The 56,686-nt window shown below is 74.3% G+C and carries 50 protein-coding genes and 3 riboswitches (1 of these 53 cut by a window edge); of the genes, 19 read left to right on the top strand and 31 right to left on the bottom strand.

Annotated features, from left to right (window positions below):
* The 3 genes from PUR56_RS35790 to rsmH form a co-directional block, all read right to left on the bottom strand.
* Positions 1-1,897: the 5' portion of a peptidoglycan D,D-transpeptidase FtsI family protein gene (locus PUR56_RS35790; protein WP_329952031.1), read on the bottom strand. The gene continues 398 nt to the left of window position 1, outside the view; only the first 1,897 of its 2,295 coding nucleotides appear in the window; it begins with the start codon at positions 1,895-1,897; the stop codon falls past the left edge of the window.
* Positions 1,894-2,466 carry a cell division protein FtsL gene (locus PUR56_RS35785; protein ID WP_329882151.1) on the bottom strand — a complete coding sequence of 191 codons (573 nt, stop codon included), beginning with the start codon at positions 2,464-2,466 and terminating at the stop codon, positions 1,894-1,896. Before PUR56_RS35785 ends, PUR56_RS35790 begins: the two co-directional genes overlap by 4 nt.
* 73 nt (positions 2,467-2,539) lie before the next feature.
* Positions 2,540-3,514: a 16S rRNA (cytosine(1402)-N(4))-methyltransferase RsmH gene (rsmH, locus tag PUR56_RS35780; protein WP_329952030.1), complete on the bottom strand. Its 975-nt coding sequence runs from the start codon at positions 3,512-3,514 to the stop codon at positions 2,540-2,542.
* Between the two features lie 615 nt (positions 3,515-4,129).
* Between rsmH and PUR56_RS35775 the strand changes: the two genes are divergently transcribed.
* From PUR56_RS35775 to PUR56_RS35760, 4 genes are all read left to right on the top strand, one after another.
* Positions 4,130-4,672, top strand: coding sequence for a beta-class carbonic anhydrase (locus PUR56_RS35775; protein WP_329882153.1), 543 nt, complete (start codon positions 4,130-4,132; stop codon positions 4,670-4,672).
* Between the two features lie 306 nt (positions 4,673-4,978).
* Positions 4,979-6,025: an AAA family ATPase gene (locus tag PUR56_RS35770; RefSeq protein WP_380363915.1), complete on the top strand. Its 1,047-nt coding sequence runs from the start codon at positions 4,979-4,981 to the stop codon at positions 6,023-6,025.
* A gap of 1 nt (position 6,026) precedes the next feature.
* A complete protein-coding gene (locus PUR56_RS35765; RefSeq protein WP_329952029.1) occupies positions 6,027-7,349 on the top strand; it encodes a DUF58 domain-containing protein in 1,323 nt (440 codons plus the stop codon).
* On the top strand, positions 7,346-9,787 hold the full coding sequence (locus tag PUR56_RS35760) for a transglutaminase family protein (protein WP_329952028.1): 2,442 nt from the start codon (positions 7,346-7,348) through the stop codon (positions 9,785-9,787). The genes PUR56_RS35765 and PUR56_RS35760 overlap by 4 nt, the downstream gene beginning before the upstream one ends.
* Positions 9,788-9,946: 159 nt before the next feature.
* On the opposite strand, the gene PUR56_RS35755 is transcribed toward PUR56_RS35760, so the two are convergent.
* From PUR56_RS35755 to PUR56_RS35745, 3 genes are all read right to left on the bottom strand, one after another.
* Positions 9,947-10,336 (bottom strand): DUF3040 domain-containing protein, encoded by a 390-nt coding sequence (locus tag PUR56_RS35755; protein WP_329882157.1) that lies wholly within the window; start codon positions 10,334-10,336, stop codon positions 9,947-9,949.
* 386 nt (positions 10,337-10,722) lie between these two features.
* Positions 10,723-11,475 carry a methyltransferase domain-containing protein gene (locus PUR56_RS35750; RefSeq protein WP_329952027.1) on the bottom strand — a complete coding sequence of 251 codons (753 nt, stop codon included), beginning with the start codon at positions 11,473-11,475 and terminating at the stop codon, positions 10,723-10,725.
* An 80-nt stretch (positions 11,476-11,555) separates the two neighbouring features.
* Positions 11,556-12,125, bottom strand: coding sequence for an SAV_6107 family HEPN domain-containing protein (locus PUR56_RS35745; RefSeq protein WP_329952026.1), 570 nt, complete (start codon positions 12,123-12,125; stop codon positions 11,556-11,558).
* 566 nt (positions 12,126-12,691) lie between these two features.
* Between PUR56_RS35745 and PUR56_RS35740 the strand changes: the two genes are divergently transcribed.
* Complete coding sequence (locus PUR56_RS35740; RefSeq protein WP_329882160.1) at positions 12,692-13,336, top strand: DUF4126 domain-containing protein; 645 nt, start codon at positions 12,692-12,694, stop codon at positions 13,334-13,336.
* 10 nt (positions 13,337-13,346) lie between these two features.
* A complete protein-coding gene (locus PUR56_RS35735; protein WP_329952025.1) occupies positions 13,347-14,852 on the top strand; it encodes a phytoene desaturase family protein in 1,506 nt (501 codons plus the stop codon).
* 53 nt (positions 14,853-14,905) lie between these two features.
* Here PUR56_RS35735 and PUR56_RS35730 read toward each other — a convergent pair whose 3' ends face one another.
* Together PUR56_RS35730 and metF are read right to left on the bottom strand one after the other, a co-directional pair.
* Positions 14,906-15,865 carry a hypothetical protein gene (locus PUR56_RS35730; protein ID WP_329952024.1) on the bottom strand — a complete coding sequence of 320 codons (960 nt, stop codon included), beginning with the start codon at positions 15,863-15,865 and terminating at the stop codon, positions 14,906-14,908.
* 208 nt (positions 15,866-16,073) lie between these two features.
* The gene (metF, locus tag PUR56_RS35725; protein WP_329882163.1) at positions 16,074-16,988 is read right to left on the bottom strand and encodes a methylenetetrahydrofolate reductase [NAD(P)H]; all 915 of its coding nucleotides are present in this window, start codon (positions 16,986-16,988) and stop codon (positions 16,074-16,076) included.
* Between the two features lie 184 nt (positions 16,989-17,172).
* On the opposite strand from metF, the gene PUR56_RS35720 reads away from it, so the two are divergent.
* A complete protein-coding gene (locus PUR56_RS35720) occupies positions 17,173-18,279 on the top strand; it encodes a polyprenyl synthetase family protein (RefSeq protein WP_329952023.1) in 1,107 nt (368 codons plus the stop codon).
* A gap of 134 nt (positions 18,280-18,413) precedes the next feature.
* Here the strand turns inward: PUR56_RS35720 and thiE are convergent, their stop codons facing one another.
* From thiE to PUR56_RS35705, 3 genes are read right to left on the bottom strand one after another with little or no spacing between them, the layout of a single operon-like run.
* Positions 18,414-19,064: a thiamine phosphate synthase gene (gene thiE, locus PUR56_RS35715; RefSeq protein ID WP_329882165.1), complete on the bottom strand. Its 651-nt coding sequence runs from the start codon at positions 19,062-19,064 to the stop codon at positions 18,414-18,416.
* Positions 19,064-19,429, bottom strand: coding sequence for an Rv2175c family DNA-binding protein (locus tag PUR56_RS35710; protein ID WP_329882166.1), 366 nt, complete (start codon positions 19,427-19,429; stop codon positions 19,064-19,066). Before PUR56_RS35710 ends, thiE begins: the two co-directional genes overlap by 1 nt.
* Positions 19,430-19,481: 52 nt before the next feature.
* Positions 19,482-20,690 (bottom strand): NAD(P)/FAD-dependent oxidoreductase, encoded by a 1,209-nt coding sequence (locus PUR56_RS35705; RefSeq protein ID WP_329882167.1) that lies wholly within the window; start codon positions 20,688-20,690, stop codon positions 19,482-19,484.
* Between the two features lie 119 nt (positions 20,691-20,809).
* Positions 20,810-20,922, top strand: a riboswitch (TPP riboswitch).
* Between the two features lie 3 nt (positions 20,923-20,925).
* Between PUR56_RS35705 and thiO the strand changes: the two genes are divergently transcribed.
* The 4 genes from thiO (at position 20,926) to pknB (ending at position 24,968) form a co-directional block, all read left to right on the top strand.
* Positions 20,926-22,080 (top strand): glycine oxidase ThiO, encoded by a 1,155-nt coding sequence (gene thiO / locus PUR56_RS35700; RefSeq protein ID WP_329952022.1) that lies wholly within the window; start codon positions 20,926-20,928, stop codon positions 22,078-22,080.
* The gene (gene thiS / locus PUR56_RS35695) at positions 22,077-22,286 is read left to right on the top strand and encodes a sulfur carrier protein ThiS (RefSeq protein ID WP_329882169.1); all 210 of its coding nucleotides are present in this window, start codon (positions 22,077-22,079) and stop codon (positions 22,284-22,286) included. The genes thiO and thiS overlap by 4 nt, the downstream gene beginning before the upstream one ends.
* A gap of 1 nt (position 22,287) precedes the next feature.
* Positions 22,288-23,085 (top strand): thiazole synthase, encoded by a 798-nt coding sequence (locus PUR56_RS35690; protein WP_329882170.1) that lies wholly within the window; start codon positions 22,288-22,290, stop codon positions 23,083-23,085.
* A gap of 128 nt (positions 23,086-23,213) precedes the next feature.
* Positions 23,214-24,968 carry a Stk1 family PASTA domain-containing Ser/Thr kinase gene (gene pknB, locus PUR56_RS35685; protein ID WP_329952158.1) on the top strand — a complete coding sequence of 585 codons (1,755 nt, stop codon included), beginning with the start codon at positions 23,214-23,216 and terminating at the stop codon, positions 24,966-24,968.
* A gap of 31 nt (positions 24,969-24,999) precedes the next feature.
* Here the strand turns inward: pknB and PUR56_RS35680 are convergent, their stop codons facing one another.
* On the bottom strand, positions 25,000-25,638 hold the full coding sequence (locus PUR56_RS35680; protein ID WP_380353387.1) for a molybdopterin-dependent oxidoreductase: 639 nt from the start codon (positions 25,636-25,638) through the stop codon (positions 25,000-25,002).
* Positions 25,639-25,848: 210 nt separating this feature from the next.
* On the opposite strand from PUR56_RS35680, the gene bfr reads away from it, so the two are divergent.
* Positions 25,849-26,328 carry a bacterioferritin gene (gene bfr / locus PUR56_RS35675; protein ID WP_329882172.1) on the top strand — a complete coding sequence of 160 codons (480 nt, stop codon included), beginning with the start codon at positions 25,849-25,851 and terminating at the stop codon, positions 26,326-26,328.
* Between the two features lie 8 nt (positions 26,329-26,336).
* Here bfr and PUR56_RS35670 read toward each other — a convergent pair whose 3' ends face one another.
* Together PUR56_RS35670 and PUR56_RS35665 are read right to left on the bottom strand one after the other, a co-directional pair.
* Positions 26,337-26,612 (bottom strand): (2Fe-2S)-binding protein, encoded by a 276-nt coding sequence (locus PUR56_RS35670; RefSeq protein ID WP_329952021.1) that lies wholly within the window; start codon positions 26,610-26,612, stop codon positions 26,337-26,339.
* A gap of 196 nt (positions 26,613-26,808) precedes the next feature.
* Complete coding sequence (locus tag PUR56_RS35665) at positions 26,809-28,221, bottom strand: class II 3-deoxy-7-phosphoheptulonate synthase (RefSeq protein WP_380353392.1); 1,413 nt, start codon at positions 28,219-28,221, stop codon at positions 26,809-26,811.
* Positions 28,222-28,464: 243 nt separating this feature from the next.
* On the opposite strand from PUR56_RS35665, the gene PUR56_RS35660 reads away from it, so the two are divergent.
* Positions 28,465-30,399 (top strand): anthranilate synthase family protein, encoded by a 1,935-nt coding sequence (locus PUR56_RS35660; protein WP_329952020.1) that lies wholly within the window; start codon positions 28,465-28,467, stop codon positions 30,397-30,399.
* A 118-nt stretch (positions 30,400-30,517) separates the two neighbouring features.
* Here the strand turns inward: PUR56_RS35660 and PUR56_RS35655 are convergent, their stop codons facing one another.
* The 3 genes from PUR56_RS35655 to PUR56_RS35645 form a co-directional block, all read right to left on the bottom strand.
* A complete protein-coding gene (locus PUR56_RS35655; RefSeq protein WP_329882176.1) occupies positions 30,518-31,210 on the bottom strand; it encodes a response regulator transcription factor in 693 nt (230 codons plus the stop codon).
* Between the two features lie 91 nt (positions 31,211-31,301).
* Positions 31,302-32,507, bottom strand: coding sequence for a MacS family sensor histidine kinase (gene macS, locus PUR56_RS35650; protein ID WP_329952019.1), 1,206 nt, complete (start codon positions 32,505-32,507; stop codon positions 31,302-31,304).
* 38 nt (positions 32,508-32,545) lie between these two features.
* Positions 32,546-33,391, bottom strand: a complete 846-nt coding sequence (locus PUR56_RS35645; RefSeq protein WP_380353492.1) for a lysophospholipid acyltransferase family protein — start codon at positions 33,389-33,391, stop codon at positions 32,546-32,548.
* Between the two features lie 247 nt (positions 33,392-33,638).
* On the opposite strand from PUR56_RS35645, the gene PUR56_RS35640 reads away from it, so the two are divergent.
* Both PUR56_RS35640 and PUR56_RS35635 read left to right on the top strand, forming a co-directional pair.
* On the top strand, positions 33,639-34,433 hold the full coding sequence (locus PUR56_RS35640) for an alpha/beta hydrolase (RefSeq protein WP_329952017.1): 795 nt from the start codon (positions 33,639-33,641) through the stop codon (positions 34,431-34,433).
* A gap of 10 nt (positions 34,434-34,443) precedes the next feature.
* Positions 34,444-35,211, top strand: a complete 768-nt coding sequence (locus PUR56_RS35635) for a hypothetical protein (RefSeq protein ID WP_329952016.1) — start codon at positions 34,444-34,446, stop codon at positions 35,209-35,211.
* 83 nt (positions 35,212-35,294) lie between these two features.
* Here the strand turns inward: PUR56_RS35635 and PUR56_RS35630 are convergent, their stop codons facing one another.
* The 5 genes from PUR56_RS35630 to PUR56_RS35610 all read right to left on the bottom strand — a co-directional run bounded on the left by PUR56_RS35630 (position 35,295) and on the right by PUR56_RS35610 (position 39,616).
* On the bottom strand, positions 35,295-36,038 hold the full coding sequence (locus tag PUR56_RS35630; protein WP_329952015.1) for an endonuclease/exonuclease/phosphatase family protein: 744 nt from the start codon (positions 36,036-36,038) through the stop codon (positions 35,295-35,297).
* Positions 36,039-36,157: 119 nt separating this feature from the next.
* The gene (locus PUR56_RS35625) at positions 36,158-37,102 is read right to left on the bottom strand and encodes an ROK family glucokinase (RefSeq protein WP_329952014.1); all 945 of its coding nucleotides are present in this window, start codon (positions 37,100-37,102) and stop codon (positions 36,158-36,160) included.
* A 303-nt stretch (positions 37,103-37,405) separates the two neighbouring features.
* Entirely contained in the window at positions 37,406-37,858 is a 453-nt protein-coding gene (locus PUR56_RS35620) for a DUF5304 family protein (protein ID WP_329952013.1), read from the bottom strand.
* An 85-nt stretch (positions 37,859-37,943) separates the two neighbouring features.
* Positions 37,944-39,119 (bottom strand): ArsA family ATPase, encoded by a 1,176-nt coding sequence (locus PUR56_RS35615; RefSeq protein ID WP_329952012.1) that lies wholly within the window; start codon positions 39,117-39,119, stop codon positions 37,944-37,946.
* 26 nt (positions 39,120-39,145) lie between these two features.
* On the bottom strand, positions 39,146-39,616 hold the full coding sequence (locus PUR56_RS35610) for an SRPBCC family protein (RefSeq protein WP_329952011.1): 471 nt from the start codon (positions 39,614-39,616) through the stop codon (positions 39,146-39,148).
* A 342-nt stretch (positions 39,617-39,958) separates the two neighbouring features.
* Here PUR56_RS35610 and PUR56_RS35605 point away from each other — a divergent pair, with 342 nt between their 5' ends.
* On the top strand, positions 39,959-41,752 hold the full coding sequence (locus tag PUR56_RS35605) for an AMP-dependent synthetase/ligase (protein WP_329952010.1): 1,794 nt from the start codon (positions 39,959-39,961) through the stop codon (positions 41,750-41,752).
* 78 nt (positions 41,753-41,830) lie between these two features.
* Here PUR56_RS35605 and PUR56_RS35600 read toward each other — a convergent pair whose 3' ends face one another.
* Complete coding sequence (locus tag PUR56_RS35600) at positions 41,831-42,967, bottom strand: glycosyltransferase family 4 protein (protein WP_329952009.1); 1,137 nt, start codon at positions 42,965-42,967, stop codon at positions 41,831-41,833.
* A 244-nt stretch (positions 42,968-43,211) separates the two neighbouring features.
* Here PUR56_RS35600 and PUR56_RS35595 point away from each other — a divergent pair, with 244 nt between their 5' ends.
* Positions 43,212-44,636 carry a glycosyltransferase family 87 protein gene (locus tag PUR56_RS35595; RefSeq protein WP_329952008.1) on the top strand — a complete coding sequence of 475 codons (1,425 nt, stop codon included), beginning with the start codon at positions 43,212-43,214 and terminating at the stop codon, positions 44,634-44,636.
* Between the two features lie 51 nt (positions 44,637-44,687).
* Here the strand turns inward: PUR56_RS35595 and PUR56_RS35590 are convergent, their stop codons facing one another.
* The 6 genes from PUR56_RS35590 to PUR56_RS35565 all read right to left on the bottom strand — a co-directional run bounded on the left by PUR56_RS35590 (position 44,688) and on the right by PUR56_RS35565 (position 52,183).
* Entirely contained in the window at positions 44,688-45,806 is a 1,119-nt protein-coding gene (locus PUR56_RS35590) for a hypothetical protein (protein WP_329952007.1), read from the bottom strand.
* A 68-nt stretch (positions 45,807-45,874) separates the two neighbouring features.
* Entirely contained in the window at positions 45,875-46,939 is a 1,065-nt protein-coding gene (locus PUR56_RS35585) for a C40 family peptidase (RefSeq protein WP_329882190.1), read from the bottom strand.
* Between the two features lie 228 nt (positions 46,940-47,167).
* Positions 47,168-48,361, bottom strand: coding sequence for a C40 family peptidase (locus PUR56_RS35580; protein WP_329952006.1), 1,194 nt, complete (start codon positions 48,359-48,361; stop codon positions 47,168-47,170).
* A gap of 10 nt (positions 48,362-48,371) precedes the next feature.
* Positions 48,372-48,524: riboswitch (cyclic di-AMP (ydaO/yuaA leader) on the bottom strand.
* Between the two features lie 364 nt (positions 48,525-48,888).
* Positions 48,889-49,932 carry a C40 family peptidase gene (locus tag PUR56_RS35575; RefSeq protein WP_329882191.1) on the bottom strand — a complete coding sequence of 348 codons (1,044 nt, stop codon included), beginning with the start codon at positions 49,930-49,932 and terminating at the stop codon, positions 48,889-48,891.
* Positions 49,933-50,144: 212 nt separating this feature from the next.
* Entirely contained in the window at positions 50,145-51,545 is a 1,401-nt protein-coding gene (locus tag PUR56_RS35570) for an NYN domain-containing protein (protein ID WP_380353495.1), read from the bottom strand.
* 368 nt (positions 51,546-51,913) lie between these two features.
* Complete coding sequence (locus PUR56_RS35565) at positions 51,914-52,183, bottom strand: hypothetical protein (RefSeq protein WP_329952005.1); 270 nt, start codon at positions 52,181-52,183, stop codon at positions 51,914-51,916.
* Between the two features lie 202 nt (positions 52,184-52,385).
* Between PUR56_RS35565 and PUR56_RS35560 the strand changes: the two genes are divergently transcribed.
* Complete coding sequence (locus PUR56_RS35560; protein WP_329882193.1) at positions 52,386-53,186, top strand: rhomboid family intramembrane serine protease; 801 nt, start codon at positions 52,386-52,388, stop codon at positions 53,184-53,186.
* A gap of 41 nt (positions 53,187-53,227) precedes the next feature.
* Positions 53,228-53,509 carry an Lrp/AsnC ligand binding domain-containing protein gene (locus tag PUR56_RS35555; protein WP_327676407.1) on the top strand — a complete coding sequence of 94 codons (282 nt, stop codon included), beginning with the start codon at positions 53,228-53,230 and terminating at the stop codon, positions 53,507-53,509.
* A 28-nt stretch (positions 53,510-53,537) separates the two neighbouring features.
* Here PUR56_RS35555 and PUR56_RS35550 read toward each other — a convergent pair whose 3' ends face one another.
* Positions 53,538-54,935: an aminotransferase class V-fold PLP-dependent enzyme gene (locus PUR56_RS35550; RefSeq protein WP_329882194.1), complete on the bottom strand. Its 1,398-nt coding sequence runs from the start codon at positions 54,933-54,935 to the stop codon at positions 53,538-53,540.
* Positions 54,936-54,986: 51 nt separating this feature from the next.
* Positions 54,987-55,104: riboswitch (SAM riboswitch) on the bottom strand.
* A 157-nt stretch (positions 55,105-55,261) separates the two neighbouring features.
* Entirely contained in the window at positions 55,262-56,338 is a 1,077-nt protein-coding gene (trpD, locus tag PUR56_RS35545) for an anthranilate phosphoribosyltransferase (protein WP_329952004.1), read from the bottom strand.
* Between the last annotated feature and the right edge of the window lie 348 nt (positions 56,339-56,686).

Here is a 56,686-nt window from a genome sequence, read left to right as displayed (position 1 = left end):
TGTACCTGCCGTCCGGTGCGGTGGTGCCCTGCACGACGCTGGGCGTCACCCGGACCCCGCCGTTGGCGATGGTCGAGAACACCGAGGTCGCCTGCAGGGCGTTGACCGACAGGCCCTGTCCGAACGGGATGGTGTACTGCTTGGACGCCTTCCAGTCCTCCGGCTTGTCGAGCAGGCCGGCGGTCTCGCCGGGGAAGTCCAGGCCGGTGTGCTCGCCGATGCCGAACTTGCGCAGGTAGTCGTAGAGGACCCGGTTGGCCTCGGGCTGGGTCGCGCCGAGCGTCTGAGCGGCCTCGATGGTGCCGATGTTGGAGGACTTGGCGAGCACGCCGGCCAGGGTGAGGTACCAGGTGTCGTGCAGGACGTCGTCCTTGAACGCCACGTCGCCGCGGACCAGCGGGTACGGCACGGTGACCTTGGTGTCCCAGGTGGCCTTGCCGGTGTCCAGGACCGCCGCCATGGTCATCAGCTTGGCGGTGGAGCCCGGCTCGTAGGCGTCCTGCAGGGCCGCGTTCCCGAGCTGCGAGTTCCTGGCCGTGCTCAGGTCGTTCGGGTTGAAGCCCGGCGAGGAGGCCATCGCCAGCACCTGGCCGTTCTTCACGTCCTGGACGATGACGTAGCCCTTCTCCGCCCCGGCGTTGGCGACCTGGTCGGTGATGGCCCGCTGGGCGGCCCACTGGATGTCGCGGTTGACGGTCAGCCGCAGGTCGGTGCCGGGCACGGCGGGCTCCAGCGAGCCGCCGGCGGTGGGCACCAGGCGACCGCCGGCCTGGGCGTAGCTGCTGTGGCCGTCCTTGCCGGACAGCTCGTGCTGGTACTGCTGCTCCAGACCGCCTGCGCCCTCGCCCTCGGCGTTGACGAAGCCGACCAGGTTGGCGGCCAGGCCGTCGGAGGGGTAGACCCGCTTCTGGGTGTCCCGGTTGAAGACCCCGGCCAGCGGGTTGACGCACTCGTTGTCGAGCCTGGTCCGGCCGCCGTCCTCGACGGACTTGTTCAGCAGCCGCTTCTGGGCCTGGCAGCCCCGCGAGCCGGCCTGCTTCTCCAGGCTCGACTTGAGGTCGCTGATCTGGTTCTTGACGTCCGGGGTCTGCTGGGCGGCCAGCCGCTTGTAGCGGGTCTTGGGGGTGTGCAGGTCGGCGGCGATCCGCTCCTTGGGCAGGCCGAGGATCGGCGCCAGCAGAGCGGCGGCCTGCTCGGGGGCGTCCGGGAGGCCGGTGGCCTCGGGGGTGAACATCGCGGGGTCGGCGGTGATGTCGTACGCGTCGACGGTGGTGGCCAGGGCGACCCCGTCGGAGGACGCTATCGAGCCGCGCTCGGCGGTGATCGGGATGTTCAGGTACCGGTTGGTGTTGGCGTCGGCGGCCAGCGCGTCGGAGTCCAGCAGCTGGAGCTGGACCAGCCGTCCGGCGAAGATCGAGAAGACGACCGAGAGCACGATGGTGATCACCCGCAGCCGACGGCGCGGGTCCGCCAGCCGGATCCCCCGCGGCTGCGGGCGGCGCTGCGGCGGACGCGGGCGCGGCCGGTCCCCCGCCTGGCCGGCGCGGGCCGGCGGGCGGCCCTCGGGGCGGCGCTGCTGCGGGGTGCGGGGCGTGCGGGCGGCGGCCCTCGGGTCCCGCCCGGCGGCCGGCTGGGCCTTGGCCCCGGGCTGGCGCGCCTGGGACTGCTTCGCGGGCGACGGCTTCGCGGGCGGTTGCTTGGCGCGGGCCGGCTGACCCGCGGCGGACTGCGGCTTCGCCGGCTGCCCCTTGGCGGGCTGGGCGCGCCCGGCGGCCGGCGGCTTGCCGGTGGACTGCCCGCGCGGGACCGGCCGGGGCGCGGCGCCCTTGACGGGACGGCGTCCGCCGTTGCCGCCGCTGCCGCCGTTTGCGCCGGAGGGCTGACGGGGTGTGCTCATCGGGCTGCGCCCCCGCCCGTGGCCGGCGCCGGCTGCGGCGCGGTCGGGTTGAGCTGGACGGTGACGTCGCCGCCGGGGGCCGGGGCGTTCGGCGCCGCGGTGGTGGGCTGCGCCGCCGCCGGGGATCCGGGCTGGGCACCGGGTTGGGCGCTCGGCGCCGGCTGCTTCCCGGGCCACGGTTCCACGGTGGACCGTTTCACCGGCGGGCTGTCCTGGGCCGGCTTCGGCGTGCCGACCACCGCGCCGCCGTTCGGCAGGTCGAGGAAGGCCATCCCGCCGGCCGGCACCATGCCCAGCTCGGCGGCCCGGCGGGCCAGCGCGTCCGGCGCGGAGTTCTGGTCGATCTGGTGCTGGAGCCCCTGCTGCTCGTCGGTGAGCACGGTGGTCTGCCGCTGCAGCCTGGACAGCTCGAAGGAGCCCTCGTTGAGGGCGGTGTTCAGTGCCAGCAGCCCGAGCAGTCCGGCCCCGAGCAGCACCACCACCAGCACCGCGAACGGCGTCCGCCCCCGTACCTGGCGTCGCCCGGGGCGGACGGTGATCCGCGCCCTGCCGCCCTGCCCGGGGAGCACCCTGCTCCCCGCCCCGCCTCCGGCCACCGGCCCCACCGTCTTTCCTCCGCCCTTCGGACCGTCCCGGTGCCGGTCAGCCCCGGGTGCTTCGGTCCCTGATCCTCTCCGCCACCCGCAGCCGTACGGGTGCGGCGCGCCGGTTCTCCTCGATCTCCTCCTCGGTGGCCTGCTCGGCACCGCGGGTGATCAGCTTGAGCCAGGGCTGGTGCTCCTCCGGGACGAACGGCAGCCCCGGCGGGGCGGTGTTGGTCGCCCCGGCCGCGAAGCACTGCTTGACCAGGCGGTCCTCCAGCGACTGGTAGGACATCACGGCGATCCGCCCGCCGATGGGCAGGACGCCCAGAGCCCCGGGAATCGCCCGCTCCAGGACCTCCAGCTCGCCGTTGACCTCGATCCGCAGCGCCTGGAACGTGCGCTTGGCCGGGTTGCCGCCGGTGCGGCGGGTGGCGGCCGGGATGGCGTTGCGCACCAACTCGACCAGACGCGCGCTGTTGGTGAACGGTTCCTTCTCGCGTTCGCGCAGGATCACCGAGGCGATCTTCCCGGCGAACCGCTCCTCGCCGTAGAACTTGAGGATCCGGGCCAGCTCGCCGTGGCTGTAGGTGTTCAGCACCTCGGCCGCGCTGATCCCGCGGGTCTGGTCCATCCGCATGTCCAGCGGCGCGTCCTGCGCGTACGCGAACCCGCGCCCGGCCTCGTCCAGCTGCATGGAGGAGACGCCGAGGTCGAAGAGGATGCCGTCGGCCTTCGGGATGTCCAGGCGCTCCAGTACCTCGGGGATCTCGTCGTAGACGGCGTGCACCAGGGTGGCCCGTTCGCCGAAGGGGGCCAGCCGCTCGCCGGAGAGCTTGAGCGCCGCCGTGTCGCGGTCCACCGCCACCAGCCGGACGTCCGGGAACTGGGTGAGCAGGGCCTCGCTGTGGCCACCGAGGCCGAGGGTGGCGTCCACCACCACCGCACCGGGCCGGGAGATCGCCGGGGCCAGCGCGTCCATGCACCGCTGCAGCATCACCGGGACGTGCTTGGGGGCCGGATCGTTGGTGGTCATTGCGCGGTGGCGCCCTTCCTCGGTGCGGAGCCGCCCGAAGTACGGGAGCTCGGACCATTCTGTCCCACCACGCCGCGAAGCAGACGCAGGGGCCGGGCCGCGGCCCGTGGGCCCCGCCCGCTCCTTGGGGAAGGTCGTGACCGCCCGGCACCGGGGAAGGTGCGCCAGGTGGCACGGAGCGGGTGGAGGCCACGGGCCGCGTCGGCCGCCGCACCGGCCGGAAACGCCCGGTTGACGGGCCCCGGCGGGTGTGCTCCACTGCGCCGCAACTCTACCGCGCACGCCCCGTCAGTCAATGGCCCGCTCCGGCGCACCACCCGGGCGGCGGTACGGATCACCGCAGGTCGCGACGGTGCTCGTGGCACATGCCGGACGCCGCAGCCGCGCCGGCCGCGGTGCCGCGCGCCCCGGTACCGGGCACCGCCCCGGACAGCGGACGGGACGGGGCGGGACCGGACCGGGACCGGGTCGGGACCGGGTCGGGACCGGGTCGGACAAATCCGTCCGTATCGCCCGGAAGCGGCAGCGCCTTGTGGATATGCGCTCGGTCACACGGGCCCGCTCTGTCGCCATCAGCCCCACCAAGACCCGGCGAATCGCACTAACGTCTTCACCATGACAGTGACCCCCGACCGGCCCACGCCGACCGCCGCTGCCGACGCCCCGACACCCACCATCATCGACCGCTTCGTCGCGGCCAACCGCGAGTACGCGGTGACCTTCCGCGACGGCGGGATGGACGCCCGCCCGGTGCAGAAGATCGCCGTGGTCGCCTGCATGGACGCCCGCCTCGACCTGTTCGCCGCGCTCGGCCTCGAACTCGGCGACGCCCACGTCATCCGCAACGCGGGCGGCGTGGTCACCGACGACACCATCCGTTCCCTCACCATCAGCCAGCGCGCCCTGGGCACCCGCTCGGTCGCGCTGATCCACCACACCGGCTGCGGCCTGCTCGGCCTCACCGAGGACTTCCGCCGCGAGCTGGAGCAGGAGGTCGGACAGCGCCCGCAGTGGGCGGTCGAGTCCTTCGTCGACCTGGACAGTGACGTCCGGCAGTCCATGCAGCGCGTCCGCACCTCTCCGTTCCTGCTGCACACCGACAACGTGCGCGGCTTCGTCTTCGACGTCCACACCGGGCTGCTGCGCGAGATCCACTGACCCCGTCCATCCGGTCGGCCCGGCCAGCGTCGCCCGGGCCAGCCGGACGCTCCCCGGAAGCCCCCCGGCCCGCCTCCCCGGCACGGCCGCCCGAGGGTGCCCGGTCCGGAGGGTGACTTCTGACCACCGCCCGGGGGAGAATGCGCCTGCCGGTCCGGCCTCGAACCACCTGGGGCGGCCGGTCGCAGGCCGTACTCCGGCACCGGCTCCCGGAACACGGAACCGCTCCCGGAGGGGCCGCGTCCAGCATGGGGTGGGGGCCGGCCTCAACGGAGGCGGGCACGTGGTGTGCCAGGGAGCGAACGGGTGACGAGCTACAACGATCAGGCCGGTCTCGACGGTCGTGCAGGGGGCGACCGGGAGACGCCGGGGTACCACCCCGTCGGTCTGCCGGAACTCGCCGCCGTCGTGGACCGGATCCGCGGCAACATCGAGAGCGTGATCGAGGGCAAGCCGGAGGCCATCCGGATCGCCCTGACCGTCCTGCTCGCCGAGGGCCACCTGCTGCTGGAGGACGTGCCCGGCGTCGGCAAGACCATGCTGGCCAAGGCGCTGGCCCGGTCCGTCGACTGCACCGTGCGGCGCATCCAGTTCACCCCGGACCTGCTGCCCTCGGACGTCACCGGCACCAACATCTTCGACCAGCACCAGCGCGACTTCGAGTTCCGGCCGGGCGCGATCTTCGCCCAGATCGTCGTCGGCGACGAGATCAACCGGGCCTCGCCGAAGACCCAGTCCGCGCTGCTGGAGTCGATGGAGGAGCGTCAGGTCACCATCGACGGCACCAGCTACGAGCTGCCCTCGCCGTTCATGGTCGTGGCCACCCAGAACCCGGTCGAGATGGAGGGCACCTACCCCCTCCCCGAGGCCCAGCGGGACCGCTTCATGGCCCGGATCTCGATGGGCTACCCGAGCCCCGAGGCCGAGTTCGCCATGCTCGACGTGCACGCCGGCGCGAGCCCGCTGGACGACCTCCAGCCGGTCGCGCACGCCTCCGACATCCTCAAGCTGATCGACCTGGTCCGCACCGTGCACATCGCCGACCCGGTCCGCCGCTACGCCGTCGACCTGGTCTCCGCCACCCGCACCAGCCACGAGCTGCGCCTCGGCGCCTCGCCCCGCGCCACCCTGCACCTGGTCCGGGCCGCCCGCGCCGCCGCCGCCCTGGACGGCCGCGACTACGTCACCCCGGACGACCTCCAGCGCCTCGCCGTCCCGGTGCTCGCCCACCGCCTGATGCCGACCGCCGAGACCCAGCTCAGCCGCCGCACCTCCGAGCAGATCGTGGCCGAGCTGGTCGCCCGCCTGCCGCTCCCGCGCCCGCAGGGCGCCCCCGCCACGCGGAGGAGCTGAGGTGGGCCCGTCCGACGAACCGTCGGGCCTGCGCGCCGGCCTGCGCGGCCTCACCACCCGGGGCCGTTCCTTCCTCGCCGCCGGGGTGACCGCGGTGGTCTGCGCGTACCTGCTCGACCAGGACGCCCTGCTGCGCGTCGGCGTCCTGCTCGCCGCGCTGCCGCTGGCCGCCGCCCTGCTGCTGTCCAACACCCGCTACCGGGTGGCCAGTGGCCGGCGGCTCAGCCCGCGCCGGGCGGTGGCCGGCCAGGAGGCCCGGGTCCACCTGCGGGTGGACAACGTCTCCCGGGTCCCCACCGGCCTGCTGCTGCTGGAGGACAAGGTCCCGTACGTGCTCGGGCCGCGCCCGCGGTTCGTACTGGACCGGGTCGAGCCCCGCGGCAACCGCGAGGTCTCCTACCGGGTCCGCTCCGACCTCCGGGGCCGCTACCCGCTCGGCCCGCTCCAGCTGCGGCTCTCCGACCCGTTCGGGATGTGCGAGCTGAACCGCTCGTTCTCCGCGTCCGACGTGCTCACCGTCGTCCCGCAGATCCTGCCGCTGCCGTACGTCCGGCTCAGCGGCGAGTGGGCCGGCCAGGGCGACAGCCACGCCCGGGCCCTGGCCCTGGCCGGTGACGACGACGTCATCCTGCGCGAGTACCGCCCCGGCGACGACCTCCGCCGGGTGCACTGGAAGTCCACCGCCCGCTACGGCGAGCTGATGGTCCGCCGCGAGGAGCAGCCCCGCAAGGCCCGGGCCACCGTCCTGCTGGACACCCGCGAGGTGGGCCACCGGGGCAGCGGCCCCGCCTCCTCCTTCGAATGGGCGGTCTCCTGCGCCGCCTCGGTCACCGCCCACCTGCTGGAACGCGGTTACCAGACCCGGCTGCTGACCGACACCGGCCTCGCCGTCCCCGGGAGCGGCGCCGGCGGCGGCAACACGGCGGCCGACACCTCCGGCCTGATCCTGGACGCCCTCGCCGTGGCCGACCTCTCCGAGGGCGCCGGGCTCTCCCGCGCCGAGGAACCGCTGCGGGCCGGCGGGGAGGGCCTGCTGGTCGCCGTCCTCGGCGACCTGGACGAGGAGCAGGTCGCCCGGCTGGCCCGGCTGCGCAACCGCACCGGTGGCGCCGTGGCCTTCCTCCTCGACACCGCCACCTGGGCCGGCCTCCGCATGCTCGCCCCCGACACCGGCGGCGACGAGTTCCACGACCGGGTGCTCCGCCTGCGCGAGGCCGGATGGACCGTCCTGCCCGTCCGTGCCGGCGACTCGGTCACCGAACTGTGGCGGGCCGCCGACCGGGCCGAGGCGCCCTCCCCCTACCGAAACGAGGCCGGCGCGTGACCACCCGGGCCAAACTGACCGCGTACTCGGCGCTGGCCACCGCCCTGGCCGCGCTCTGCCTGACCCCGCTGCTGACCACCAAGGGCTGGATCACCCACGCGTACCTGGTGGTGGCCGTGATCGCGGTCGTCGGCGCGGGCCTGCGGCGCACGCCGTTCTACCGCTGGGCCGTCCCGCTCGGCCAGCTGGTCGCGCTCCTCCTCCTGCTGCTGCTCGCCTTCGCGACCTCCGGCGCCTCCTGGGGCGGGATCGTCCCCGGTCCCGAGTCGCTGCGCACCCTCGCCCGGGCGTTCGAGCAGGGGCTGAACGACATCCGGGAGTACGCCATCCCCGCCCCGCCCAGCGCGGGCCTGCGGCTGATCATGATCACCTCGATCGGCCTGATCGCCGTCGCGGTGGACACCGTCGCGGTGACGTACCGGCGCTCGGCGCTGGCCGGGCTGCCGCTGCTGGCGCTCTACTCGGTCGGCAACGGCCTGGCCGGCGACCGGGGCAACTGGCTCTGGTTCGCGGCCGCCGCGGCCGGCTACCTGGTCCTGCTCTTCGCCGAGGGCCAGGACCGGGTCTCCCGCTGGGGCCGGGTCTTCCGCGGCACCCCGCACGGCACCGAGGGCAGCTCCGGCGGACTCAGCCAGAGCGGCCGGCAGGTCGGCGTGGTGGCACTCGCGCTCGCCCTGCTGCTGCCGGCCTTCCTGCCGCGCTGGAGCTCCGGCCTGGTGAACAGCGGCGGCACCGCGAGCTCCGGCAAGCACGGCGGCGCCGGCGGCTTCAACAGCCTCGATCCCCTGGTCGCCCTGAACGACGCGCTCCCCGAGCCCCGCAACGTCGAGCTGCTCACCTACAAGATGGACAGCCCGCTGGCCGACAGCACCTACCTGCGCACCGGCTCGCTGGACGCCTTCGACGGCACCAGGTGGAAGCTCAGCTCCACCGACACGACCGAGTTCAAGGGCACCCTGCCGGCCCCCGACGGCCTGACCGTGCCCGACTTCCCGGAGCTGAAGACCACGGTCAGGATCAGCGACCGGCTGGAGAACGCCTGGCTCCCGATGCCCTACCCGGCCCGGACCGTCTCACTGCGCAACACCGCCGACTGGCAGCTCGACTCGCTCACCTCGGCCCTCCAGCCGACCCGGGACAAGGCGATCAAGGGCCTGGGCTACACGGTCACCTCGCTGTACGTCGGCCCCACCGCCGCCGAACTGCGCAGCGCCCCCCAGGCGCCCGACCGGATCCGGGCCCAGTACCTCGACCTGCCGAGGGACCTGCCGCCGATCGTCCGCCAGAAGGCCGTCTCCGTCACCCAGCAGGCGAGGACCCCCTACGACAAGGCGGTCGCGCTGCAGGAGTGGTTCACCCGCTCCGGCTTCACCTACGACGTCAAGACCCGGTCCGACAGCGGCAGCGACGCGATGGCCGACTTCCTGACCCGGCGCCGGGGCTATTGCGTCCACTTCGCCTCCACCATGGCCGCGATGGCGCGCGTCCTGGACATCCCCGCCCGGGTCGCGCTCGGCTTCACGCCCGGCGACACCAAGGGCGGCGAGGTCTACTCGGTGACCGACTCGATGTACCACGCCTGGCCCGAGCTGTACTTCGAGGGCTACGGCTGGATGCGCTTCGAGCCCACCCCGACCCGCGGCGTGCCACCCGAGTACAGCGACCAGGTCGCCGCGCCGACCACCGCACCGACCACGCAGCCGACCGCGCAGCCGCAGCCCAGCGCCTCGGCGCAGCTGCCGTCCGCCAACCCCGACTGCGACCCGAAGCTGCGCAGCATGGGCGAGTGCGGGGAGCGGGACAAGTCCGCCGGCGGTGCCCTGGCCGACTCCTGGCTGTTCTCCGGGAAGACCCTGGCCACCCTGGCCTCCGCCCTGGTGCTGCTCGCGCTGCTGCTCACCCCGATGGTCTGGCGGGCGCTGCTGCGTCGGCGCCGGCTCGGAGCCGGCGGGCGGCGGCGCCCCGGAGGGGAGGGGTCGGTCGAACTCACCGACGAGCAGGTGATGGCCGCCTGGGACGAGCTGATCGACTCCGCCTGGGACCTCGGCATCCCGCCCGACGAGTCGCGGACCCCGCGCTCCGCCGCGCGCCGGATCGCCGAGACCGCCGAGCTCGACGAGGCCTCGGCGGCGGCGGCCGGGCGGGTGGCGCTGGCCACCGAGCGGGTCCTCTACGCCCGGACCACGCAGGTCACCACGCCGCTGGCGGCGGACGTCCGGACCGCCCGCGACGGCCTGCGGGCCGGCGCGGGCCGGCGCGGCCGGACCAGGGCGCTGCTCCTGCCCGCGTCCTCGGCCCAGCTCTGGTGGCGCCTCTCGGACGCGGTGCTGGCGGCCCGGCTGGCAGTGCGCCGCAGGGCCGCGCGGCTGACCGCCGCCGTCACCGGGCCGGTCCGCCGGGCCCTGCGGCGGCGGAAGGGCGACGGTCCGGAGTCCTGACACACCGGCTCCCGTCCCCGTCCGGCTCCCCCGCGGGTGCCGGACGGGAGCCCGGGGACAACGGAGAGGGCGGGCAGTCGGTCGACTGCCCGCCCTCGTCACGTTCGTCCGGCGTCCCGTGCGTCCGTCCGGATCCTCACCCGGCCCCGGACGACCGGCTCAGAACCCGCCGGTCTGCTCGTCGCGCCGGCGCTGCCAGCGCTGCTCCACCCGGTCCATCATCCCTGCCTTGCGGCGCGGGGCCGCGGCCGGCCCGGCGCCCTGGGTCTGTCCGGCGGGCCCACGGCGCCAGCCGGTCACGGCGAAGACGGCGCACCCCAGCATCACCAGGAACCCGACCACGCTGACCCAGATCTGGTTGGGTACGACCATGCCGCCCATCAGCAGGCCGATGCCCACCACGAAGCCACCGACGGCCAGGTACACCCGGCGACGGGTGTAGGTGCGCAGACCGGTTCCCTCAAGCGCCGACGCGAATTTGGGATCTTCGGCATACAGCGCTCGCTCCATCTGGTCGAGCAGTCGCTGCTCGTGCTCCGAGAGCGGCACGGAGTCCTCCTACTCGTCGGTCGCGGGTGCGACCGGTCCGCCGCCCCGGTCGGGGAGGCACGTCCAATCAGCCTTCAGAACACGCGGTCGGACGCCTGTGCGGGGGCCCGGGTCCGTGTCGTCCATATGCCCCGCGCTTCCGGCTGTCATGCTTTCCGGCTTTACCCAGATCATACGGTCCACCGGCCGGTTCCGGAGTGGTCGACCACGCGTGGGCCCGGCCACTTCGGCGGCTCCCAGCTGCACAGTGCTCAACGCGGAGGCCGCCGGACAAGTGCCCGATCCGATGGAATGGGCCCGGACCTGGGGGGATCGTGAGGAGACGGTGAGGAGACGGCCGGGAGACGCGGCGGCGGTGCGCGGGCGAACGGCGGCGGACGGGCCGGTCAGGCCAGGGTGGCCAGCAGGTGGAGCTGGGTCGCCACGGCGTGGAACGCGGGCTGCCCGGCGGCCGCCTCCTCCAGCTTGAGCAGCGCCTCCATGGCACCCGGCTCGGTGTCCACCAGGACGCCGGGCACCAGGTCGGCGAAGACCCGGACCCCGTGCACGGACTCGACCCGCAGGCCCGCCCCGACCGCCAGCCGGTCCAGCTCCTCGCCGGTGAAGCGGCGCGGCATCGGGTCGCTGTCGCCCCAGCGGCCGTCGTCGGCGGCCAGCACCGCGCGGGCCTCGGCGAAGTGGCCACCGAGGGCCCGGGCGAGCACCGCACCGTTCCGGTTCGCGGCCAGCAGGCTCACGAAGCCGCCCCGGCGCAGGGTGCCGGCCAGGCTGCCGAGGGCGTCCGCCGGGTCGTCCACGACCTCCAGCACGCCGTGGCAGAGCACCGCGTCGACGCTGCCGGGCGCGACCAGCTCGGGCAGCGTCTGGGTGTCGCCCTGCACGGCGCGGACCAGGTCGGTCACGCCGGCCTCGGCGGCCCGCCGCTCCAGCGCGAACAGCGCGTCCGGGCTCGGGTCGACCACGGTGACCCGGTGGCCGAGCCGGGCCACCGGCACCGCGAAGTTGCCGGTGCCGCCACCGGTGTCCACCACGTCCAGCACCGGCTGGTCCAGCTCGGCCGCCCGCTTCTCCAGGGCGGCCCGCACCACCTCCCACACCACGGCGGTACGCAGGGCACTGCGGGGACGCGTCGGGTACAAGGCGGGGCTCCTTGGCACGTGCAGATTCGATCAGGTTGCCTCCACCTTAGACCGAGCGGACGACGCGCCCGCGACGCCGGTCACCCGGCGTCACCCGGGTCGTCGGCACCGTCCAGCGGCAGGCGCGGGGCGGGCGGGGTCGGGTGCAGGCCGAGCAGCCGCTCGACCAGACGGAGGAAGAAGGCGGAGTTGCGGATCAGGTCGTCGGCGTCGCGGGCCGAGGCGGAGCCCCGGATGCCGGCCTCGGCGGCGGCCCGGCGGCGCGCACCGGCCGCGAAGTACACCGCCCACTCGGCGAGTTCGGGCGCGACCTCGGGCAGCACCTCCCAGGCGCTGCGGATCGCCCGGCGGCGCCGGGGGTTCTTCTCGGGCCGCCCCCGGACGGCCAGCACCGCCGCGACGGTGCGCAGCGCCGCGAGGTGCGCGGCGGCGTACCGCTCCAGCGGGTCCTCCAGGGAACGGGAACGGGTCAGGGTCCGGTGGGCGTCGGCGAGCAGGTCGAGGGCGGCGGGCGGAGCGGAGACCCGGCGCAGCACCGGGTGCACGTCGGCGCCGGTGGCCGGCCCGTGGGCGGCGGGCCGGTCGGCGGCCGGTCGGTCGGCGGCGGAGTGGAGGCGGGCGGTGACGGGCTCAGGGTGGCTGATGGTCATGGTCTCCCCCGTTCCGAGGCAGCGCACGGACCGGGTGATCCGCGCTCCTCCATCGTGACCGGCACCACTGACAATCCGGCCGGAGCGCCGTCGCCGGCGCGGGTACCGAAGCGCCGTCCCCCACGGACGGCGCTTCGGAGCACCCCGGTCCCCCCGTTCGCCGCGGCCCCCGGCCGCGGCCTTCCGGCCCCGGTTCCCCCCGCCGGTGCGCCGGTCCCCCCTGGCCCGCTCCGCCGCCCCGTGCCGGCGGTGCGGGGCCTGCGACCGGCTCCGGTGCGGAGCTCGACGGCGCTTCCGCCGGTCCCCCGTGACCGGCGGACGACGCCCGTCCGCAGCTCCGGGGCGGGGCGCCCGACGCGCCGCCGTCCCGGTGCCACCACTCTCCCGTCTTCGCAGGTCGCGGGCCATCCGCGCAGCTACTCAACCCGGTACCTGAGTATCCGTACTCAGACGCACTCGGACCGCACTCGGACCTCCCGCGGCGGGAACCGCACACCCCGCCCGCGGCGTCCCGGTACGGTACGGCGAGCCGGGCCGATCCCGGCAGGCACTCCGAGGAGGAACGGATGACGATCGTTCCGCTGATCTTCACCAGCGGACTGGCGAGCGGGATCAACGCGTACGCGGTGGTGCTGCTGCTCGGTCTGCTCGGCCGGTTCGCGGGGGCCGACTCGGTGCCGCCCGCGCTGGAGCGCACCGACGTGCTGATCGCCGCGGGCGTGCTGTTCCTGCTGGAGGCGGTGGCCGACAAGATCCCGTACGTGGACAGCCTCTGGGACGTCGCCCACACCGCGATCCGGCCGGTCGCGGGTGCCACCGTGGGCGCGCTGATCGCCTCCGCCGACCCGGGCTCGCTGAGCGAGGTCGCGGCGGGCGCGATGGGCGGCACGGCCGCGCTGGTCAGCCACCTGGTGAAGGCCTCGCTGCGGATGGCGGTCAACACCTCGCCGGAGCCGGCCAGCAACATCGTGGTCTCGCTGGCCGAGGACGTGTCGGTGGCCGGACTGGTCACCCTGGCGATCTTCCACCCCTGGCTGGCCGCCTCGATCGCCACCGTCCTGCTGCTGATCGGCCTGCTGCTGGTCTGGTTCGCGGTCAACCGGATCCGGGCCTTCCGGGCCCGGCGGCGGGAACGGAGGGCCGCCCGCGCCGCCGCGGCCGGACGCCCGGTGGTGGAGGAGCCCGTCCAGGGGACCCGGAGCGGGCCCTAGGATCGGACGCATGGCACGGATCGTCATCATCGGCGCAGGTATGAGCGGGCTCGCGGCGGCCTCCCGGCTGGCGACCCTCGGGCACAGGGTGACGGTCTGCGAGGCGCGCGGCACGTACGGTGGGATGGTCGGCCGCTACGAGCGCGACGGCTTCGCCTTCGACACCGGCCCGGGTCTGCTCACCCTCCCCGCCGTCTACCGCGACCTCGCGCTGAAGACCGGCCGGGAGCCGCTGGAGGAACTGGTCGAGCTGGGGCCGGTCGACCCGGAGAGCCGTCACCTGTTCGCCGACGGCACCGCGCTGTCGCTGCCCAACGCGTCCCGGGGCGGCGTGGTCCGGGCCCTCGACGAGGCCTTCGGCCCGGGCGCCGGCGAGCGCTGGGCAACGGTGCTCAACCACGGCCGCACGGTCTGGGAGGCCACCCGCCGCCCGCTGCTGGAGGAGCCCCTCCCCGCCGACCCCCGGCCGCTGCACACCGACCCGTACCCGGTGCCGGGGGCCGACCGGCGCGGCCTGTTCGGCCGGCTGCGCGGCCGCCGGCCCTGGACGCTGGCCGACGTCGCCGCCGAGCAGCTGGGCGGGCACCCGGCCCTGACCGCCCTGCTGCACGAGCACGCGCTGCGCTTCGGGCTCGACCCGCGCAGCGCCCCCGCCGGGGCCACCGTGCTGCCGTACATGGAGCAGTCCTTCGGCGTCTGGTACGTCCGGGGCGGCCTGCGCGCGCTGGCCGACGCCTTCCACCGGCGGTGCGAGCAGCGCAAGGTGGAGTTCCGCTTCGAGACGCCGGTCACCAAGGTGGACACCCGGGACGGCCGGGTCTGCGGTGTGCAGACCAAGGGCGACCGGATCGACGCCGACCTGGTGGTCTCCTCGATCGACACCCGGGTGCTGCACACCCAGTGGATGGGCCCGGCCGACTCCTCGGACGACTGGCCGGCCTCCGCCGGGCGGCTGCACGGCGTGCCCGGACGGGTCAGCGTGCTGCTCGCGCTGCGCGGCGCCCGCCCGGCCGGTACCGCGCACCGCACGGTGGTGCACGCCGGTGACCCGGCCGCCGAGCTGGCCGGCATCTTCTCCCCGGGCGCCCCGCCGTCGGACCGCCCGACCGTCCAGGTCCTGCGGCCGGACGACCCGTCGTTGCATCCGGAGGGCCACGAGAGCGTCGTGCTCACCGCGACCACGCCCTCGCTGGACCTCGACTGGGGGACGCCCGGCACCGCCGACGCCTTCGCCGACCGGATGCTCGACCAGGCCGACGCGGCCGGGCTCGGCCTGCGCGAGCGGGTGCTCTGGCGGGTGGTCCGCACTCCCGAGCACACCGAGCGCGACGCCGGTTCCTTCTTCGGCTCCGTGCCGCCGCCCGCGCTCGCCGGATTCGGCGGCGACCTGCTCCAGGCCCCGAACGAGGACTACCCCGGCCTCTACCTCACCGGCGGCGCCGCCCACCCCGGCGGCGGCCTGGCCCGCGTCGGCATGTCCGCCTGCATCGTGGCCAACCTCATCGGCCCCGCCTGAGCCGGACGGTCGGAGCGGGCCGCCGAGCGGGATCCGGTTCCGGGGTCCCGGAATCAGCCCTGCTGCTGCCAGGTGGTTTGCTGCGGGTAGCCGTACTGGTCGTACTGCGGCTGCTGAGGGATACCGTGCCGGCCCTGGCCCTGATCGTGGCCCTGCCCCTGGTCGGGCTGGGCCTGGTGGTGGTCCACGTGCTGGTGCCCGGGCTGGGGGTGCCACTGCTGCTGGTCGTAGCCGTACGGGTCGGGCTGCTGGACGCCCTGCTGCTGGTAGGTGCCGTACGGATCCGGCTGCTGGACACCCTGCTGCTGGTAGGTGCCGTACGGGTCGGGCTGCTGCACGGCCTGCTGCTGGTAGGTGCCGTAGTTTTGGTCGTACGCGAAGGCGGGCTGCTGCGGGGTCTGCCACTGCTGCTGGGCGTTCTGGTCCCACGCCGTCTGCTGCTGGTCGTACCCCGTCCCGTAGGCCTCGGCGTACGGGTCGGCCTGAGGAACGGCCTGGAGCAGCTCGGTCTGCTGCTGCTCGTAGTAGGCGGGCGCGTAGACGCCGTCCGTCGCCAGCTCCTGCATCGCGAAGGCTGCGGTCTGCTCGACGGCCGGTGCGTCCTCGGCCGCCGGGGCCGGCTCCGGGGCCTCCTCGACGACGCTCACCTCGCCGACCCGCTCCGCCGCGACCACGGCGGCCGCGGCCGCCGCACCGCCGGTCAGCGCGCCGAGCATGGGCACCTTGGCCAGCGGGCCGGGCAGGCCGCCGTCGGCCGTGCGGAGCGACCAGCCGGCCGCGTACCCGCGCTTCACCGAGAGGGTGACGAAGGTCTGGCCGACCGCGAACATCGCCGCGCCCCCGCCGATCACCGGGACGGATCCCATCGCCATCCCGACGGCCACCCCGAGGAAGCCGGCGAGGGCCAGGCCGCGCCAGTGCAGCGGCGCCCGGTTCTGCAGCAGCAGCTCGGCGACCAGCCAGAGCGCCACCACCGCCAACGCGCCGTACAGCAGCAGGTATCCGATCCCCATCCCGCCCGGTACCTCCAGTCGCGTGCCCGCGCGCGCCGCGCGTGTGCGGCGACTGTACCGGTTCAACGGCCCGGGTACCGCATCGCGTTCCCGGCCGCTCGGGCCCGGCTCCCGGCCTGCCCCGGACCGCCTGCGGACGGGCCGCAGAAGGGCGGAAAGCGGGCCGGGCCGGGCCGGGCGTGAGCCGCCGACGAGGCTCCGGCGCAGCTCAGCGCCGGTGCAGGCCGAGGTTCTGGTAGATCTCCAGGGTGGCCGTCGAGTGGTTCAGCGTGATGAAGTGCAGCCCGGGGACGCCCTCCGCCAGCAGCCGCTCGGACATCGCGGTGGCGTGCTCCATGCCGACCTCGCGCAGCGCCGCCGGGTCGTCGATCACCGCCCGCAGCCGGGCCTCCAGGTCGACCGGGAAGGCCGAACCGCTCAGCTCGGGGAACCGCTCCAGCTGCTTGGCGTTGGTGACCGGCATGATCTCCGGGATGATCGGCGCCTCGCAGCCGGCGGCCGTCACCCGGTCGCGCAGCCGCAGGTAGTCGTCGACCTCGAAGAACATCTGGGTGATCGCGTAGTCGGCCCCGGAGCGGATCTTCGCCACGAAGTGCCGGATGTCCTCGTCCCAGTCGGTCGACCGCGGGTGCATGTTCGGCGAGGCCGCCACGCCGACGCAGAAGTCGCCGATGCCCTTGATCAGCTCGACCAGCTCGTAGGCGTAGGTGACGCCCTGCGGGTGGTTGACCCACTCGCCGGTCGGGTCACCGGGCGGGTCGCCGCGCACCGCGAGGACGTTCCGCACGCCCTGGTCGGCGTACTGGCCGATGATGTTGCGCAGCTCGGCGATCGAGTGGTCGACGGCGGTCAGGTGGGCGACCGGGGTCAGCGTGGTCTCGGTGGCGATCCGGCCGACCATGTTGACGGTGCGCTCGCGCGAGGAGCCGCCCGCGCCGTAGGTCATGCAGACGAAGTTGGGGTCGAGCGGTTCGAGCCGCCGGATGGCGTCCCAGAGTTTCTGCTCGCCGGCCTCGGTGCGCGGTGGCATGAACTCGAAGGAGAAGGACCGCTTGCCGGCTGCCAGGAGTTCGCGGACCGTCAGCGCGCGGTCCGGTCTGGTGGAAGCGATACCTAGTGCCATGCTGGCAGGTTAGCCGCCGGGCGAAGGGTGCGGACAACTCGGTCCCAGATTTTGAGACAACGGGTGGACGGCGTTCCGGTTCCCCACCACCGCCGTTCACCCGGGCGGCCGACGCTCGTCCGTACAGTTGTTCCTGCCCGCCCGGATACCCTGGCTGAACCCCAGCGACCTCCGGAGTCCCATCGTGACCTCGTCCCGCCAGCGGCCGGCCAACCCCATTGACGTGGAGGACGTGCGCGAGCGTGTCAACGCCGCCCTCGCCGGCTTCATGGGCGGCCAGTCGGCCCTGCTCGGCAAGACCTCCCCACAGCTGGGGCCGGTCGCCGACGCGCTCCGCGACTTCCTGCTGGACGGCGGCAAGCGGCTGCGCCCGGCGTTCTGCTACTGGGGCTGGCGCGGCGCCGGCGGCCCGGCGGCGAGCAGCGGGATCGACCGGGCGGCGGCGGCCCTGGAGCTGCTCCAGGCCAGCGCGCTGGTCCACGACGACCTGATGGACCGCAGCGACACCCGGCGCGGTCTGCCCTCGGTGCACCGCCGGTTCGAGGCGCTCCACCGCGAGCACGGCTGGCGCGGCGACCGCGAGCAGTACGGCGCCTCGGCGGCGGTGCTGCTCGGCGACCTGCTGCTGATCTGGTGCGACGAGCTGTTCCTGCACTCGGGCCTGGAACCGGCCGCGGTGCTGGCCGCCAAGCCGATGTTCGACCTGATGCGCACCGAGGTGATGGTCGGCCAGTACCTGGACGTGCTGGAGCCGGTCGCCGGGGACTCCACCGACGAGGGCGCGCTGGACCGGGCGCAGACCGTCCTGCACTACAAGTCGGCCAAGTACACGATCGAGCGGCCGCTGCAGGTCGGCGCGCTACTGGCGGGCGCCCCGCCGGAGCTGGTCGAGGCGTACGGGGCGTTCGGACTGCCGCTGGGCGAGGCGTTCCAGCTGCGGGACGACCTGCTCGGCGTCTTCGGCGACCCCGCGGTCACCGGCAAGCCGGCCGGGGACGACCTGCGCGAGGGCAAGCGGACGCTGCTGGTGGCGCACGCCATGCGGGGCCTGTCGGCCGCCGACGCCCGGCACCTGGACGAGCGGCTGGGCGCGCCCGACCTGGCCGCCCCGGAGGTCGCCGAGCTGCGCGGGCTGGTGGCCCGCTCCGGCGCGCCGGACGTGGTCGAGCAGCGGATCGAGGAGCTGATGCGGCAGTCGCTGGCCGCGCTGGCGGCGGCGCCGCTGGCGGACGAGCGGGCCCGCGAGGTGCTGCTGGCGCTGGCCGAGGCCGCCACCGTCCGCAAGTACTGACCGCGGACGGCGGAGGAGGCAGGCGGCCGGTCGGCGTTCGGGCGGCGGCCCGCCGCCCGAACGGCCGTACCGCGGACGCCCGTACCCCGGACGGCGGTCCCGGGCGTGGGCCCCGGACGGCCGCCCGGCTTCGGCTAGACGGCGCGCAGCCGGCGGGCGAGCTCGGCGGCCGCGGCCCCCGGGTCGTCCGCGCCGGTGATCGCCCGGACCACCACGACCCGGCGGGCGCCCGCGGCCAGCACCTCGTCCAGGTTGCCCAGGTCGATGCCGCCGATGGCGAACCACGGCCGGTCGGTGGGCCGCCCGGCCGCGTACGAGACCAGGCCGAGGCCCGGCGCGTGGCGGCCCGGCTTGGTGGGGGTCGGCCAGACCGGCCCGGTGCAGAAGTAGTCCACGCCGGGCTCCGCGATCGCCGCGTCCACCTCGGACTCGGCGTGGCAGGACCGCCCGATCAGTACGTCGTCGCCGAGGATCGCGCGGGCGGCCGGCACCGGCAGGTCGTCCTGCCCGAGGTGCAGCACGTCCGGTCCGGCCGCATGGGCGACGTCGGCGCGGTCGTTGACGGCGAGCAGCGCGCCGTGCCGCCGGCAGGCGTCGGCGAAGACCTCCAGCGCCGCGAGTTCCTGCCTGGCCTCCAGGCCCTTGTCCCGCAGCTGGACGATGTCCACCCCGCCGGCCAGCGCCGCGTCGAGGAACTGGGCGAGGTCGCCCTGCTCACGGCGGGCGTCGGTGCACAGGTAGAGCCGGGCGTCGGCGAGACTCCGACGCCGGGTGTCGGCCGCCATCAGATCAGCATCGCCTGGGCGCGGCGCTTGACCTCGGTGCCGCGGTTCTCCTGCAGCGCCTGGATCGGGCTGCCGGGGAGCGACGGGTCCTCGGTGAAGAGCCACTCCAGGATCTCCACGTCGTTGTAGCCGCAGTCGCGCAGCACGGTCAGCGTTCCGGACAGGTGCTTGACCAGCCCGGTGCCGTCGATGAACGCGGCCGGGACCTGCAGCGACCTGTTCGGGCCGCGGCGCACGGCGATCAGTCCGCCGTGCTTGACCATGTCACGCACCTCGGTGACCCGGACCCCCCACTGCTCCGAGATGTCGGGCAGGTACATCCAGTCGGTGACCAGGGCTTCAATCTTGCTTTCGATCTCACTCACGTCACCAGACTGCCACCTCCGCGGCCCGCCGCGCACCAATCGGCCCCGCGGACTACCCGGCGACGGCCGACTTCAGCGGTACCGCGGGGTCCGCCGCACGGGCCCTGTCCAGCACCGCACCGCGTTCGACCAGCCGTCGGCCCTGGGTCAGATCGCGCGGGCGGTCGACGGCGAGCAGCGCGCGCAGGGCGCCGTCGCGCAGCCAGAGCACCGACCAGTCCGGCCCGTCCGGCGAACCGCGCCAGAGCAGTTCGTCGCCCTCGGCGTGCCGCCCGGCGTACTGCGCCCTGCGGCCGAACTGCTCGGACCAGAAGTACTGCACCGGGTCGTACGGCGGCGCGTCCGTGCCGAGCACCGAGGCCGCCGCCGCCGTGGCGGACTGCAGCGCGTGGTCCCAGTGCTGGACGGCCAGGCGGACGCCGGAGCGCGCCGAGGGGTAGCTGACGCAGTCGCCGGCCGCGAAGACGCGGGGCAGGCCGGTGCGCAGCCGCTCGTCCACCAGGACGGCGCCGGCCGCGTCCAGCTCCACGCCGGAGCCGGCCAGCCAGCCGGTCGCCGGGCGGGCCCCGACGCCGACCACCACCTCGTCGGCCGGCAGGTGCGAGCCGTCGGCGAGCAGCACCGCGCCCGGTTCGACGGCGGCGACCCCCACGCCGCAGCGCAGCTCGACCCCCGCCTCGGCGTACCAGCCGGCCATCACCCGGCCGATCTCGGTGGGCAGGGCGCCGGGGACGGGGGCCGGGCCCGCCTCGACGACGGTCACCTCGCAGCCGGCGGCCCGGGCGGCGGTGGCCACCTCGGCGCCGATCCAGCCCGCGCCGACCAGCACCAGGCGCAGGCCCGGGCGGAGCAGGGCGCGCAGGGCGAGCGCGTCGTCCACGGTGTGCAGCAGGTGGGCCCGCTCGGCGCCGGGCAGGGCGCGCGGTTCGGCGCCGGTGGCGATCACCAGCGAGCCGTAGGGCAGGTCGCCGGCGTCGGTGTGCAGCACGCCGGGGGTGAGGCCCGTGGCCCGGCGGCCGGTGAGGAGCTCGACGTCCAGCTGCCCGAAGTCGAGGTCGAGGGCGGTGGTGTCGGCCTTGCCGAGCAGCACGTCCTTGGAGAGCGGCGGCCGGTCGTACGGCGCGTGCGGTTCCGCGCCGACCAGCACGATCCGCCCCTGCCAGCCGTCGCGCCGCAGCACCAGGGCGCACTGGGCACCCGCCAGCCCCGCGCCGACCACGACCACCTGATCCGTCCGGTCCGCCCCGCTCTTGTCCGCCACGCCCGTCACTGTACCCAGCCCGGCCCCGGGCCCTCCGGTCCGGTCCGGGCGGCCCGCCCGGGGCCCGTTCCGCCCCTCGTACGCGCCTTCAACGGCCGCACCCCCCGGAGTTATGGTGGGGGCACCATCACGGGAGCCCGGCGTACCGGGCTGAGAGGCGGGCTGGAACGGCCTGCGACCGTCCGAACCTGATCCGGGTCATACCGGCGAAGGGAGAGCAGCGACTTTGACACGCTTGGCGAAAGGCGCCCAGGCCGACGTGCTGGTGATAGGCGGCGGCGTCATCGGACTCGTGGTCGCCTGGCGGGCGGCCCAGCGCGGGCTCCGCGTGGTCGTGGCCGACCCGGCGCACGGCGGCGGCGCCGCCCAGGTCGCGGCCGGGATGCTCGCCCCGGTCACCGAGCTCCAGTACGGCGAGGAGCCGCTGCTGCGCCTCGGCATGGCGTCCAACGAGCGCTACGCGGCCTTCGCCGCCGAGCTCACCGAGGCGAGCGGCGGCCAGGACACCGGCTACCGGCAGTGCGGCACGATCGCGGTCGCCCTGGACTCCGACGACCGCGCGGAACTGCGCGAACTGCACGACTTCCACCGCAGGCTCGGCCTGGACTCGCAGTGGCTCACCGGCCGCGAGGCCCGCCGGCTGGAGCCGATGCTCGCCCCGGGCGTCCGCGGCGGCCTGCACGTCACCGACGACCACCAGGTCGACGGCCGCCGGCTCGCCGGGGCCCTGGTGCGCGCCTGCGAGCGCGCAGGCGTGCTCCTGCACCGCGCCGAGGCCGTCGGACTGCTGGTCGAGCACGACCGCGCCGTCGGCGCCCGGCTGTCCACCGGCGAGAGCGTCACCGCCGACCAGGTCGTCCTCGCCGCCGGCTCCCGCAGCCACCTGCTGCCGGGGCTGCCGGAGGGCGTGCTGCCGGCGATCCGCCCGGTCAAGGGCCAGATCCTGCGGCTGCTGGTCCCCGAGGCGTACCGGCCGTTCCTCTCCCGCAACGTCCGCGCGGTGGTCCGCGGACAGCACCTCTACCTGGTGCCGCGGGAGAACGGCGAGCTGGTGATCGGCGCCACCAGCGAGGAGCAGGGGTACGACACCACGGTCACCGCCGGCGGCGTGTACGAGCTGCTCCGCGACGCCCACGAGCTGGTCCCCGGCATCACCGAGCTGCCGCTGACCGAGACCGCCGCCGGTCTGCGCCCGGGCTCGCCCGACAACGCGCCGCTGCTCGGCCCGACCGCGCTGCCCGGCCTGGTCGCGGCCACCGGTCACTACCGCAACGGGGTGCTGCTCACCCCGGTCACCGGCGACCTGCTCGCCGAGTACCTGGCCACCGGCGTGACGCCGGACCTCGCCGAGCCGTTCTCCCCCGCCCGCTTCACGAAGGTCCCCGCATGAGCGACATCACCCTGCACGTCAACGGCGAGCCCCGGACGGTCGCCGCCCCGACCACCCTCGCCGAGGTGGTGGCCACGCTCAGCCGGGCCCACTCCGGGGTCGCCGCCGCGCTGAACGAGACCGTGGTGCCACGCACCGACTGGCCGCGCACGGAGCTCTCCGCCGGCGACCGGATCGAGATCCTCACCGCCGTCCAGGGAGGCTGACATGGCCGACGACGCCTTCACCATCGCCGGTACCGCCTTCGGCTCGCGCCTGATCATGGGCACCGGCGGCGCCCCCAGCCTGGAGGTCCTGGAGCAGGCGCTGCGGGTCTCGGGCACCGAGCTGACCACGGTGGCGATGCGCCGGGTCAACGCCGCCACCCAGGGCTCGGTCCTCGACGTGCTGACCCGCAACGGCATCCGCGTGCTGCCCAACACCGCGGGCTGCTTCACCGCCGGCGAGGCCGTGCTGACGGCCCGGCTGGCCCGCGAGGCGCTCGGCACCGACTGGGTGAAGCTGGAGGTGATCGCCGACGAGCGGACCCTCCTGCCGGACCCGATCGAACTGCTGGACGCCGCCGAGATCCTGGTCGACGACGGCTTCACCGTCCTGCCGTACACCAACGACGACCCGGTGCTGGCCCGGAAGCTGGAGGACGTCGGCTGCGCGGCGATCATGCCGCTCGGCTCGCCGATCGGCTCCGGCCTGGGGATCCGCAACCCGCACAACTTCCAGCTGATCGTGGAGAGCGCGGGCGTCCCGGTGATCCTGGACGCCGGCGCCGGCACCGCCTCCGACGTGGCGCTCGCGATGGAGCTGGGCTGCGCGGCCGTGATGCTCGCCTCCGCCGTCACCCGCGCCCAGGACCCGGTGCTGATGGCCGACGCGATGCGGCACGCCGCCGAGGCCGGCCGGCTGGCCTACCGGGCCGGCCGGATCCCGCGCCGCTTCCACGCCGAGGCCTCCTCGGCGATGGCCGGCCGGGCCGAGCTGGACACCCGCGAGCACCCGGCGTTCTGACCCGGCGTTCCGACCCGGCCCCGGCACCGGCGCCGCCGCACGGTGTCACGAACCGGGCACAGACCGGCCCCGGGAGCGGTGCCTCCCGGGGCCGGCCGGGGCCCAAGCCCTAGACTCGCCGGGTGGACATGGCACTGCGCGACCCCCTGATCGGTACCCTGCTCGACGGCCGGTACCTGGTCGAGCGGCGCATCGCGGCCGGCGGCATGTCCACCGTCTACCAGGGCACCGACAGCCGGCTCGACCGGGTCGTGGCGCTCAAGGTGATGCACCCCACGCTCGCCGGCGACACCGCCTTCACGACCCGGTTCATCCGCGAGGCCAAGGCCGTCGCCCGGCTCGCCCACCCGAACGTGGTCAACGTCTTCGACCAGGGCGCGGACGGCGGAAACGTTTTCCTCGCCATGGAGTACGTCCCCGGCGGCACCCTCCGCGACCTGCTGCGCGACCGCGGCGCGCTCTCCATCAGGGCCGCGCTGGACATCCTGGAGCCGGTGCTCGCCGCGCTCGGCGCCGCCCACCGGGCCGGCCTGGTCCACCGCGACGTCAAGCCCGAGAACGTGCTGATCACCGACGACGGCCTGGTCAAGGTCGCCGACTTCGGACTGGTCCGGGTGCTGAACACCGCCGACGGCGCCTCCACCGCCGCGACCGCCGGCACCGTGCTCGGCACCGTCTCCTACCTGGCGCCCGAACAGATCCGACCGGGCGACGAGACCGACCAGCGGGTGGACGTCTACGCGGCCGGCATCCTGCTCTACGAGATGCTCACCGGACACCGCCCGCACACCGGCGAGAACCCCGTCCAGGTGATGTACCGCCACCTGCACGAGGACGTTCCGGCCCCCTCCGCCGACGTGCCCGGCGTCGGCCCCGGGCTGGACGCGATAGTGGCCGGCGCCTGCGCCCGCGACCGCGCGGCCCGCCCCCACGACGCGGTCGAGCTGCTCGCCGCCCTCCAGCGGGTGCGCCGCACGCTCACCCCGGACCAGCTGGACGCCGAACCGCCCGCCTCCACCCGGCCCAGCCCGCAGTACCCGACCGCCGAGCCCACCTCGGTGATCGCCGCCGGCCGCCCGGTCGAGCGGACCAGCGTGCTGGACGTGCCGCCGGACGTGATGGAGCAGCTGCTCGCCGAGCCGCGCCCGTACGACGAGCCGCCGCCGGTCCGTTCCCGCCGGGCCCCCGGCCGGCTGCGCCGCCTCCCCCGCCGGCCGCTGATCTGGACGGCCGTGCTGACCGCCCTGGTGCTGCTGGTCGGCGGCACCACGTACGCGCTCTCCGGCGCGCTGTACGGCACCGTGCCGGGGGTGCTCGGCAAGGACCGGGCCGAGGCCCAGCGGATCCTGGACGGCGCCGACATGCACGGCCGGTTCACCGAGGTGTACAGCGAGACCGTGCCGTCGGGGCTGGTGATCTCCACCGACCCGGGCGTCGGCGCGCGGGCCCGGAAGAGCGACACCGTGACGGTCACGGTGTCCCGGGGGCCGAAGCGGATCGCGGTGCCCGAGCTGGCGGGCAAGCCGTCCGCGCAGGCGTCCTCGGCGCTGGCCGGTGCGCAGCTGGCCGCCGGGACGGTGACCGAGACGCACAGCGACACCGTCCCGGAGGGATCGGTGATCAGCAGTTCACCGGCGACCGGGCAGCAGGTCCCGGAGAACACGCCGGTCTCGCTGGTGGTCAGCAAGGGCATGGTGGCCGTCCCGGACGTGGCCGGGATGTCGAAGGAGGCGGCCGAGAAGGCGCTCCAGGCCGCCGGGTTCGCCATGCAGAGCAGCGGGGTGAACCTGTTCGGCACCGGCAAGGTCTCCGGCCAGTCGCCGGCCGCCGGGGAGCGCCGTCCTCAGCGCACCGTGGTCACGGTCACGTTCCCGTTCCTCTAGCCGGCCGCGGCCGGCCGGGCCGCCCGCGCGGTCAGCGCAGTGGCCCGTCGCCCGGCTCCTCCTGGTGGGAGTAGCGCTGCTCCTGCCAGGGGTCGGCCAGGTTGTGGTAGCCGCGTTCCTCCCAGAAGCCCCGCCGGTCGGCCCGCATGTACTCGACCGCGCGGACCCATTTGGGCCCCTTCCAGGCGTACCGGCCGGGGACGACCAGCCGGACCGGGAAGCCGTGCTCGGCGGTGAGGGCCTCGCCGTTGCGGTGGGTCGCGAGGATCGTCGCCGGGTCGGCGAAGTCGGCGAGCCGCAGGTTGGCGCTGTAGCCGTACTCGGCCCAGACCATGACGTGGCTGACGTCCTCGGCCGGCGGTGCCAGCTCCAGCAGGACGGAGGCCGACACGCCCGTCCACTCGCTGTCGAGCACGGAGAATTTGGTGACGCAGTGGAGGTCCGCACGGACGGTGGTGCGGGGCAGTGCGGTGAACCCGTCGAAGTCCCAGCTGTGCTTCTCCGCCGAGGCGGTCGCACCGAACACCTGGAGGTCCCACGTCAGCGGCTTGAAGCGGGGCACCGGACCGTAGTGCAGCGCAGGCCAGCCGCGTCGGGCGCGCTGGCCCGGGGGGAGCCTCGGGTCAGACGGCGGCGGCGGTTCTTGTTCGGACTGACCCATGGATCCCATGGTGACAGACGGCGGACGGCGCCCGGCGCGCGCCCCTTTCCAGGCCCGCACGCCCCGCCCGTACGGGCCAACGGACAAGCAAATCGGATATTCCGACACATGTCCTAGTGAGTGTGAACTTACTGGAATTTCCTCCCGCCGCGGTGCCAGGATGCGTGCAGCCGGAGGGTACGGCCGAGGTTTCCCGGACGCACAGAGGAAGGCAGCGCCATGAAGGGCGACGCAGAAGTCATCGAGTTCCTGAACGAGCAGCTCACCGCCGAGCTGACCGCAATCAACCAGTACTTTCTGCACGCCAAGATGCAGGAGAACTTCGGCTGGACGAAGCTCGCGAAGTACACCCGGCACGAGTCGTTCGACGAGATGAAGCACGCCGAGGTGCTCACCGACCGGATCCTCTTCCTGGACGGCCTACCCAACTACCAGCGGCTCTTCCACGTCCGGATCGGTCAGACGGTCAAGGAGATGTTCGAGGCCGACCGCCAGGTCGAAGTCGAGGCGATCGACCGGCTGAAGCGCGGGATCGTGGTGATGCGGGCCAAGAACGACGTCACCTCGGCCAACATCTTCGAGTCCATCCTGGCGGACGAGGAGCACCACATCGACTACCTCGACACCCAGCTCGAACTGCTGGAGAGGCTCGGGGAGGCGCTGTACCTCGCCCAGCTGATCGAGCAGCCGGAGTCCTGAGTCCCGGCTCAGGCCGCGCGCAGCGGAGCCATCGGGCCCATCGGAGCGACCGCCGGCTCGTCGGGCGCCTCCGGGTCGGCGAGCCCCAGTCTGACGGCGAGCCGGGCGGTGGGGCAGGGCCGTGCGCCGTGCTCGCCGAGCAGGGCCTGGATCCGGCGGACGCAGGAGCCGCAGTCGGTGCCCGCCTTGCAGCCCTTGGCGATCTGGCGCGGCGTGTTGGCGCCCGCGTCGATCTCCTTCTTCACCTGGGCCTCGGTGACCGCATGGCACATGCACACGTACATCGCGGTCTCTCCCGGGGGTGAAGCGGAATGGATCTTGACTAAGGATTGCCTTAGCTCACTAAGCCTCACCTTACCCGGCGATCCGGGTGCGAAAAAGCCCCTCCGGACTCGGGAGTCCCGAATCCGGAGGGGCTTTCGTCACATCGTCCGCGCGGTGCGCCGCTCTGCGGCGGCCCGGGCGGCCCGGGGCGGACGCTCAGTTCCCGCCGCGGTACATCTCGGCCACCAGGAACGCCAGGTCCAGCGACTGGCTGCGGTTGAGCCGCGGGTCGCAGGCCGTCTCGTAGCGCTGGTGCAGGTCGTCGACCAGCACCTCGTCGCCGCCACCGACGCACTCGGTGACGTCGTCGCCGGTCAGCTCCACGTGGATGCCGCCCGGGTGGGTGCCGAGCGCGCGGTGCACCTCGAAGAAGCCCTTGACCTCGTCGAGCACGTCGTCAAAGCTGCGGGTCTTGTGGCCGCTGGACGCCTCGAAGGTGTTGCCGTGCATCGGGTCGCAGATCCAGACCGGCTGGGCGCCGGAGGCGGTGACCTTCTCCACCAGGGTGGGCAGGTGGTCGCGGACCTTGCCCGCGCCCATCCGGGTGATGAAGGTGAGCCGGCCGGGCTCACGCTCCGGGTCGAGCCGCTCGATCAGGGTGAGCGCCTCGTCGACCGAGGTGGTCGGACCGAGCTTCACGCCGATCGGGTTGCGCACCTTCGAGGCGAACTCGATGTGCGCGTGGTCCAGCTGGCGGGTGCGCTCGCCGATCCAGACCATGTGGCCGGAGACGTCGTACAGATCGCCGGTCCGGGAGTCCACCCGGGTCATCGCGGTCTCGTAGTCGAGGATCAGCGCCTCGTGCGAGGAGAAGAACTCGACGGTCTTGAACTCCTCCGGCGCCACGCCGCAGGCGTTCATGAAGGCCAGCGCGTTGTCGATCTCGCGGGCGAGCTGCTCGTAACGCTGGCCGGCCGGCGAGTTGCGCACGAAGTCCTGGTTCCAGGCGTGCACCTGGCGCAGGTCCGCGTAGCCGCCGGTGGTGAAGGCGCGCACCAGGTTGAGCGTCGCCGCGGAGGCGTTGTACATCCGCTTCAGGCGCTCCGGGTCCGGGATCCGGGACTCCGGGGTGAAGTCGAAGCCGTTCACCGAGTCACCGCGGTAGACCGGCAGGGTCACGCCGTCGCGGGTCTCGGTCGACTTGGAGCGCGGCTTGGAGTACTGGCCGGCGATGCGGCCGACCTTCACCACCGGGACGGAGGCCGCGTACGTCAGCACGGCCGCCATCTGGAGCAGCGTCTTCAGCTTGTTGCGGATGTGTTCGGCCGAGACGCCGTCGAAGGCCTCGGCACAGTCGCCGCCCTGAAGGAGGAACGCCTCGCCTCGGGCCACGGCACCGAGCCGGGCGCGCAGCTGGTCGCACTCACCGGCGAAGACGAGCGGCGGATACGAGGCGAGCTCGGCAAGGGTCTTGCGCAGAGCCTCTTGGTCCGGCCATTCAGGCTGCTGCGCCGCGGGCAGGGACTGCCAGGAGTGGCCAATCCGGGATGTCTCAGTCGTCACGGTCACACGGGCAAGGCTACGGGGTGCGCCGACCGTTTTGTGACCACTGCCCGAGGGGTGAGACATCCGCCGGACAAATTTCCGGTGATCCTCCTCACCCGGCCACCCGTGCCATCCGCTAGGCTCGATCCCGTGAACGCACCGCGCACCTCCTCCTGGTGGTGGGCCGACCCCCTGGGTGGCCCACGTATCGCGCGTTCCTAGACGAACACGACGGCCGCCCCTCGGGGCGGCCGTCGGCGTTTCAGCGGACGACCCTCCCGGGAGCGGATTCCAGCACCGCAACCGACCCGGAAGGAACGCCGCACCGTGACCAGCGCCGCCGATCTCCTCGCCCGTCTCACCGGCCCCGACGCACCGGCCTTCGCCCTGCTGCACCGCCGCACCCCCCGCACCGCCCCGGACACCGTCGAGGTCCTGCTCGGCACCGTCGGCCGGTACGACCGGCTGGCCGACCTGCCGGTCCGCCACGGCGTCCCCGCCGACGGCCCCGTCCACGACCTGCTCGCGCTGGTCCCCTACCGGCAGATCCGCGAACGCGGCTTCGAGGCGCACGACGACGACGCCCCGCTCCAGGCGCTCTCGGTCACCGAGCAGTACGCCGTGCCGCTGGCCGACCTGGCCGACGCCCTCCCCCGGTCCCCCGTCACCCTCACCGGCGGCGCCTTCGACATCGCCGACGACGAGTACGCCACGATCGTCCGCCGGGTGATCGAGGACGAGATCGGACGCGGCGAGGGCGCCAACTTCGTCATCAGGCGCGACTTCACCGCCACGCTGGAGGACTTCTCCCCCGCTCTGGCGCTCACCCTCTTCGGCCGTCTGCTGGAGCAGGAGCGCGGCGCCTACTGGACCTTCCTGGTCCACACCGGCGAACGCGTCCTGGTCGGCGCCTCGCCCGAGGTGCACGTCCGGCAGAGCGGCGGGACGGTCGTGATGAACCCCATCTCCGGCACCTACCGCTACCCGGCCGCCGGCGCCGACCTCGACTCGCTGCTCACCTTCCTCCACGACGCCAAGGAGCTGGAGGAGCTGACCATGGTGGTCGACGAGGAGCTCAAGATGATGTGCACCGTCGGCGACCTCGGCGGTCAGGTCCTGGGCCCCCGGCTCAAGGAGATGTCCCACCTCGCGCACACCGAGTACGAGCTGCGCGGCCGCACCTCGCTGGACGTCCGCGAGGTGCTCAAGGAGACCATGTTCGCCGCCACCGTCACCGGCAGCCCGGTGCAGAACGCGACCCGGGTGATCCGCCGGTACGAGCGCGGCGGGCGCGGCTACTACTCCGGCGCGCTCGCCCTGATCGGCCGCTCCGCCAGCGGCGGCCAGCTGCTCGACTCACCGATCTGCATCCGCGCCGCCGACATCGACCCGGCCACCGGCCGCCTCGCCGTCCGGGTCGGCGCGACCCTCGTCCGGCACTCCGACCCCGACTCCGAGGTCGCCGAGACCCACGCCAAGGCGGCCGGGGTGCTCACCGCGATCGGCGCCCGCCCCACCCCCTCCCGGCGCCCGGGCCCGACGGGCCCGCGGCTCGGCGACGACCACCGCGTCCAGGCCGCGCTGGACGCCCGGCGCGCCGGGCTGGCCCCGTTCTGGCTGCGGATGCAGCAGCCCGCGCAGGTCACCGAGGAGCTGGAGACCCTGGTGGTCGACGGCGAGGACACCTTCACCGCCATGCTGGCCCACGTGCTGACCTCGCTCGGCCACCGGGTCACCGTGGTCCGGTACGACGAACCCGGCCTGCGCGCGCGGGTCGCCGCCCACCCCGGCCCGCTGGTGCTCGGCCCCGGCCCCGGCGACCCGGCCGCCGACGACGACCCGAAGATGGCCGTGCTGCGCCCGATCGTCACCGACGCGCTCGCCGCCGTCCGGGCCGGCCGGCGGACCGCGCCGCTGCTCGCCGTCTGCCTCAGCCACCAGCTGCTGTCGGCCGCGCTCGGCCTGCCGCTGGCCCGCAAGGACGTGCCCTACCAGGGGGCCCAGGAGACCGTCGACCTCTTCGGGACCAGGCGGACGGTCGGCTTCTACAACACCTTCACCGCCCGCTGCTCGGCCGAGGACGCGGCCCGGCTGGCCGCCGAGGGCGTGGAGGTCTCCCGCGACCCGCTGACCGGGGACGTGCACGCGCTGCGCGGACCGGGCTTCGCCGGGCTCCAGTTCCACCCGGAGTCGGTGCTCACCCGGGAGGGCGTGGGGATCGTCGCCGGGCTGCTGCGCGACGCGTCGGCCGTCACCCGCTGACTCCGCCCCGGGCGGGGGCCCGCCGCAGCGCGCCCCCGCCCGGTCCGCACGCGGCCGCCGCACGCCCCGTCAGGTCCCGTAAGTTCCCGTCCGGTCCCGTCAGGCTCCGGGCGCCGGGTCAGATCTCGTCGTCCAGCCCCTGCTCGATCGCGTACCGGACCAGCTCGACCCGGTTGTGCAACTGGAGCTTGCCCAGGGTGTTCTGGACGTGGTTCTGCACCGTGCGGTGGGAGAGCACCAGCCGGTCGGCGATCTGCCGGTAGGACAGGCCCTTGGCGACCAGTCGCAGCACCTCGGTCTCCCGGGCGGTGAGCTGCGGGACGGCGGGAGCCGTCGGGGCGGCCGGCTCGGCGGCCAGCCGGCGGAACTCCCCCAGCACCAGCCCGGCCAGGCCCGGGGTGAAGACCGCGTCGCCGACGGCGGTGCGGCGCACCGCGTCCAGCAGCTCCTCCCGCCCGGCCGACTTGACGAGGTAGCCGGTCGCGCCGGACTTCACCGCCTCCAGCACGTCCGCGTGCTCGCCGCTCGCGGAGAGCACCAGGACCCGCACCGTCGGATCCTGGGCGACCACCTGACGGCAGGCCTCGGCGCCGGACAGTCCGGGCAGGTTGAGGTCGAGCACCACCACCTGCGGGGAGCAGGCACGGGCCCGGCGGACGGCCTCCTCGCCGTCACCGGCGGTGGCCACCACGTCGAAGCCGGACTCGGCGAGATCGCGGGAGACGGCGTCGCGCCACATCGGGTGGTCGTCCACCACCATGACCCGCACCGGCCGGTCGGCCGGCTGCGGGTCGGTCGGTCGGTCGTTCATGGTCGGCACCCTCTCAGGGCAGGTTGCACGGACGGGCGGAAGGTCTTCCGGAAGCCGCGGGAGCCACCCCGGGACCGGGCGCGCGGCGCTCTCACCGGACGCCGTGCGGAACGTCCCGCACACCGCTGCGCGGGACACGGAGCTCGACCTCGACGCCCTCCCCCGGCGACGAGTACAGCTCGGCCGTGCCGCCGAGGTCCAGCAGCCGGCCGCGGATCGACTGGGAGACGCCGAGCCGCCCGGCCCGCTCCGCCTCACCGAGCCGACCGGGCGCGAAGCCCGGGCCGTCGTCGCGGATCGACACCGTGACGGCCTCCGGCTCGTCCTCGACCAGGATCCAGGCGCCGGCCCCGGGCCCCGCGTGCCGGCGGACGTTGTCCACCGCGGCCCCGACGGCGGCGGCCAGCTCGCCGGCGGCGGCGGCGGGCAGCAGCACCGGTGTGCCGGGCGCCGAGAGGGTCACCCGCTCGCCCGCGTAGGGGGTGAGCAGGTCGCGCAGGTCCTGCGGCTGCGCCGGCTCGCGCTGGGCGGGCAGCGGACCGCCGCTCATCAGCGTGCGCAGGGCGCGTTCCTGCTCCCCCGCCAGCCGGCCGAGCTCGGTGAAGTCGGGGCCCCCGCCGGACTGTTCGGCACCCCGGCGCTGGACGAGGGCGAGCACCTGGAGCACCCCGTCGTGGATGTCCCGGGAGAGCCGCTCGCGCTCCCGGGTGGCCGCCTCGACCTGGAGCGCCCGGGTGAGGGTCGCCTCGCTGGCCCGGGCCAGTTCGATGACGTAGCCGATCGCGCAGCCGGCCACCATGAGCAGCACGATGTTGTGGATGTTGTCGCCGGTCGGGCCCCCGTGGCCGAGGATGTTGGCCACCCCGATCACCGAACCGGCCGCCGCCGCCCAGCGCCAGCCGCCGCGGCCGGCGAAGCCGAGCACCGTACCGGCGGCCCAGATGGTCGGCAGGGTGGGCGCACCGTGGCTGATCCGGGACGGCGCGTCGGTCAGCCCGCTCATCACGATGCCGGTGACGGCGAGCGTCAGGTCGGTGCCGAGCACGTACCAGGTGCAGCGCAGCGGGCCGGAGAAGGCGCGGGTGGAGGCCAGCGTCCAGAGGGTCAGCGCCCCGAGGTAGATCCAGCCGGCGACGGGGTGCAGGAACTCCAGGTAGGAGTTGAAGTACCGGATCAGGGCGTAGGCGAGCGCCAGCACCCGGAAGAAGGAGATCGCCCGCCAGAGCGGGTGCTCGACGGACATGCCGCCGGTCGCCACGGCCCCGCCGACCGCCCCGGTTCTGCCGTCGTCCGTCATCCCCGCTGTCCTCCCCCGACGCCCGGCCGGTGCCCTGCTCAGGCCGGCCCGGTCTCCTTCTGCTGCTGGTCCTGCGCCTGTCCGGCGGCCTTGTCGGCCTCCGCCTGCTCGCTCTTCTCCGTCTCGGCCTTCTCCGTCTCGGCCTTCTCGGCCTTGGCGGCGGCCTGTTCGGCCTTCTGGACCGCCTTGCGCTCGGCGTCCGCACGCTTCTTGTCGTCGGCGATCTGCCGCTTGGCGGCGGTCGCGTAGACGTCCACGTACTCCTGGCCGGAGAGTCGCATGATCTCGTACATCACCTCGTCCGTCACCGAACGGAGGATGAACCGGTCGTTCTCCATGCCGTGGTAGCGGGAGAAGTCCAGCGGGCGGCCGATCCTGATGCCCGGGCGGATACCGAAGTTCGGGACCACCTGGCCGGGCGGCTGCACCTTCTCGGTGTCGATCATCGCGACCGGGATGACCGGCGCACCGGTGGCCAGCGCGACGCGGGCCAGACCGCCGACCTTGCCGCGGTACAGCTTGCCGTCGGGCGAGCGGGTGCCCTCCGGGTAGACGCCGAACAGCTCGCCGCGGTCCAGCACCGCGATCGCGGAGCGGATCGCCGCCTCGCCGGCGCCGCGCACGCCCGAGCGGTCCACCGGAAGCTGGCCGACGCCCTTGAAGAACGCCGCGGTCAGCCGGCCCTTGAGGCCCGGGGTGGTGAAGTACTCGGCCTTCGCGATGAAGGTCACCCGACGCTTGATCAGCGCGGGGAAGAAGAAGGAGTCCGAGAAGGAGAGGTGGTTGCTCGCGATGATCGCGGCACCCTCGGTGGGGATGTTCTCCTCACCCTCGATCCACGGCCGGAAGAAGATCCGTAGCAGTGGCGCGACGATCATCTTCATCAGTCGGTAGAACAACCCGGGCCTCCTGTATTGCGGACCGGTCGATCCTAATGCCCTTCGGTGCCCGCCCGTGCCCCGCCCCGCCCCGCCGGGGTGTCCGGCGGGGTGTCAGGCGGGGGTGTACGGCGCGGGCGGGCCCGTGGGACGATGCGGTTTCCGCAGCCTCCCGTACCGGTGCACCGACCAGCGCGCACCGGCGCGGGCCGGCGTCACCTCTCCAGCGTCCCCTCCCGCGAAGGAGCCCGCCATGCCGCTGCTGCCCGGCGCCGAACCGTACCGCCACCCGGGCGGACCGGTGGGCGTCCTGCTCTGTCACGGGTTCACCGGCACGCCCCAGTCGCTCCGCCCCTGGGCGGAGGAGCTGGCCGCGGCCGGGCACACCGTCGCGCTGCCGCTGCTGCCGGGGCACGGCACCCGCTGGGAGGACATGCAGCAGACGCGGTGGGAGGACTGGTACGCCGAGGTCGAGCGCGAGCTGCTGACACTCGCCGCGGAGTGCGAGCAGGTCTTCGTGTGCGGGCTCTCGATGGGCGGCGGGCTGGCGCTGCGGCTGGCCGCGGTGCACGGGTCGGTGATCTCCGGCCTGGTCCTGGTCAACCCGTCGGTGCGGTCGGACAACCCCGCGAGTGTGCTTCTGCCGGTGCTGCGGCACCTGCTCCCGAGCCTGCCCGGGGTGGCCGACGACATCGCCCGCGCCGGGGCGGCCGAGCTGGCCTACGACCGGACGCCGCTGCACGCCGCCTGGTCGCTGAGCCTGCTCTGGAAGGACGTCCAGCACCGGCTGCCACAGGTGACCCAGCCGGTGCTGCTCTTCCACAGCCCGCAGGACCACGTGGTCTCGGCGGCCAACTCCGAACTGGTGCTGGCCCGGATATCCTCGACCGACGTGACGGAGCGGCTGTGCCAGCGCAGCTACCACGTCGCGACGCTGGACCACGACGCGGCGGAAATATTCGCGGCCAGCCTGGACTTCATCCGACGGCTGGCTCCCGCGCAAGCGGCGGGCGTCACCCGGGTGGAATCCGACGATCACCAAGGCTGAAGGGCCGGAAGTGCACGAGAGCAGCACGGCGGGCGGCGGGGACGAGTCACCCCGCGAGGACGGCGCGGCCACCGACGGCGCGCGGCCGGGCGGCGAGCCGGCCGGCGGAGGGAAGACCGGCAGCGGGAAGGCCGGCGGCGAGCAGCCGGACGGCGGGCAGGCGGGCGGCGACGAGGCCGGTACCCGTACGCAGGGGGGCACCGCGGACGCGCAGGACGCCAGGGCCGCCGAGCCGCCCCGGGTGCGGCGCGCGCCCGAACGCAGCCAGGCCGAGCAGGACGAGATCTTCGCCGCGCTGGTCGCCCAGTTCGACGACCCGGTCGACCTCAACAACCCGAACTGGCCGGAGATCGAGAACCTCCGGGCGCGGGGCGAGCTCAAGGGCGGCTTCAAGGACGGCGGCGGCCCCGCCGAGCCGGGCGACCTCGCCGACCTGGCGCCCCAGCCGCGTCCCCGCTCCAACCGGCCGGTGATGCCGGCCGCCGGGTCGGGCCCGCGCGACTTCGAGCTGACCGAGGGGACCGAGGAGGACCACTTCGTCCCGCCGGAGCCCCCGCCGCTGCCGACGGCCGACACCACCGCCAAGTTCGCCTGGCTCGCCGTGCTCGGCGGCCCGGCCCTGCTGCTCTTCGACGCGGTGGTCTGGCGCGAGGTCTCCGGCTGGCCGGCCTGGCTCGGGGTGGCCGCCTTCCTGGGCGGCTTCGCGACGCTGGTGGTCCGGATGAAGGAGCACGACGAGGACGAGCCCGAGGACCCGCACGGCGGCGCCGTCGTCTGATCCGGCCGGGTACCGGCCCGACGCGGGCCGGCCCCGGCGGGCGCCGACCGGTGCCGACCGGCGCGGGCGGGTGCCGCCGCGCGTCAGCCCGCCGGCAGCTCCAGGACGGCGAGTACCGGCAGGTGGTCGGTCGCGGCCCGCAGGTCGGCCCCGGTGACGCCGGGCAGCCCGTGCGGGACCCCGCAGGCGAGCACCCGCACGCCCGGGGTGGCGAACACGGCGTCGAGCCGCTGGTAGGGGTTGTCGGGGACGGACGTCATCTCGCCGCCCCACGGCGCGACCGCGTACCCGTCCTGCAGCCGCCCGGCCAGCATCCGCCAGCCCGGCCCGTCCGGGTGCTCGTTGAAGTCGCCCGCCACGACGCCGGATCCGGCGTACCGCAGCTGTTCGGGCAGCAGCCCGAACTGCCGGAACCGCTCGTCCGCGTCCAGGCTCAGGTGGCAGGTGGTGACGGTGAACGGCGCCGCACCGGTGGTGCGGAGCAGCGCGGTGGCGAAGCCGCGCGCGTGCAGCCCGCGGGTCTTCGGCAGCAGCCGGTCGTGCACGGCCAGCACCTCGACGCCGGGCCGGCCGAGCAGCAGCGGGCCGGCGGCGATCCGGCCGCCGCCGGAGAGGATCACCGTCCCGGTCCGCCGGGCCAGCCACGCGGCCTGCCCCTCGGGCCGCCAGTAGCGGGGCGACTCCTGGACGCAGACGACGTCCGGCGCGCAGGCCCGGATCACCCGGACCAGGGCGTTCCGGTCGTCCCGCAGCGAGCGGACGTTGTAGCTGAGCAGCCGCAGCCGGCGCGGCCCGGGCGGCGGCAGATCGGCCGGTCCGGTGGTCATGGCGGTCCTCCCCTGGGGCGTCCTCGGGGACGACCGTACGGCAGGACGCGGCCCCGGGGGCCGGAAACACGACGGCGGCGGCCCGGGCGGGCCGCCGCCGTGCACGGAGGAGCGAGGGGTCAGATCGTGCGGGCCAGGTCGGCCGCGCCGGCGATCCCGGCCGCCGAGCCCGTCGACGAGAGCACCACCTCGGCGCGGGGGCGGTGCACGCCACCGGTCAGGTACTGCTCGAAGGCCTTGGCGACCGGGTCGAGCAGCAGCCGGCCGGAGTCGGAGACGCCGCCGCCGAGCACGAAGACGCCCGGGTCGAAGAGCGCGGCGAGGTCGGCCATCCCCCGGCCCAGCCAGTCGGCCAGCTCGGCGTAGCACTCCAGGGCGAGCGGGTCGCCCTCCTCGGCGGCCTGGGTGATGTGGATGCCGCGGATGGTCTCGGCGACGCCGTCGTTGAGCTCCAGCATCCGCTTGCCGCGGAGCGGGTCGGCGGCCGACTTCTCCCGGCCGTACCGGCGCAGCGCCCGGCCCGATCCGTACTGCTCCCAGCAGCCCTTGCCGCCGCAGCCGCAGGGCAGGCCGTCCGGGACCATGTTGAGGTGGCCGATCTCGCCGGCCACGCCGAACCGGCCGCGGTGCAGCCGGCCGTCCAGGACGAGGCCGCCGCCGATGCCGGTGCCGACGGTGATCAGCACCATGTCGGAGTGCCCGGCGGCCGCGCCGTAGCGGTACTCGGCCCAGGCGGCGCAGTTCGCGTCGTTCTCGACGACCGCGGGCAGGCCGGTGAGCTCCTCGATCCGGCCGCGCAGCGGTTCGTCCTCCCAGTCGATGTTGGGGGCGAAGATCACCGTGGAGCGGTCGCGGTCCACGAAGCCGGGGGCGCCGATGCCGGCCGCGGCCACGTCGGGGTACTGCTCCTTGAGCTCGCGCACGGCCTGCGCGATGGCGTCGACCGCCCACTGCGGGTCGGCCGGGGTCGGCACCCTGGTCCGGGCCAGGATCTCGCCGGCCTCGTCGACCACGCCTGCCGCGATCTTGGTCCCGCCGACGTCGACGCCGATGGTCAGAGCCATGTGTCCCTCAGCTATTCACTCGATCCCGCTGGACGGAACGCTACCGCCCAACCCTGCCCCCGTACACACCGTCGCATACATTAACCGAAGACAATCCGACCAGGACGCGCCCGATCCCCTTCAAAAGTCGTACATTTTCTCCGGTGGCGTCACAGGCCGAAGCCGACGGATAACCAGGGCGGGACCAGGGGTTCACTGCTTGTCGGACGGCCCTCAGGCGTGGCGGGCCCGACCGGGGCGGCCGGAGCGCCCGCGAGGCGGCGGAGGGTGGGCGGGAGGCCGCGGACCGTCGGGCGCGCCGGGCTACTCGGGCGCGCCGGGTCGTCCGGGCACGTCCGGCTGCCCGGGCGCGCCGGGAGCGTCGGAGGTGCCGGGAGCGTCGGCCGAGCCGGGAGCGTCGAGGTCGACCCGCTCGCTGCGGGCCGGCTCCCCCGCGGTCCAGCGGTGCTCGTGGCCGGCCACCGCGGCCCGGTAGGCGGCGAGCAGCTCGGTCCCGGCTGCGGCCAGTCCGGTGCCCGCGGCGGCGAGGTGGCCGTACACCTCGGGCTGCTTCTCGCGCAGGCGGTCGGCCATCCCGGCGAGCGAGATCAGGGTCTCGGCGCTCGCCTCCTGCGCCTTCCCCCCGACGGCGGCGGCGAACCGGCGGACCTCGTCCACCAGCGGGCCCAGCTCCGGCCCGAACGGGTGCGCCTGCGGGCCGTCCCCGCCTGGGCCGTCCTGCTCGTTGGTGGGCTCGGTCCGGTCGGTGGTGGTCATCGCGGGCGCCTCCTCAGCTGTGGTGGCCGCGTCCACGGCCACCGGTCCCGACGCTACCGGACCACCGGGAACGCCCCGACCGGCCTCAGCTCCGGGGCCAGAGCGCCGGATCCGGCGCGAAGCGGACGGTGAGCGCCCCGTCGTGCAGACCCGCGCCGGCGACGGTGCAACGGCGCAGCGCCGACGGCAGGGTGAGCACCCGTCGGTGGGCGCCGAGTCCGACCACCAGTTCGTCGCCGCGCCGGACCAGGTCGAGGTCCGCACGTTCGGAGCCGGGCAGGGCGAGGTGCCAGACCAGCAGCCCCTCGGCGGCCAGCCGGTCCTCGACGGTCCAGGGCTCGGCCGGACGCGGCTCCGGACCGGGGCCGGCCCCGTAGAGGCGGTCGGCGACGGCCTCCAGGGTGGCCTCGGCGAACCCCGTGGTCAGCACCGGAACGCCGTCCGAGGCGGCGGCCAGTTCGGCCAGCTCCTCCCGGCGGCGGCCGGCCAGCGCGGCCAGCCACGGGTCGGGCGAGTCGACGGCGCCGTCCGGCAGCGCACCGTGCACCACCACGGCGTCCGGCCGGTGGCCGTGCAGGGCCAGCCCGGCCCGGATCCGGCGCAGCCCGGCGAAGGGGTGGGCGTCGGCGGCGGTGACCAGCCGGACGGTGGTGCCGGGCGCGGAGATCGCGGCGCGCGCCTCGGCGAGCGCGCCGGCCGCCTTGCCGCGGGCCTCGTACAGCCAGTCGGCGGGCATCGGCACGCCGGCGAGGCCGGCCAGCAGCGGGCGCAGGGCCCGGGCGGCCTGCCGCTGCTCGGGCGCGAGCCGGGCCAGGTAGCGCTCCAGCTGCTCGGGCAGGGCCAGGGTGGCGATCAGGTCGGCGGGCGGCGGGGCGAGCACGACCAGCACGTCCGCGTCGGCGGCCGGCAGGGCGCGCAGCAGCGCGAGCCGTGCGGTGCCGGGGAGGGCGGTGAGCTCCTCCGGGTCGAGCGGATCGGCGCCGAGCAGGTCGAGCGCGGGCTTGAGCCGGCCGCCGACCACGTCGAGGGCGCGCCGGAAGGCGGCCTGCTCGTCGATCCGGGCGACGGTGAGGCCGGGCGCGTAGGGCTCGGGCGCGGACTCCAGCCGGGTACCGAGGACGGCGTCCAGGGTCCGGTGCGGGTCGTCGGCGGCCAGCAGCAGGGTGCGCCGGCCCTGCCGGGCGGCGTGCAGGGCGGTGGCGGCGGCCACCGTCGGTGCCGCCGTGTCGCCGCTGACCAGGATGGTGCGTGTCGCCGTCATGCCGTACTGCCCCCGTTCGCCCGCCGTCAGCCCTCGACGGTGCTGGTGGTGCCGGTGGTGCCGGTGTCCTCGACCCGCTTCTTCAGGCCGGCCAGGGCACGGTCGATGATGACCTTCTCGGCCTTGCGCTTGATCATGCCGAGCATCGGGATCTTGACGTCCACGGCGAGCTGGTAGGTGACCTCGGTGCGGTCGGTACCGAGCGGGGCCAGGGTGTAGGAGCCGTCCAGCGAGCGGAGCATCTGGCTGCGCACCAGCGTCCAGCCGACCTCGCGGTCGCCGTCCCAGTTGTAGGCGAGGACGTGCTCGTCACGGATCGCGCCGGCGTCGAGCAGCAGCCTGACCTGTGCGGCGCGGCCGTTCTCGGCGGTCTCCAGCACCTCGATCTCCTTGACCTCACCGGTCCAGGCCGGGTAGGCGGCGAAGTCGGCGATCACGGCCATGACCGCCGCCGGGGTCGCGTCGATGGTGATGCTCGACCTGGTGTGCTCCGCCATGGAATGGCCCTCCGCGTCGTCCCTTGCTGCCGTCCCGGCCGAGCCTGCTCGGTCGGGTGCGCCCGGAGCAGGCTATCGCGACCGGCGATCTCCGCCGCCCGCGGTCCGCCGCCCGGCCCGCCCCGCGGAGGGCGGGCGGGGTCGCCCTCCTGGGCCGGGCCGGTGGCTACCGGCCGGTCACCCCGGGGCTGTCGTAGGGTGCCATTCGAACGACCAGGTCCCGACCTGGTCGGACGGGTCAAGGTGTGACACTTCGAACACCGGGGCCGACCCCCCTGGTCGAAGCCGCCTACCGGGCAGTAACGTCCTGCCGTCCCGCAGCGTCGCGAACGAGGAGCAGTCTTGCTCGACTTCAGCCTTCCGGCCCTCTACCAGGTACCGAGCGGCGGTAACCTCTCCGACCTCGTGCACCAGAACGCCGAGCGGCACCCCGAGGTCGTGGTGCTCAGCCGCAAGGTGGACGGCCGGTGGCAGGAGTTGACCGCCGCCCAGTTCCTGGTCGAGGTGCACGCCGCCGCGAAGGGCCTGATCGCCACCGGCATCCGGCCGGGCGACCGGGTGGGCATCATGTCCCGCACCCGGTACGAGTGGACCCTGCTGGACTTCGCGATCTGGACGGCCGGCGCGATCACCGTGCCGGTGTACGAGACCTCCTCCGCCGAGCAGGTCGAGTGGATCCTCGGCGACTCCGGCGCGGTCGCCGTCCTGACCGAGACCGCCGCGCACGCCGCGGTGGTCGAGACGGTCCGCGAGCGGCTGCCGGAGCTGGCGCACACCTGGCAGATCGAGGACGGCGCGCTGGCCGCGCTGGCCGAGGCCGGCCGCAGGGTCGCCGACGCGACCGTCACCGAGCGCCGCTCGGTGGCCACCGCCGACTCGGTCGCCACCATCGTCTACACCTCGGGCACCACCGGCCGCCCGAAGGGCTGTCAGCTGACGCACGCGAACTTCCTGGCCGAGTGCGGCAACGTGGTGGAGCGCCTCGCCCCGCTGTTCCGTACCGGCGAGAGTTCCGTCCTGCTCTTCCTGCCGCTCGCGCACGTGCTCGCCCGGATCGCCGAGATCGCCCCGGCGATGGCCCCGATCAAGCTCGGCCACGTCTCCGACATCAAGGACGTCACGGCGGAGCTGGCGTCCTTCCGCCCGACCCTGATCCTGGGTGTGCCGCGGGTCTTCGAGAAGGTGTACAACACGGCGCGCGCCAAGGCCCAGGCCGACGGCAAGGGCAAGATCTTCGACAAGGCCGCCGACACCGCGATCGCGTACAGCCGGGCGCTGGACGCCGGCGGCGCCGGGCTGCTGCTCAAGCTGAAGCACGCGGTCTTCGACAAGCTGGTCTACAGCAAGCTGCGGGCCGCGCTCGGCGGCCGTGCGACCCACGCGATCTCCGGCGGCGCCCCGCTCGGCGAGCGGCTCGGCCACTTCTACCGGGGCATCGGCTTCACCGTGCTGGAGGGCTACGGCCTGACCGAGACCTGCGCGGCCACCGCCTTCAACCCGTGGGACAAGCCGAAGATCGGCACGGTCGGCCAGCCGCTGCCCGGCTCCGCCGTACGGATCGCCGAGGACGGCGAGGTGCTGTTCAAGGGTCCGCAGGTGTTCACCGGCTACTGGAACAACCCGCAGGCGACCGCCGACACCCTGAAGGACGGCTGGATCTCGACCGGCGACCTCGGTTCGCTGGACGACGAGGGCTACCTCACCATCACCGGCCGCAAGAAGGAGATCATCGTCACCGCGGGCGGCAAGAACGTCGCCCCGGCGGTGATCGAGGACCGCATCCGGGCGCACGCACTGGTCGGCGAGGTCATGGTGGTCGGCGACCGCAAGCCGTTCGTCGCCTGCCTGCTCACCGTGGACGAGGACTTCTTCCCGAAGTGGAAGGAGCTGAACGGCAAGCCGGCCACCGCCACCGTGGCCGAGCTGCGCGAGGACGCGGACCTGCTGGCCGCCCTGCAGTCCGCGGTGGACGACGGCAACGCGGCCGTCTCGCACGCCGAGGCCGTCAAGAAGTTCCGCCTGCTGGACACCGTCCTCTCCGAGGAGAGCGGCCACCTGACGCCCTCGCTCAAGCTCAAGCGGAACGTCGTGCTGAAGGACTTCGCGGCCGACGTCGAGTCGATCTACCAGCGCTAGGACTCGCCCGCCCCCGTCCGGCCCGGTCACCGGTACGGCCCGTCCCCTCGGAACGACGGGGCGGGCCGTCCGGCGGCGTCAGCCGGCCAGCAGCGAGGTCAGCCGCCCGGCCAGGAGGTCCCAGCGCCAGGAGCGGTCGACCCAGCGCCGCCCGGCCTCGCCCATCCTCCGGCGCAGTTCCTCGTCCTTCAGCAGCCGGACGATCCGCTCGGCCGCCGCCGCGGGCGAGCCGCCCGGCACGACGTAGCCGGTCTCGCCCTCCAGCACCGCGTCCGGCGCGCCTCCGGAGTCCCCGGCCACCACCGGCAGCCCGGTCGCCGAGGCCTCCAGGTAGACGATGCCGAGGCCCTCGACGTCCAGCCCGCCGCGGCGGGTGCGGCAGGGCATGGCGAAGACGTCCCCGGCGCCGTAGTGAGCGGGCAGCTCCTCCCAGGGCACCGAGCCGGTGAACCGCACCGAGGGGCGCACGCCCCGGGCGTCCACCAGCTTCTCCAGCTCCGCCCGGTACGGGCCCCCGCCGACGATCAGCAGGACGGCGTCCGGCACGTCGGCGAGGATCTGCGGCATCGCCTCGATCAGGGTGTCCTGGCCCTTGCGCGGCACCAGCCGGGAGACGCAGACCACCACCGGACGGCCCGCCAGGCCGAGCCGCTCACGGACCGCGGCGCCGCCGGAGTCCGGGTGGAAGGTCCGCTCGTCCACGCCGGGCGGCAGCTGCACCATCCGCGCGGCGGCCGTCGGCCCGACCGCGTCGGCGATCCGGGAGCGGGTGTACTCGCCGAGGTAGGTGAGGGTGTCGGTGCCTTCGCCGATCCGGCGCAGCAGCTGCCGGGCGACCGGCAGCTGGGCCCAGGCGGCCTCGTGGCCGTGGGTCATCCCGAGCAGCCGGCCGGCCCCGGCCCGGCGCAGCGCGGGGGCCATCAGGCCGAGCGGGGCGGCGGCGCCGAACCAGACCGAGTCGCACCGCTCGGCCCGGAGGATCTCGGCGGCCCGCCGGGTGACCCGGGGTGTGGGAACCATCACCTTCGTCCGGTCCCGGATCACCGGGAACGGCTGCTCGGCGTCGAACCGCGCCACCTCGCCGCCGTCGCGCCAGCTGGAGGCGTACACGACGACGCTCCCTGCGGGCTGACGGACGGCCATGTTGTGGACGAAGGCCTGGATGCCGCCGGGCCTGGGCGGGAAGTCGTTGGTGACGATCAAGGTCTTGTGCATCAGGCGACGGCTCGCTCGGTCGGGGGGTGCTCGGTGTACCGCTGGGTGATCCGTACGATAGGTCAACACCATGACCCGCCGGGAACGGAACCGCGCACGGCAACCGTTCCATCCCCGGGTCTGTCCTAGAACCTAGGCGGCCGGTGCGGCCGGGCCGGCGGACGGCGCCGGCCCGGCACCGGCGGCCCGGGCGTCCGTCGCACGGCGCCTCCGGTGGGACGTCCGAGACGAACGAGGGAGCGCAGTGGAGTTGGCCCCGGCCACCGAGTCCGGTTCACCCATCGGCGTCGCCGGCTCCGGCACGGCGCTGGCGGTCCGGCAGGGGCCCGTCCAGGGCCCTGCGCGCCCCTCCGGGCGGGCCGGGGCGCTGCTCGCGCTCGGCGGGAGCTGGGTGGCCTCCCGGGCGCTGCTGCTGCTCCTGGTGACCGGCGTGCTGCGGATGCCCGGCGGGGACATCACCGCCGACGTCTGGATCATCTACCACGCCTGGTACGGCGTCCTGCAGACCGGCACCTTCCCGCTCGACGACGTCACCTGGCAGTACCCGCCCGGCGCCGCCCTGGTGATCATGCTGCCGGGGCTGCTGCCCTGGTCGTACCTGGTGTCGTTCTGGGTGATCTGCGGGATCGCCGACGCGGCCGCGATGGCCCTGCTGGTCCGCACCGGCCTGCGCAGGGGCCGGGCGCTGACCGGCGCCTGGGTCTGGGTGGCGGGCGTACCGCTGCTCGGCCCGATGATCTACAACCGCTACGACGTGATCGTCACCGCGATCGCGGTGGCCGGCCTGCTCGCGCTGATCCGCCGTCCGGCCGTCGGCGGGCTGCTGCTGGGCCTCGGCGGGATCATCAAGATCTGGCCGCTGTTCGGCCTGATCGGCACCCCGTCCGGCCGGCGGACCCGCCGTTCCTGGACGGCCGCCGCCGCCACGACCGCGGCGATCGGCTTCCTGCTGGCCGCCGGGATGAACGGCGCGTTCAGGTTCCTGACGTTCCAGAAGGACCGCGGCATCGAGGTGGAGTCGGTCGGCGCGCTGCCGATCCACTTCGCCCGGATCGCCGGTGCCTGGGACGGCAAGGTGCTGATGAACTACGGCTCCGTCGAGATGCTCGGACCGTGGGTGCCGGTGGTCTCCAAGGTCATGCTGGCCGGCTCGGTCCTGGGCTTCGGCTGGCTGCTGCTGTGGCGGTTCACCGCCCGCCGGCGGAACGCGGCCACCATGTACGACGCGGCGCTGGCCGCCCTGCTGATCTTCACCGTCACCAGCCGGGTGATCAGCCCGCAGTACCTGGTCTGGCTGGTCGGCGCGGCCGCGGTCTGCCTGACGGTGCGCGGCACCAGCCAGCGGCCGGTCGCCCTGCTCGTCCTGGCCGCGACGCCGCTGACCCTGGTGGAGTTCCCGCTGATCTTCGGCGACGTGGTGGACAGCAAGCCGACCGCGATCGCCGTGCTGACCCTGCGCAACCTGCTGCTGCTGGCCGCCACCTGGGTCTCCTGCGTCCGGCTCTGGCGCTCCACCCGGCGCGCCGAGCGGCTCCCGGCCACCGTGGTGCTGCCCCGCCCGGAGCAGGTCCCGGCCGCCGCCTCCGCCTACTCGGTCCGCCCGGGCATCGCGTACGAGCAGGACCTGCTGGACGGCATCGACCGGCCCACCGCCCGCAGCGAACGCTGACCGGGGCGGACGGCCGGCGGCTCCGGCCAGCTGTCACCGGGCGGCCCGCGACTACCCCGCCAGGCCCCGTACCTCGGTGAGCCAGAGCCGGGTGAACTCGGCCAGCCCGAGGCCGAGCCCGTCGCGGAGGAGCCCGTCCAGCCACGCCTCCCGGTCGGCCCCCGGGCCGGCCTCGCCGACCGCCCGGTAGAGCGCCACCAGCCGCTGCGGCCCGTACCGGCGCGCGATCAGGTCACAGGCCAGCCAGGCCTGCTCGTAGGCCTGGGCGATGCCGCCGGCGCCGGCCGTGAAGTCCCCGTCCCCGGGCAGCGCGACGGGCACCCTCCCGGCGGCGACGTCCCGGGCCAGCTCGGGGGCTATCCGCCGGGCCGGGCGGCCCGAGTCGCGGTACCCGGTCCAGTCGGCGACCCCCTCGGAGAGCCAGAGCGGCGTCCAGGCCCGGGTGTCGGCGCGGGTGGCCACGTGCACCGCCTCGTGCGTCGCCACCACCTGCCGGCCGAAGTCGCTCAGCCGCCCGTACGCCCCGGGGTTGACCACGATCCGGTCGGCCGGGGCGTGCCGCGGCGCCCCGGGGGCCGCGACGGTGACCGCCGCCATCCCGGACCAGCCGGGCGAGCCGCCCGCCACCAGCCGGGCGAACTGCTCCTCGGTGGCCGGCAGGTGGAACAGCAGCCGGCCCGCCCAGTCGCTGCCCCAGAGCGCCTCGACCGCCGGGACGGCGCGGTCGCCGGCGGCGGCCAGCCCGGCCAGCGCGGGCGGATCCGCCGGGCCGAGCACCAGGCAGCGCTCACCGGCGGCGGCCCGGACGGCACCGAGGTCCCAGAGCGGGGGCGGGCCGTCGAGTCCCTCCTCCCGCTCCACCCGCCGGTCCCCGGCACTCCCGGCCAGCGTCAGCCGGCGCGGGTACACCACCGGCTGCTCGTCGTACCCGGTCACCGTGACCGCCAGCTCGGCGGTGGCGGAGCACCGACCGGCCGGGTCCACCGGGCCGAGCAGCAGGTTGCGGTAGACCGCCCGGACCGGCAGCGCGGGCGGCCCCGCGGTCAGTGCCCGGGCCCGCTCGTCCAGCGCCGCGAGGACCTCGGCGTGCTCGTCGGCCGCGCCCGACGCCGGAGCGGCCCGGCCGGCCCCGGGCACCGAGAGCTGGGCCAGACCGGCGGCCGCGAGCAACAGGGCGCCGCGCCGGGACAGCGTCCGGCCGCCGCCCGTGGCGCCGGCCGGGGAGGGGCCGGGGCGGCTCAGAGCCGGATCACCCCCGCGACCGGCATCGCGCCGACGCTCTCGTAGCGGACCTTGGCCCCCGGGTACGGGGCGTGCACGATCACGCCGCCGCCGGCGTACATCCCGACGTGGTGCATGTCCCGGTAGAAGATCACCAGGTCTCCCGGCCGCGCTTCGGAGAGTCCCACCCGCCGGCCGGCGTACGCCTGGGCCTGCGAGGTGCGCGGCAGGGTCACTCCGGCCTGCCGCCAACTCCAGTACATCAGACCGGAACAGTCGAACGCCTTGGGCCCGGTGGATCCGTACACGTAGGGCGAGCCGATCATCTTGACGGCGGCGGCCAGCGCGGCGGCGCCCCGCTCGGAGGCGGGCGGGGCGGTCCCGAGGTCCAGCCGGTCGGTGCCGCGCGTGGCCCGCTGCTCCGCCTCCCGGGCGTCCTGCGCCGCCAGCCGGGCCCGCTCGACGACGCCGAGGCTGTTGAGGAGCCGCTGCGCCTTGGCCAGCCGCTGCTGGATCTGCTGCTTGCTCTCGGCGAGCGCCTTGCGGGTCTGGTCCAGCTCGGCGAGCTTGGCGGACGTCTCGGCGCGGCGCTGGTCGAGTCCGCGCTGCCGGGCGACCACCTCGCGGAGCGTCTCGTTCTGCCGCTCGGCGGCCTGGTCGAGGCTGCGGGCCCGGGAGAGGTAGCCCGCCGGGTCGGCGGAGAGCATCAGCTGCACGGTCTGCGCCATGCCGCCGCCCCGGTACTCGGCGCCGGCCACCGCCGCGAGGTCGCCGCGGAGCTGGTTGAGCTCGTCCTGGGCGACGGCGGTCTGCTGCTGGAGCGTGCCGGTCTCGTGCTGGAGCTTCTGCTGGGCCTCCTGGGCGGCGTTGTGCCGCTCGGAGGCCTGCTCGGCCTCCTCGTACAGCTGCTCCACCTGGGCCTTGACGTCCTTGCGGTTGGCGGGCCCGTCCGGGGAGCCGGGCGCCGCCTGGGCGGTGCCTCCGGTCGCCACACCCAGCGCGGTGGTGGCCGCCGCGGTGAGCACCAGCGCCCGGGCGAGGGCGTGCGCACCTGACAGCGGGGAACGGCGGTGCACGGGCATGCGGCGTCGGCTCCGATCCTGCGGCAACGGCCCGCCGCCGCCCCGGGGAGGACGGCTGGAAGCGGGAGTCCGGTGGCAGACGTTAGCGAGTCCGGGCAACCGAGTCCAAACCCCTCCCAACCCGAATATTTGACCCTCAATCGGACATCAGCCCGAGCGGGGGAAAAGCCGCAGGCCCGGCCTCCCCTCGCGGGGAGACCGGGCCCGTACGGACCGCGTGATCGGGGATCAGAGGCGCACGATGGAGTTGACCGGCATGTTGGAGGCCGCCTCGTAACGCACCGACGCACCCGGCTTGGGGGCGTGGATGACCTGACCGCCGCCCACGTAGATGCCGACGTGGTGCCGGTCGCCGTAGAAGATGACCAGGTCGCCGGGCTGGGCCTGGGAGATGTCCGAGCCGATCCGGGTACCGGCGCCGGCCTGCGCCTGCGAGGTGCGCGGGAGCGACACGCCCGCCTGGGCGTAGGCCCAGCCGGTGAGGCCGGAGCAGTCGAAGCTGCTCGGGCCGGTGGCGCCGTAGACGTACGGGGCACCGAGCTTGCTCTCGGCCGCGGCGATCGCGGCGGCGGCGCGCGAGCTGTTGGCGGCGGGCGCGGCCGGCTTCGGCGAGGCCGGAGCGGAGGAGGCCGGCGCGGCGGGCGCCTGGGTGGACGGAGCCTGGGCGGACGGCGCGCTGAGGTTGGTGCGGTCGTTCTCGCGGGAGGCGCGCTCGGCGTCGGCCTTCGCCTTGGCGACCTTGGCGGCCTCGGCCTTGGCGGCGTCCGCCTTCGCCTTGGCCTCGGCGGCGGCCTTCTCCTCGGCCGCGCGGATCGCCAGGCGCTCCTGCTCGCTGAGGGTGTTGAACAGGTCCTGGGCCTTCGTCAGCTTGGCCTGGACCTCCTCCTTGGAGGTCTTCAGCTGCTGGGTGGTGGCCTCCAGCTCGCCGAGCTTGTTCTGGGTCTCGGTGCGGTCCTGGTCGAGCCTGCGCTGCTGCTCCTGGAGCTCCTTCAGCGCGCCGGACTGGGTCGAACCGGCCTGGTTCAGGGCGTCGGCCTGGTTGAGGAAGTTGTCCGGGCTGGAGGAGAGCACCAGCTGGACGGTCTGCGATATGCCGCCGGTGCGGTACTGCTCGCCGGCGATCTCGGCGAGGCCGCCCTGCGCCTCGGTCACCACAGCCTGCTGACGGGCCACCTTGTCCTGGAGGTCGCCGACCTGCTTCTGCAGCTCCTGCTGCTTGGCCTGGGCGCCGTTGAGCTTCTCGGTGGCGATCTCGGCCTGCTCGTTGAGCTGGTCGACCTGCTCCTTGACCTGGTCCTTGGTCGGCGTCGGGTCGGCGTGGGCGCCGGACTGCGCGGAAAGGGCGACGGCCGCGGCGGCGAGGCCGGTCATGATCGAGACCCGGGTGCGGCCGGCGGGCTTGGGACGACGATGGGACGCCACGAAGGCGGACTCCTTCTTCCTCATCCGCCTACCGGGTGAGCTGACGGGTTCGGGCGGAAGCGTGCCCTACGACGCCTCACCGGCCGCTCACGCGACCGACCTGGCGCCGATTCACCCCGGAGGAACGTGGTTCCCCGGCTCCACTCCACAGCGCCCCCGACTGCTGGGCTCTCACTCGGACGGGCGACTGCCCGTCCCGCTGTTTCACGAACTCGGCGGGAACCACCGCCGCCACCCGGACTGGGTGATCGACTGTGCGGTGGTTCGAGGTACGACCCTAGTAACAGATCCGTGATCCGTTCAAATCCTTGTCGGAAAAAAGCTAGAAGAATACCGAAGTTCATTTGTGAATATGACCGGGTGTGACCAGCGCCGTACACGGAGCTGATCGTTCCTCACCTCTCGGTCGAACCGGCGGCCGAAACACCCGCGCCACCCCCGTTCGGAGGTGGCGCGGATCACAGGGCCTTCGGCGGGCCCGCGGGCGTGTCGTGGCGGACCGTCAAACGGCCGGACACCCCGGCGCGTCAGACGCGGCGGATCGTGTTGATCTTCATCCCGTCGGCCTTCATCACCTTGATCACGTCACCGGTGCGGGGTGCGTGCACCACCATGCCGTTGCCGATGTACATCGCGACGTGGCTGCGGTCGTCGCGGTAGATGATCAGGTCACCGGGCTGCGCCTCGGCGAGCGACGGCACCCGGGTGCCGTAGTTGCCCTGGGCCTGCGAGGTACGCGGCAGCGAGACCCCGGCCTTGCCGTACGCCCAGACCATGAGCCCCGAGCAGTCGAAGCTGTTCGGGCCGGTGGAACCCCAGCCGTACGGCTTGCCCTGCTGGGCCATCGCGAGGGCCACCGCGGAGCCGGCCATGCCGGAGGCCTTCGGGAGCTCACCCAGGTCCGGGCGCTCGGTCCCGCGCGAGGCGCGGTCGGCCTGCTGCTGGGCCGCCTTCAGGGCCGCACGGTCGGCGGCGCTGAGCGAGTTCAGCAGGTCCTGGGCCTCCTTGAGCTTCTTGTTCACCTCCGCCTTGGACTGGTTCAGGTCCTTGGTGGTGGTGTCCAGCGAGGCCAGGACGGCGGCCGCCTCGACCTTCTGCTGGTCCAGCCGGCGCTGCTGGTCCTGGAGCCCCTTGAGCGCCTCGGCCTGGCTGGAGCTGGCCTGCTGCACGCTGCTGGCCTTGTCCAGGTAGCCGGACGGGTCGGAGGAGAGCATCAGCTGGACCGACGGGTCGATGCCGCCGGTGCGGTACTGCGCACCCGCGACCTCGGCCAGCCCGGCCTGAAGCTGGGTCATCTGCTCCTGACCGCGGGCCACCTGGTCCTGGAGCTGGTCAGCCTGCTTGCGCAGCTGGTCGGCCCGCTCCTTGGCGCCGTTGAATCGCTCGGTGGCCTGTTCGGCCTCCTCCTGCAGCTGGTCGATCTGCGCCTTGACGTCGTCCTTCTTGGGCGACGGGCTCGGCGCGGCGTGAGCGGCGACCTGGGCGGAGAGAGCGACCGCGGTCGCAGCGGCCGCGGTGAGCACGGTGACTCGCGCGCGGCTCGGCTGCTTGGGACGGCGGTGGGAGGCCAAAAGACCGGCTCCTTCTTCCAATGGACTCACCTGAACGGGTGAGAATCCGGAAAATAGGTTTGACGCCAGACACTAGTGAAGATCCATGCTTTGCGCCACTCCCCCGTTGGCGTGAACCCGTCCCCCACTCCCTGACTTCACGAGACCCTCACATCGCCGCAATCCCGGCGCTGACCAGGCGTCATTCCCGCCCGCTCGGAACCGGCGCACGGCTACGGCCGGGCCAGCCGATTGAGCAGCAGAACGGAGGCTACAGGGCGCGCGCCCGCCTTCCGTACGCCCTCCGCGACCTCCCGGTCGGTGGAGACCACCACCACCGGGCGCCCCTGCGGCTCGGCCCGCACCAACCGGCGGATCAGCTCGTCCGCCGTCTCCCCCGTTCGGCTGAACCGCACCCGCACGCCGCGCGGCGGCGCCATGATCACCGGCACGTCCAGGTCCTGCCCGTCGAACACGCAGGTGACCTCCGCCTGGGTGCGCTGCGCCAGCATCGCCAGCCCGCCCAGCAGCCGGATCCGCTGCTGCTCCAACGGCAGCGTCGGGTAGCCCGTCTTGGTCACGTTGTAGCCGTCCACCACCAGATGGACCTGCGGGATCGCCAGCAGCTGGTCCAGCAGCGCCGGGTCGTCCTCCGCCAGACCGCGCCGCGCCACGTCGTGCGGCGAGGCCGAACCCGGCACCACCGCCTCCACCAGGTCCGCCGGACGGATCTGGGACACCGGGAGCGCCAGCTCCCGCTGCAGCCCCTGGGCCGACTGGAGGACGGCGTCCAGCAGCAGCCGCAGCCGCATGTCCTCGACGCTGCGCCCCTCGCGGGCCGACCGGCGGCCCTGCTCGACGGCGGTCTCCAGCTCCGACACCCGGTGCCGCAGCCGCCGCGTCTCGCTCTCGCCGGCACTCCGCTCGGCCGCCGCCTGCGCCTTGACCGCCTCGAACTCGACGGCCAGCTTGCGGGTCTCGGCCTGCGCCCGGCGGGTGTCGCTCTCCAGCGAACGGACCTTCCGGCGCAGCGACTCGGCCTCCTTGCGGACGTCCTCCGACTCGCTCCGCTGCCGGTCGAGGTCGGCACGGGCGGCGGCCCGCACCTCGGCCAGCTCGGCCTGCAGCTTCTCCACCAGCCGGGCCGCCTCGGCCGCCGCACCTTCGGCGCCGGCCCGCTCGGCCTCCTCGCCCGCCTCCGCGACCAGGCGGCTCCAGCCCGCCGACCGGACCAGGTACGCGGCCGCGGCCACGTCCATCGGATCGGCGGCACCCGGAACGGTGCCCGACTCCAGCGCCCGGACCAGATCGGGCTGGCCCAGCCGCAGCCGCTCCGCTATCCGCACGCGGAAGGCCGGCTCGGACTCCAGCGCGGCGGCCAGCGCGGTGGCCGCGTACTTGGCCCGACGGGCCGGGGTGAACTTGGCGTACTGGCGCAGCGACTGGGGCAGCTCGCCGAGCGGCAGCCCGCCGAGCGCGTCGGCGGCCAGGCCGACCACCCGTCGGCGCACCCCCTCGGGCAGCGGCCGGTCCAGCTTCTCGGCAGGCGTCTCAGCGGGCGCATCGGCAGGCGCATCGGCAGGCGTCTCGGTGGGCCGTTCGCCGGACGGCTCCTCCGCCGTCGACGGCGTCAGCCCGTCACGGTCGCCCGCCCCACCGGCACCGGAGGGCCCGTCGTGCCCACCCTGCTCGCCCGGCCCGTCGACGGCTGCCGCCGGTTCGTCACCGCCACCGGGCTCCTCACCGCCGGCCACCTCGGCCGCGGCGCCGGAACCGAAGGGAGCGGCCACGGCCGCGTCCGGCGCCTGCGCGTCCACAGCGGGCTGCTGCCCCTGCGGCCCGGCGGGCTCCTTCGCTGCGTCCACCACGTCCTCGGCTCCGATCCTGGTCCAGCGGGCGACGGCCGGCGGCCGCCACCCGCGTCACACCCCGTGCGTTCTCTCTGTATTGTCCCGTGCGGTGGACCGCCACGCCGTGTGCCGTCCACCGCACGGGCGGGGCATCAGCCCTGCTCGCCGACGACCTCGGGCCCGGCGTCCGCCGCACCCGGGCGGGCGACCAGCTCGACCTGGTCCACCGCGTTGCACCAGCGGCATCGCACCGACTCGACGGTCTCGCTGAGGACCTGGGTCTCCTCGACCTTGGAATCGCCGGCCAGGTCGAAGTGGAGGAACTCGGTCACCCGGGCGGTGCGGGTGACGTCGAAACGGGTCAGGTTTCCGCAGAGCGTGCAGCGCCAGCGCGTCTCGGCGGTCAGAGCGGGGACAGTCATCGGGGGTCCTCTCGGGTGGTCCCTGGACGGGCTCAGGCGCTCCCCCCGGAGCCCCGGCGTCGGCGGCGGGAGGCGGGAAGGCCCGCCCCAAGCCTATTGCCTGGGGCAACCTTCGTGACCACCGGTCACGGCGATCACCGCCTTGGGCCACCTGCCGTAACGACGCGGTCCCGCCCGGTCCGCCGGAGGGATGCTAGGCGGCATGGCGATCCCGGTCCTCGACCACGCCGGTGCGCGCGACGGCCGACCGGCCGCCGCCGCTCCGGCCGTCTGCTACGCGCTGATCGCGCTCAACACCGTGGTCTTCCTGTTCGGGCCGGCCGCCGGACTCAATCCGCTGTACGGGCGCGACCAGGCCCGGGTCTGTGCCGAGCAGCGCTACGAACAGCGCTGGGGGGCCGTGCCGGCCGAACTGCTGGCCGGGCATCCGCTCACCGCCGAACAGCTGGCCGAGGCCCCCGACCCGGTGCCCGGCTGCCCGGCCGCGCCGACCCCGGGGAAGCACCCGGCGCTCTCGGTGCTCAGCGCGCTCTTCCTGCACGGCGGCTGGCTGCACCTGCTGGGCAACCTGCTCTTCCTCCACGTCTTCGGCCCGACCGTCGAACGGCGGCTCGGCCGCCCCCGGTTCGTCCTCTTCTACCTGGCGGCCGGGGCGGTGGCCACCTACGGCTTCGCGCTCGCCGAGGCGCACACGGCGGACTCGACCCGGGTGCTGATCGGCGCCTCCGGGGCGATCTCGGCCGTTCTCGGCACCTACCTCCGCCTGCACCCGCGGGCCCGGGTCACCACGCTCGTCCCGCTGCTGCTCTTCCTCCCGCTGCGGTTCCCGGCCTGGCTGGTGCTCGGGCTCTGGTTCGCCCTGCAGTGGTGGTCGGTCCATTCGGCGGGGCCGGGGGTCGCCTACCTGGTGCACGTGATCGGCTTCGCGGCCGGCTTCCTCTACGCCTGCACCCTGGCCGAGCGCCGCCCCCGGGCCGCCCGCCGCCCGCGACCGTCCGGCTGACGCCCGATACGCTGGCGGCACCTCACAAAGGAGCTCGCACCGTGATCACCGCCATCGTCCTGATCAAGACCAGCGTCGACCGCATCCCGGAGATCGCCGAGGCGATCGCCGCCATCGAGGGCGTCAGCGAGGTCTACTCGGTGACCGGCGGGTACGACCTGGTCGCGATGGTGCGGGTGCGGCGGCACGACGACCTCGCCGAGGTGATCCCCGGCCGGCTCAACAAGGTCCCGGGCGTGGCCCACACCGAGACCCAGATCGCCTTCCGCACCTACTCCCAGCACGACCTGGAGGCCGCCTTCGCGATCGGCCTCGACGCCTGACCCCGTCGGGCGCCCGGCCGGCGCTCCGTCAGGCTCCCCGACGGGTGTCCGCGACGCAACGGCCGCCCTCGTTGCGGTAGTTCCAGGCCGCCCCGTCCGTGACCAGGTCGCGGACGGCGGTCAGGAACCGGTCGATGTGCTCGTCCGGGGTGCCCGCGCCGAAGCTCACGCGGATCGCGTTCAGGCTGCGCTCGCCCGGCAGCGAGGGCTCGGGCGCACCGCACTCGGACGGCGCGACGTCCTCGTCGCCGAGCAGGGTGCGGAGCAGCGGGTGCGCACAGAACAGGCCGTCGCGCACGCCGATGCCGTACTCGGCGGAGAGCGCGGCCGAGAAGTGCGAGCTGTTCCAGTCCTGGACGACGAAGGAGAGCACGCCCACCCGGGCCGACTCCGGGCCGAACAGGTTGAGCACCTTGACCTGCGGGATCTCCGCCAGTCCGGCCTTCAGCCGCTCGACCAGCACGCGCTCGCGGGCCTCCAGCGCGTCGAAGCCGGCCTCGGTCAGGGCCCGGCAGGCGGAGGCGATCGCGTACGCGCCGATCACGTTCGGGGAGCCGGCCTCGTGCCGGGCCGGGCCGGTGTGCCACTGCACGGCGACCGAGCCGTCCTCCTCGCGGGCCACCGTCCGGGTGGCGCCGCCGCCGGCCAGGTACGGCTCGGCCGCGTCCAGCCAGTCGGAGCGGCCGGCCAGCACACCGGCACCGAACGGCGCGTACAGCTTGTGCCCGGAGAAGGCGATCCAGTCCACGTCCAGCTCGCGCACCGAGACGCGGTGGTGCGGGGCCAGCTGTGCGGCGTCCAGCACCACCCGGGCGCCGTGGCGGTGGGCGGTCCGGGTCAGCTCGGCGACCGGCCACAGCTCGCCGGTGACGTTCGAGGCGCCGGTGACACAGAGCAGCTTGGGGCCCTCGGGCGACTCGGCCAGCGCGGCGTCGAAGGCGGCGACCGCCTCGGCGTGCGAGCGCGGGGCGCGCAGGTAGGTGACGGCCAGGCCGGCGTGCGCCCAGGGCAGCAGCGAGGCGTGGTGCTCGGTCTCGAACGCGAACACCCGGGTGCCGGCCGGGACGGCGGCGGCCAGCAGGTTCAGCGAGTCGGTGGTGGCGCGGGTGAAGACCACCTGGTCGCCCTCGCGCAGGTCCAGGAACTCGGTGACGGTGCGGCGGCTCTGCTCGAACAGGTCGGTGGAGAGCTGCGAGAGGTACCCGGCGCCGCGGTGCACGCTGCCGTAGTACGGGGCGTAGGCGGCGACGTCGTCCCAGACCCGCTGGAGCGCCGGGGAGCTGGCGGCGTAGTCGAGCGCCGCGTAGCCGACCTTCTCACCGGTGGCGAGCGGGACCTGGACGTCGTGGCCGAGGACGGCGAGGAGCGGCTGCGCGGCGTCGGTCTGGTCGAGGACGGCGGCCGGGAACTGGGAGGAAAGGGACATGGGGATGCACTCCTTCTACGGGCCTGGACCCCGGGAGTACACCTCGTCCGGCGTCCGCGCTTGTCACGCGGACGGATTGCCGCATGACCCGGTCCTCACCCAGGGCACCCCGCCACGGACGGAGGGTTGCCGGACAGCCAGCTGGGGCTTGATGCTGTCACTCATGACCTGGCGAAGACTCTAGGTCGCGTCCGTCCCGTGGTCAAACACGGGTCCACATCCCGGACGGCCGTCCGGGCAGCGGTCGGCGGACCGGGCTGCGGCCGGGCTGCGGCCGGGAACGCGAAAGGCCGGCGGGAGACGCCCCGCCGGCCCCTGTCGCCGCATCAGACCCGCGCGGTGGCCTCCGACCAGTGCTTCAGCAGGTCCCGGGCGGCGCCCGAGTCGATCGCCGCCGCGGTCCGCTCCATCCCGGCCGCCAGCTGCTCCGACAGCGGCGCGTCGGTCAGGTCGAGTGCCACCAGTGCCGCCGCCGAGTTCAGCACGACGGCGTCCCGGACCGGCCCGTGCTCCCCGGCCAGGAGCCGGCGCGCGACGTCCGCGTTGTACGCCGGGTCCGCCCCGCGCAGCGCCTCGATGCCGACCGGCTCGATCCCGACGTCGCGCGGGTCGAGGACGGTCTCGGTCACGGCGCCGTCGCGGACGATCCAGACCCGCGAGGTGGTGGTGATGGTCAGCTCGTCGAGGCCGTCGTCGCCGCGGAAGACCAGTGCGGTGGAGCCGCGCCGCGCCAGCACGCCGGCGATCAGCTCAGCGAGCCGGGTGTCGAAGCAGCCGATCGCGTGCGCGGTCACCCGCGCCGGGTTGGTGAGCGGCCCGAGGATGTTGAACGCGGTGGGCACCCCGAGGTCGCGGCGGGCCGGGGCGGCGTGCCGCATCGACGGGTGGAAGGTGGCCGCGAAGCAGAACGTCAGCCCGACCTCCTCGGCCACCTCGGCGACCCGGCTCGGCGCCAGGTCCAGCCGGATCCCGAGCTTCTCCAGCACGTCCGAGGACCCGCTCGACGAGGAGGCGGCCCGGTTGCCGTGCTTGACCACCTTGGCGCCCGCCGCCGCCGCGACGATCGCCGACATGGTGGAGATGTTGACGGTCTTCGCCCGGTCGCCGCCGGTACCGACGATGTCCACCGCCGGGCCGGGGACGGACAGCGGCTCGGCGTGCGCGTACATCGAGTCGACCAGTCCGGAGATCTCGTCGACCGTCTCGCCCTTGGCCCGCAGCGCCACCATGAACCCGGCGACCTGGACCGGGGACGCCTCGCCGCTCATGATCCGGTCCATCGCCCAGGCGGTGGCCGAGCGGTCGAGGTCCTCCCCGCGCAGCAGCACCGTCAGGATGTCCGGCCAGGTGCGGACCACCTGCGCGGGGTCGCTACCGCCGTTCGCAGGGTGCGCGTTCACCATGGCTGACTCCAGCTCTCGCTCCCCGGTGTACGGGGATGGACCGTAGGGACGGAGCCAGCCTATCGAGCGGCGGGGCACCGGGGCTCCGCCGTTCACCCTTCTTCTCCCGTAGTGAGACGCGAGGCCCCGGACTCCCCGTCCGGAACGCCCCTCCCGGGAGGCGCGGCCCGGCCGCCCCCGGTCCCGGGGGGCCTGCGGACCTCCGCGCGCCCGCTAGCTGTATTGATCACGAGCGTTGTTGACAGTGGTCGGGCTTGATCAAACGTAAAGACCTCCGGTGTGGTGGAGCTGTCTAGGACTGCACCGCACCGGAGGTCTTCGTGTCCCACCGTAACGCCCGCCTGACCG

The organism is Streptomyces sp. BE303 (assembly GCF_036290945.1).
Taxonomy (GTDB): domain Bacteria; phylum Actinomycetota; class Actinomycetes; order Streptomycetales; family Streptomycetaceae; genus Kitasatospora.
Note: the sequence above shows the minus strand (reverse complement) of the source record. Positions and strands in the feature narration are given on the sequence as shown.

Bases quoted from the DNA above. Each gene is read 5' to 3' on its own strand.
- PUR56_RS35630 (WP_329952015.1), bottom strand. From the start codon at position 36,038: ATGACCACCGGACCGGCCGATCTGCCGCCGCCCGGGCCGCGCCGGCTG.
- PUR56_RS35745 (WP_329952026.1), bottom strand. From the start codon at position 12,125: ATGACCATCAGCCACCCTGAGCCCGTCACCGCCCGCCTCCACTCCGCC.
- PUR56_RS35655 (WP_329882176.1), bottom strand. From the start codon at position 31,210: ATGAACGACCGACCGACCGACCCGCAGCCGGCCGACCGGCCGGTGCGG.
- rsmH (WP_329952030.1), bottom strand. From the start codon at position 3,514: ATGACCACCAACGATCCGGCCCCCAAGCACGTCCCGGTGATGCTGCAG.
- PUR56_RS35730 (WP_329952024.1), bottom strand. From the start codon at position 15,865: ATGGGGATCGGATACCTGCTGCTGTACGGCGCGTTGGCGGTGGTGGCG.
- PUR56_RS35665 (WP_380353392.1), bottom strand. From the start codon at position 28,221: ATGTCTCACCCCTCGGGCAGTGGTCACAAAACGGTCGGCGCACCCCGT.
- trpD (WP_329952004.1), bottom strand. From the start codon at position 56,338: ATGGTGAACGCGCACCCTGCGAACGGCGGTAGCGACCCCGCGCAGGTG.
- PUR56_RS35735 (WP_329952025.1), top strand. From the start codon at position 13,347: ATGGCACGGATCGTCATCATCGGCGCAGGTATGAGCGGGCTCGCGGCG.
- PUR56_RS35560 (WP_329882193.1), top strand. From the start codon at position 52,386: ATGGCGATCCCGGTCCTCGACCACGCCGGTGCGCGCGACGGCCGACCG.
- PUR56_RS35550 (WP_329882194.1), bottom strand. From the start codon at position 54,935: ATGTCCCTTTCCTCCCAGTTCCCGGCCGCCGTCCTCGACCAGACCGAC.
- metF (WP_329882163.1), bottom strand. From the start codon at position 16,988: ATGGCACTAGGTATCGCTTCCACCAGACCGGACCGCGCGCTGACGGTC.
- PUR56_RS35620 (WP_329952013.1), bottom strand. From the start codon at position 37,858: ATGACCACCACCGACCGGACCGAGCCCACCAACGAGCAGGACGGCCCA.
- PUR56_RS35585 (WP_329882190.1), bottom strand. From the start codon at position 46,939: ATGCCCGTGCACCGCCGTTCCCCGCTGTCAGGTGCGCACGCCCTCGCC.
- macS (WP_329952019.1), bottom strand. From the start codon at position 32,507: ATGACGGACGACGGCAGAACCGGGGCGGTCGGCGGGGCCGTGGCGACC.
- thiS (WP_329882169.1), top strand. From the start codon at position 22,077: ATGAGCGACATCACCCTGCACGTCAACGGCGAGCCCCGGACGGTCGCC.
- PUR56_RS35625 (WP_329952014.1), bottom strand. From the start codon at position 37,102: ATGGCTCTGACCATCGGCGTCGACGTCGGCGGGACCAAGATCGCGGCA.
- PUR56_RS35610 (WP_329952011.1), bottom strand. From the start codon at position 39,616: ATGGCGGAGCACACCAGGTCGAGCATCACCATCGACGCGACCCCGGCG.
- PUR56_RS35645 (WP_380353492.1), bottom strand. From the start codon at position 33,391: ATGAAGATGATCGTCGCGCCACTGCTACGGATCTTCTTCCGGCCGTGG.
- PUR56_RS35680 (WP_380353387.1), bottom strand. From the start codon at position 25,638: ATGGGATCCATGGGTCAGTCCGAACAAGAACCGCCGCCGCCGTCTGAC.
- PUR56_RS35690 (WP_329882170.1), top strand. From the start codon at position 22,288: ATGGCCGACGACGCCTTCACCATCGCCGGTACCGCCTTCGGCTCGCGC.
- PUR56_RS35740 (WP_329882160.1), top strand. From the start codon at position 12,692: ATGACGATCGTTCCGCTGATCTTCACCAGCGGACTGGCGAGCGGGATC.
- PUR56_RS35600 (WP_329952009.1), bottom strand. From the start codon at position 42,967: ATGCACAAGACCTTGATCGTCACCAACGACTTCCCGCCCAGGCCCGGC.
- PUR56_RS35615 (WP_329952012.1), bottom strand. From the start codon at position 39,119: ATGACGGCGACACGCACCATCCTGGTCAGCGGCGACACGGCGGCACCG.
- PUR56_RS35775 (WP_329882153.1), top strand. From the start codon at position 4,130: ATGACAGTGACCCCCGACCGGCCCACGCCGACCGCCGCTGCCGACGCC.
- thiE (WP_329882165.1), bottom strand. From the start codon at position 19,064: ATGGCGGCCGACACCCGGCGTCGGAGTCTCGCCGACGCCCGGCTCTAC.
- PUR56_RS35565 (WP_329952005.1), bottom strand. From the start codon at position 52,183: ATGACTGTCCCCGCTCTGACCGCCGAGACGCGCTGGCGCTGCACGCTC.
- pknB (WP_329952158.1), top strand. From the start codon at position 23,214: ATGGCACTGCGCGACCCCCTGATCGGTACCCTGCTCGACGGCCGGTAC.
- bfr (WP_329882172.1), top strand. From the start codon at position 25,849: ATGAAGGGCGACGCAGAAGTCATCGAGTTCCTGAACGAGCAGCTCACC.
- PUR56_RS35670 (WP_329952021.1), bottom strand. From the start codon at position 26,612: ATGTACGTGTGCATGTGCCATGCGGTCACCGAGGCCCAGGTGAAGAAG.
- PUR56_RS35640 (WP_329952017.1), top strand. From the start codon at position 33,639: ATGCCGCTGCTGCCCGGCGCCGAACCGTACCGCCACCCGGGCGGACCG.